This window comes from Amycolatopsis sp. NPDC051371 (assembly GCF_040682155.1).
Classification (GTDB): domain Bacteria; phylum Actinomycetota; class Actinomycetes; order Mycobacteriales; family Pseudonocardiaceae; genus Amycolatopsis.
This window is the reverse complement of record NZ_JBFBAG010000003.1, coordinates 1-54,573: the sequence shown is the minus strand read 5'-3', so window position 1 is coordinate 54,573 and position 54,573 is coordinate 1. Positions and strand designations below refer to the sequence as shown.

General features: G+C 70.2%; 59 protein-coding genes and 2 pseudogenes. 22 read left to right on the top strand and 39 right to left on the bottom strand.

What is annotated here, in order from left to right; translation table 11 throughout:
* Positions 1-171 precede the first annotated feature (171 nt).
* The 4 genes from AB0M59_RS04720 to AB0M59_RS04705 all read right to left on the bottom strand — a co-directional run bounded on the left by AB0M59_RS04720 (position 172) and on the right by AB0M59_RS04705 (position 3,021).
* Positions 172-690 (bottom strand): hypothetical protein, encoded by a 519-nt coding sequence (locus tag AB0M59_RS04720; protein WP_364608665.1) that lies wholly within the window; start codon positions 688-690, stop codon positions 172-174.
* A 405-nt stretch (positions 691-1,095) separates the two neighbouring features.
* The gene (locus tag AB0M59_RS04715) at positions 1,096-1,287 is read right to left on the bottom strand and encodes a hypothetical protein (protein WP_364608662.1); all 192 of its coding nucleotides are present in this window, start codon (positions 1,285-1,287) and stop codon (positions 1,096-1,098) included.
* 16 nt (positions 1,288-1,303) lie between these two features.
* Positions 1,304-2,113: an ABC transporter permease gene (locus AB0M59_RS04710; protein WP_364608659.1), complete on the bottom strand. Its 810-nt coding sequence runs from the start codon at positions 2,111-2,113 to the stop codon at positions 1,304-1,306.
* On the bottom strand, positions 2,110-3,021 hold the full coding sequence (locus tag AB0M59_RS04705) for an ATP-binding cassette domain-containing protein (RefSeq protein WP_364608656.1): 912 nt from the start codon (positions 3,019-3,021) through the stop codon (positions 2,110-2,112). Before AB0M59_RS04705 ends, AB0M59_RS04710 begins: the two co-directional genes overlap by 4 nt.
* Positions 3,022-3,153: 132 nt before the next feature.
* Here AB0M59_RS04705 and AB0M59_RS04700 point away from each other — a divergent pair, with 132 nt between their 5' ends.
* Together AB0M59_RS04700 and AB0M59_RS04695 are read left to right on the top strand one after the other, a co-directional pair.
* Entirely contained in the window at positions 3,154-4,311 is a 1,158-nt protein-coding gene (locus tag AB0M59_RS04700; protein WP_364608653.1) for a histidine kinase, read from the top strand.
* Positions 4,308-4,955: a response regulator transcription factor gene (locus AB0M59_RS04695; RefSeq protein WP_364608650.1), complete on the top strand. Its 648-nt coding sequence runs from the start codon at positions 4,308-4,310 to the stop codon at positions 4,953-4,955. Before AB0M59_RS04700 ends, AB0M59_RS04695 begins: the two co-directional genes overlap by 4 nt.
* Here AB0M59_RS04695 and AB0M59_RS04690 read toward each other — a convergent pair.
* The gene (locus AB0M59_RS04690) at positions 4,922-5,485 is read right to left on the bottom strand and encodes a hypothetical protein (RefSeq protein WP_364609692.1); all 564 of its coding nucleotides are present in this window, start codon (positions 5,483-5,485) and stop codon (positions 4,922-4,924) included. The genes AB0M59_RS04695 and AB0M59_RS04690 overlap by 34 nt on opposite strands.
* A gap of 116 nt (positions 5,486-5,601) precedes the next feature.
* The gene (locus AB0M59_RS04685; RefSeq protein ID WP_364608647.1) at positions 5,602-6,261 is read right to left on the bottom strand and encodes a hypothetical protein; all 660 of its coding nucleotides are present in this window, start codon (positions 6,259-6,261) and stop codon (positions 5,602-5,604) included.
* Positions 6,262-6,564: 303 nt separating this feature from the next.
* On the opposite strand from AB0M59_RS04685, the gene AB0M59_RS04680 reads away from it, so the two are divergent.
* From AB0M59_RS04680 to AB0M59_RS04665, 4 genes are all read left to right on the top strand, one after another.
* Positions 6,565-6,882 (top strand): trypco2 family protein, encoded by a 318-nt coding sequence (locus tag AB0M59_RS04680; protein ID WP_364608644.1) that lies wholly within the window; start codon positions 6,565-6,567, stop codon positions 6,880-6,882.
* A gap of 14 nt (positions 6,883-6,896) precedes the next feature.
* Positions 6,897-10,424 (top strand): tetratricopeptide repeat protein, encoded by a 3,528-nt coding sequence (locus AB0M59_RS04675; RefSeq protein WP_364608641.1) that lies wholly within the window; start codon positions 6,897-6,899, stop codon positions 10,422-10,424.
* 573 nt (positions 10,425-10,997) lie between these two features.
* Positions 10,998-11,705 carry a hypothetical protein gene (locus AB0M59_RS04670; RefSeq protein WP_364608639.1) on the top strand — a complete coding sequence of 236 codons (708 nt, stop codon included), beginning with the start codon at positions 10,998-11,000 and terminating at the stop codon, positions 11,703-11,705.
* A 46-nt stretch (positions 11,706-11,751) separates the two neighbouring features.
* A complete protein-coding gene (locus AB0M59_RS04665; protein ID WP_364608636.1) occupies positions 11,752-12,378 on the top strand; it encodes a GNAT family N-acetyltransferase in 627 nt (208 codons plus the stop codon).
* Between the two features lie 453 nt (positions 12,379-12,831).
* Here AB0M59_RS04665 and AB0M59_RS04660 read toward each other — a convergent pair whose 3' ends face one another.
* From AB0M59_RS04660 to AB0M59_RS04600, 13 genes are all read right to left on the bottom strand, one after another.
* On the bottom strand, positions 12,832-13,431 hold the full coding sequence (locus AB0M59_RS04660; RefSeq protein ID WP_364608633.1) for a phosphatase PAP2 family protein: 600 nt from the start codon (positions 13,429-13,431) through the stop codon (positions 12,832-12,834).
* Complete coding sequence (locus tag AB0M59_RS04655) at positions 13,428-14,051, bottom strand: DedA family protein (RefSeq protein ID WP_364608630.1); 624 nt, start codon at positions 14,049-14,051, stop codon at positions 13,428-13,430. Before AB0M59_RS04655 ends, AB0M59_RS04660 begins: the two co-directional genes overlap by 4 nt.
* Before the next feature lie 41 nt (positions 14,052-14,092).
* Positions 14,093-14,638, bottom strand: a complete 546-nt coding sequence (locus AB0M59_RS04650) for a hypothetical protein (RefSeq protein ID WP_364608628.1) — start codon at positions 14,636-14,638, stop codon at positions 14,093-14,095.
* A 42-nt stretch (positions 14,639-14,680) separates the two neighbouring features.
* Positions 14,681-15,379, bottom strand: a complete 699-nt coding sequence (locus AB0M59_RS04645) for an FAD:protein FMN transferase (RefSeq protein WP_364608626.1) — start codon at positions 15,377-15,379, stop codon at positions 14,681-14,683.
* 41 nt (positions 15,380-15,420) lie between these two features.
* Positions 15,421-15,858 carry an FMN-binding protein gene (locus AB0M59_RS04640; RefSeq protein ID WP_364608624.1) on the bottom strand — a complete coding sequence of 146 codons (438 nt, stop codon included), beginning with the start codon at positions 15,856-15,858 and terminating at the stop codon, positions 15,421-15,423.
* A 13-nt stretch (positions 15,859-15,871) separates the two neighbouring features.
* On the bottom strand, positions 15,872-17,272 hold the full coding sequence (locus AB0M59_RS04635) for a ferric reductase-like transmembrane domain-containing protein (protein ID WP_364608622.1): 1,401 nt from the start codon (positions 17,270-17,272) through the stop codon (positions 15,872-15,874).
* 50 nt (positions 17,273-17,322) lie between these two features.
* Positions 17,323-18,702 carry an ATP-binding protein gene (locus AB0M59_RS04630; RefSeq protein ID WP_364608620.1) on the bottom strand — a complete coding sequence of 460 codons (1,380 nt, stop codon included), beginning with the start codon at positions 18,700-18,702 and terminating at the stop codon, positions 17,323-17,325.
* Positions 18,699-19,388, bottom strand: a complete 690-nt coding sequence (locus AB0M59_RS04625; protein ID WP_364608618.1) for a response regulator transcription factor — start codon at positions 19,386-19,388, stop codon at positions 18,699-18,701. Before AB0M59_RS04625 ends, AB0M59_RS04630 begins: the two co-directional genes overlap by 4 nt.
* 849 nt (positions 19,389-20,237) lie before the next feature.
* Entirely contained in the window at positions 20,238-21,902 is a 1,665-nt protein-coding gene (locus tag AB0M59_RS04620; RefSeq protein ID WP_364608616.1) for a discoidin domain-containing protein, read from the bottom strand.
* A gap of 152 nt (positions 21,903-22,054) precedes the next feature.
* Positions 22,055-22,678 carry a response regulator transcription factor gene (locus AB0M59_RS04615; RefSeq protein ID WP_364608614.1) on the bottom strand — a complete coding sequence of 208 codons (624 nt, stop codon included), beginning with the start codon at positions 22,676-22,678 and terminating at the stop codon, positions 22,055-22,057.
* Complete coding sequence (locus AB0M59_RS04610) at positions 22,678-24,282, bottom strand: CocE/NonD family hydrolase (protein WP_364608612.1); 1,605 nt, start codon at positions 24,280-24,282, stop codon at positions 22,678-22,680. Before AB0M59_RS04610 ends, AB0M59_RS04615 begins: the two co-directional genes overlap by 1 nt.
* On the bottom strand, positions 24,279-24,623 hold the full coding sequence (locus AB0M59_RS04605; RefSeq protein ID WP_364608610.1) for a hypothetical protein: 345 nt from the start codon (positions 24,621-24,623) through the stop codon (positions 24,279-24,281). Before AB0M59_RS04605 ends, AB0M59_RS04610 begins: the two co-directional genes overlap by 4 nt.
* A gap of 35 nt (positions 24,624-24,658) precedes the next feature.
* The gene (locus tag AB0M59_RS04600) at positions 24,659-24,982 is read right to left on the bottom strand and encodes a hypothetical protein (protein ID WP_364608608.1); all 324 of its coding nucleotides are present in this window, start codon (positions 24,980-24,982) and stop codon (positions 24,659-24,661) included.
* 665 nt (positions 24,983-25,647) lie between these two features.
* Here AB0M59_RS04600 and AB0M59_RS04595 point away from each other — a divergent pair.
* On the top strand, positions 25,648-26,766 hold the full coding sequence (locus AB0M59_RS04595; protein WP_364608606.1) for an alpha/beta hydrolase: 1,119 nt from the start codon (positions 25,648-25,650) through the stop codon (positions 26,764-26,766).
* Between the two features lie 9 nt (positions 26,767-26,775).
* On the opposite strand, the gene AB0M59_RS04590 is transcribed toward AB0M59_RS04595, so the two are convergent.
* Complete coding sequence (locus tag AB0M59_RS04590; protein ID WP_364608604.1) at positions 26,776-27,507, bottom strand: TetR/AcrR family transcriptional regulator; 732 nt, start codon at positions 27,505-27,507, stop codon at positions 26,776-26,778.
* Between the two features lie 111 nt (positions 27,508-27,618).
* Between AB0M59_RS04590 and AB0M59_RS04585 the strand changes: the two genes are divergently transcribed.
* The 3 genes from AB0M59_RS04585 to AB0M59_RS04575 all read left to right on the top strand — a co-directional run bounded on the left by AB0M59_RS04585 (position 27,619) and on the right by AB0M59_RS04575 (position 29,716).
* Positions 27,619-28,434, top strand: coding sequence for an SDR family NAD(P)-dependent oxidoreductase (locus tag AB0M59_RS04585; RefSeq protein WP_364608602.1), 816 nt, complete (start codon positions 27,619-27,621; stop codon positions 28,432-28,434).
* A gap of 17 nt (positions 28,435-28,451) precedes the next feature.
* The gene (locus tag AB0M59_RS04580) at positions 28,452-29,048 is read left to right on the top strand and encodes a TetR/AcrR family transcriptional regulator C-terminal domain-containing protein (RefSeq protein WP_364608600.1); all 597 of its coding nucleotides are present in this window, start codon (positions 28,452-28,454) and stop codon (positions 29,046-29,048) included.
* A gap of 146 nt (positions 29,049-29,194) precedes the next feature.
* Positions 29,195-29,716, top strand: a complete 522-nt coding sequence (locus AB0M59_RS04575; RefSeq protein ID WP_364608598.1) for a DeoR family transcriptional regulator — start codon at positions 29,195-29,197, stop codon at positions 29,714-29,716.
* Between the two features lie 297 nt (positions 29,717-30,013).
* On the opposite strand, the gene AB0M59_RS04570 is transcribed toward AB0M59_RS04575, so the two are convergent.
* Positions 30,014-30,544 carry a glycoside hydrolase family 9 protein gene (locus tag AB0M59_RS04570; protein ID WP_364608595.1) on the bottom strand — a complete coding sequence of 177 codons (531 nt, stop codon included), beginning with the start codon at positions 30,542-30,544 and terminating at the stop codon, positions 30,014-30,016.
* Here AB0M59_RS04570 and AB0M59_RS04565 point away from each other — a divergent pair.
* Positions 30,431-30,745, top strand: coding sequence for a family 16 glycosylhydrolase (locus tag AB0M59_RS04565; protein WP_364608592.1), 315 nt, complete (start codon positions 30,431-30,433; stop codon positions 30,743-30,745). The two genes, AB0M59_RS04570 and AB0M59_RS04565, sit on opposite strands and share 114 nt — an antisense overlap.
* 149 nt (positions 30,746-30,894) lie before the next feature.
* Here the strand turns inward: AB0M59_RS04565 and AB0M59_RS04560 are convergent, their stop codons facing one another.
* Together AB0M59_RS04560 and AB0M59_RS04555 are read right to left on the bottom strand one after the other, a co-directional pair.
* Positions 30,895-32,763 carry a hypothetical protein gene (locus AB0M59_RS04560; RefSeq protein WP_364608589.1) on the bottom strand — a complete coding sequence of 623 codons (1,869 nt, stop codon included), beginning with the start codon at positions 32,761-32,763 and terminating at the stop codon, positions 30,895-30,897.
* Positions 32,764-32,819: 56 nt separating this feature from the next.
* Positions 32,820-35,642, bottom strand: coding sequence for a trehalase family glycosidase (locus AB0M59_RS04555; RefSeq protein WP_364608586.1), 2,823 nt, complete (start codon positions 35,640-35,642; stop codon positions 32,820-32,822).
* Positions 35,643-35,990: 348 nt separating this feature from the next.
* Between AB0M59_RS04555 and AB0M59_RS04550 the strand changes: the two genes are divergently transcribed.
* Positions 35,991-36,923, top strand: coding sequence for a helix-turn-helix transcriptional regulator (locus AB0M59_RS04550; protein ID WP_364608583.1), 933 nt, complete (start codon positions 35,991-35,993; stop codon positions 36,921-36,923).
* A 180-nt stretch (positions 36,924-37,103) separates the two neighbouring features.
* Here AB0M59_RS04550 and AB0M59_RS04545 read toward each other — a convergent pair whose 3' ends face one another.
* The 6 genes from AB0M59_RS04545 to AB0M59_RS04520 form a co-directional block, all read right to left on the bottom strand.
* The gene (locus tag AB0M59_RS04545; RefSeq protein ID WP_364608580.1) at positions 37,104-37,376 is read right to left on the bottom strand and encodes a hypothetical protein; all 273 of its coding nucleotides are present in this window, start codon (positions 37,374-37,376) and stop codon (positions 37,104-37,106) included.
* Positions 37,377-37,456: 80 nt separating this feature from the next.
* A complete protein-coding gene (locus tag AB0M59_RS04540) occupies positions 37,457-37,762 on the bottom strand; it encodes an SDR family oxidoreductase (protein ID WP_364608577.1) in 306 nt (101 codons plus the stop codon).
* A gap of 65 nt (positions 37,763-37,827) precedes the next feature.
* Positions 37,828-37,938 (bottom strand): hypothetical protein, encoded by a 111-nt coding sequence (locus AB0M59_RS04535; RefSeq protein ID WP_364608574.1) that lies wholly within the window; start codon positions 37,936-37,938, stop codon positions 37,828-37,830.
* Entirely contained in the window at positions 37,929-38,339 is a 411-nt protein-coding gene (locus AB0M59_RS04530; protein ID WP_364608571.1) for an SDR family NAD(P)-dependent oxidoreductase, read from the bottom strand. Before AB0M59_RS04530 ends, AB0M59_RS04535 begins: the two co-directional genes overlap by 10 nt.
* A 28-nt stretch (positions 38,340-38,367) precedes the next feature.
* Positions 38,368-39,300 (bottom strand): NADP-dependent oxidoreductase, encoded by a 933-nt coding sequence (locus AB0M59_RS04525; RefSeq protein WP_364608568.1) that lies wholly within the window; start codon positions 39,298-39,300, stop codon positions 38,368-38,370.
* A complete protein-coding gene (locus AB0M59_RS04520) occupies positions 39,297-40,244 on the bottom strand; it encodes an NADP-dependent oxidoreductase (protein ID WP_364608565.1) in 948 nt (315 codons plus the stop codon). Before AB0M59_RS04520 ends, AB0M59_RS04525 begins: the two co-directional genes overlap by 4 nt.
* A gap of 94 nt (positions 40,245-40,338) precedes the next feature.
* Between AB0M59_RS04520 and AB0M59_RS04515 the strand changes: the two genes are divergently transcribed.
* A complete protein-coding gene (locus AB0M59_RS04515; protein ID WP_364608562.1) occupies positions 40,339-40,806 on the top strand; it encodes a MarR family transcriptional regulator in 468 nt (155 codons plus the stop codon).
* Here AB0M59_RS04515 and AB0M59_RS04510 read toward each other — a convergent pair whose 3' ends face one another.
* Both AB0M59_RS04510 and AB0M59_RS04505 read right to left on the bottom strand, forming a co-directional pair.
* Positions 40,807-41,019 carry a hypothetical protein gene (locus AB0M59_RS04510; protein ID WP_364609689.1) on the bottom strand — a complete coding sequence of 71 codons (213 nt, stop codon included), beginning with the start codon at positions 41,017-41,019 and terminating at the stop codon, positions 40,807-40,809.
* Positions 41,020-41,119: 100 nt separating this feature from the next.
* Positions 41,120-41,347: pseudogene (locus tag AB0M59_RS04505) on the bottom strand (transcriptional regulator); the annotation flags it as partial.
* Between the two features lie 53 nt (positions 41,348-41,400).
* On the opposite strand from AB0M59_RS04505, the gene AB0M59_RS04500 reads away from it, so the two are divergent.
* The 4 genes from AB0M59_RS04500 to AB0M59_RS04485 all read left to right on the top strand — a co-directional run bounded on the left by AB0M59_RS04500 (position 41,401) and on the right by AB0M59_RS04485 (position 42,770).
* Positions 41,401-41,790: a sigma factor-like helix-turn-helix DNA-binding protein gene (locus tag AB0M59_RS04500; RefSeq protein ID WP_364608559.1), complete on the top strand. Its 390-nt coding sequence runs from the start codon at positions 41,401-41,403 to the stop codon at positions 41,788-41,790.
* 85 nt (positions 41,791-41,875) lie between these two features.
* A complete protein-coding gene (locus tag AB0M59_RS04495) occupies positions 41,876-42,055 on the top strand; it encodes a hypothetical protein (RefSeq protein ID WP_364608556.1) in 180 nt (59 codons plus the stop codon).
* A complete protein-coding gene (locus tag AB0M59_RS04490; protein ID WP_072477367.1) occupies positions 42,052-42,366 on the top strand; it encodes a hypothetical protein in 315 nt (104 codons plus the stop codon). Before AB0M59_RS04495 ends, AB0M59_RS04490 begins: the two co-directional genes overlap by 4 nt.
* A 140-nt stretch (positions 42,367-42,506) precedes the next feature.
* Positions 42,507-42,770, top strand: a complete 264-nt coding sequence (locus tag AB0M59_RS04485) for a hypothetical protein (RefSeq protein ID WP_364608553.1) — start codon at positions 42,507-42,509, stop codon at positions 42,768-42,770.
* Positions 42,771-42,783: 13 nt separating this feature from the next.
* Here the strand turns inward: AB0M59_RS04485 and AB0M59_RS04480 are convergent, their stop codons facing one another.
* Complete coding sequence (locus AB0M59_RS04480; RefSeq protein WP_364608550.1) at positions 42,784-43,434, bottom strand: AAA family ATPase; 651 nt, start codon at positions 43,432-43,434, stop codon at positions 42,784-42,786.
* On the opposite strand from AB0M59_RS04480, the gene AB0M59_RS04475 reads away from it, so the two are divergent.
* Positions 43,423-44,028, top strand: coding sequence for a hypothetical protein (locus AB0M59_RS04475; protein WP_364608547.1), 606 nt, complete (start codon positions 43,423-43,425; stop codon positions 44,026-44,028). The genes AB0M59_RS04480 and AB0M59_RS04475 overlap by 12 nt on opposite strands.
* A complete protein-coding gene (locus AB0M59_RS04470) occupies positions 43,923-46,661 on the top strand; it encodes a BTAD domain-containing putative transcriptional regulator (protein ID WP_364608544.1) in 2,739 nt (912 codons plus the stop codon). Before AB0M59_RS04475 ends, AB0M59_RS04470 begins: the two co-directional genes overlap by 106 nt.
* A 127-nt stretch (positions 46,662-46,788) precedes the next feature.
* Here AB0M59_RS04470 and AB0M59_RS04465 read toward each other — a convergent pair whose 3' ends face one another.
* The 3 genes from AB0M59_RS04465 to AB0M59_RS04455 all read right to left on the bottom strand — a co-directional run bounded on the left by AB0M59_RS04465 (position 46,789) and on the right by AB0M59_RS04455 (position 48,787).
* The gene (locus tag AB0M59_RS04465; protein WP_364608541.1) at positions 46,789-47,175 is read right to left on the bottom strand and encodes a hypothetical protein; all 387 of its coding nucleotides are present in this window, start codon (positions 47,173-47,175) and stop codon (positions 46,789-46,791) included.
* A 213-nt stretch (positions 47,176-47,388) separates the two neighbouring features.
* On the bottom strand, positions 47,389-48,438 hold the full coding sequence (locus AB0M59_RS04460; RefSeq protein WP_364608539.1) for a hypothetical protein: 1,050 nt from the start codon (positions 48,436-48,438) through the stop codon (positions 47,389-47,391).
* Between the two features lie 10 nt (positions 48,439-48,448).
* Positions 48,449-48,787: a hypothetical protein gene (locus tag AB0M59_RS04455; protein ID WP_364608536.1), complete on the bottom strand. Its 339-nt coding sequence runs from the start codon at positions 48,785-48,787 to the stop codon at positions 48,449-48,451.
* A 203-nt stretch (positions 48,788-48,990) separates the two neighbouring features.
* Here AB0M59_RS04455 and AB0M59_RS04450 point away from each other — a divergent pair, with 203 nt between their 5' ends.
* Positions 48,991-49,770, top strand: a complete 780-nt coding sequence (locus AB0M59_RS04450) for a transposase family protein (RefSeq protein WP_364609686.1) — start codon at positions 48,991-48,993, stop codon at positions 49,768-49,770.
* 1,408 nt (positions 49,771-51,178) lie between these two features.
* Here AB0M59_RS04450 and AB0M59_RS04445 read toward each other — a convergent pair.
* Both AB0M59_RS04445 and AB0M59_RS04440 read right to left on the bottom strand, forming a co-directional pair.
* Positions 51,179-51,826 carry a DUF3159 domain-containing protein gene (locus AB0M59_RS04445; RefSeq protein WP_364608534.1) on the bottom strand — a complete coding sequence of 216 codons (648 nt, stop codon included), beginning with the start codon at positions 51,824-51,826 and terminating at the stop codon, positions 51,179-51,181.
* Complete coding sequence (locus AB0M59_RS04440) at positions 51,826-52,455, bottom strand: TetR/AcrR family transcriptional regulator (protein WP_364608531.1); 630 nt, start codon at positions 52,453-52,455, stop codon at positions 51,826-51,828. The genes AB0M59_RS04445 and AB0M59_RS04440 overlap by 1 nt, the downstream gene beginning before the upstream one ends.
* Before the next feature lie 56 nt (positions 52,456-52,511).
* Here AB0M59_RS04440 and AB0M59_RS04435 point away from each other — a divergent pair, with 56 nt between their 5' ends.
* Positions 52,512-52,646, top strand: a complete 135-nt coding sequence (locus AB0M59_RS04435) for a hypothetical protein (protein WP_364608526.1) — start codon at positions 52,512-52,514, stop codon at positions 52,644-52,646.
* Here AB0M59_RS04435 and AB0M59_RS04430 read toward each other — a convergent pair.
* A complete protein-coding gene (locus AB0M59_RS04430) occupies positions 52,643-52,924 on the bottom strand; it encodes a hypothetical protein (RefSeq protein WP_364608523.1) in 282 nt (93 codons plus the stop codon). The genes AB0M59_RS04435 and AB0M59_RS04430 overlap by 4 nt on opposite strands.
* A gap of 133 nt (positions 52,925-53,057) precedes the next feature.
* On the opposite strand from AB0M59_RS04430, the pseudogene AB0M59_RS04425 reads away from it, so the two are divergent.
* Positions 53,058-54,191: pseudogene (locus AB0M59_RS04425) on the top strand (IS256 family transposase); the annotation flags it as partial.
* Positions 54,192-54,199: 8 nt separating this feature from the next.
* Here AB0M59_RS04425 and AB0M59_RS04420 read toward each other — a convergent pair.
* Positions 54,200-54,573 (bottom strand): IS30 family transposase (locus AB0M59_RS04420; protein ID WP_364608521.1); only part of this gene is annotated, 374 nt, incomplete at its 5' end.

Sequence of the window (54,573 nt, the reverse complement as noted above, 5' to 3'; positions counted from 1 at the left end):
GTACCCGTCATCATCGACTCACCTGGGTGAGGAGCGGAGCCACTGGACGACAGTGGCAACTATAGAAGGACACGAGCCAACGTCCGCACGTGCCGACGAGCGGATGTCCCGTGTGCAGGTTCAGCGCCGGCGTCACTTCGAGGACGGTCCTAGCCTGCGCGCCGTGAGGGTTCAGGGTTGTTCGAAGGCGACTTCGGCATTGTTTGCTGAGACGCCGTCCAGGACGGGTTGGGGTGTGCTTTTCAGGTGCAGGTCGAAGAAGGCGGTGACGTAGGTGCGGGTGATCTCGACGGCCCGCTGGGCGGGTAGTTCCCCCGAGTCGGGGACACCCAACAGGTTTTCCAGGATGGGGGTGTCGGTGAAGCTGCCGTGCTGGGCGCCGTCGACGGTGAGCCAGCGTTTCCAGCCGTCGAGGCTGGGCCAGTCGCGGTCCCAGGTGTGATCGCGACCGGGAGCGTGGTCGGCCCGGGTGCCGAGCAGCAGGAAGGCCCGGCCGCCGAGACCGGTGGGCGGGACTGCCGCGCGGAACGTGCCGTCCATGTTCACTCCGGCGCGGATGCGGGGGGCGGCGGCCATCGCGGTGGCGCTCGCGGCGCCGCCGATGGAGTGGCCGGCCATGCCGATCCGGTCGGGATCGATCAGCTTGGGGTGTCGCCAGACGGCGTGGCGACCGGTGACCTGGTCGAGCACGAACGAGATGTCCCGTGCCCGGCTGACGGCGCTGGCGGCGGGGCCACCCTCCGGTGGCTGGTCGCAGACGACGCAGGTCAGGGTGCGTCCGTCGGGAAGGTCGTCCCGGAGGACTCGTAGGTGTGGTCGACCAGCGCGACCACGTAGCCGTGGCTGGTCAGGTCTTCGGCGAGGCTGGTGAGGGTGGCCCTGGGCAGGGTGAGCCCCGGGAGAGCACAACCAGCGGGAAGCGGCCGGGTGCCGGGCGCGCGTCGGTGCGGGCGTGGACGGGCAAGCCGCTGATCACCTCGGGTGACGTCGTGGCGTCCGGGGCTTTGCGCTCGAGCAGCAACTGGGCTTCCGCACGTGTCATGTACGACGCGGGCCGGCCGGTACCAAGTCGTGCGGGGTAGTACATCGACACCATCAGCTGCCGGGCACCGGCTTCGGGGACCCAGGGTCGGTGCGGTGCCGGTCGACCAGTTGGAGCACGTCCCGGCCGACCGCGTACCGGCCGGTGGGACGCGGCAGTCCTGAGTGGACCGCAGCGGGAGCCGCCGACGCGACGGGCGGACTCAGCACGGTGAGGCACATGACGAGCGTGAGAAGACGTTTCATCACTGTCCCTTTCGGATCACACGTCGCGGCGGTGGACGGCGAACAGGGTGAGCAGGGCCGCGATCAGCGGCCAGAGCACGAACACGGCCCAGGAGCCGGAGGGGGTGGGTAGTGCGTCGTTGACGCGGGGGTGCAGCTGGGACAGGCAGTTGCGCCACACATAAAGGGGAACGGTGGCGTAGAGGTCGTTGACCCACTGGTAGACGGTGGGTTTGAAGAACGACGGCACGACGACCAGCACGGCACACACCGCGACGACGGTGGCCGCGGTGTGCCGCAGCAGCGCACCGAGTCCCATGCCGGCCAGTGCGGCGATCGGAGCGAGCAGCGTGTCGGCGGCGAGGACGCGCAGGACGCCGGGATCGGCAAAGGACACGTCGAGCCCGCGGCCGGACAGGATGGCCTGGCTCGCGGCGAACGACACCAGCACGACGAGTGCGCCGAAGGCGAGCATGACACCCGCGACGAGCGTCAGCTTGGCGGCCGCCACGCGGTGGCGCGTGGGAACCGCGGCGAGGGTGGGGCGGATCAGACCGGTGGCGTACTCGCCGACGATGGTCAGGGCGCCCACGCTGCCGGCGCCGATCATGAGCAGGGCGGCGGTCGCGCTGTCGAGGATCTCCGTCATGGGGTCGTACCCGGCCCGTTCACGCGGGGTGTAGGTCGGCCAGTCGGCGTAGGTACTGGCGCTGCCGCGCACGGAAAGCCCGATCAGCGCCAGCACGCCGAGCCCGAGCAGCCAGCGGGTCGAGCGCAGCGACCACAGTTTGATCCACTCGGCGGCGACCAGGTCGCGGAACCGGGCGTGGGTGGTGACCGTGGTCATCGGCGCTCACCGGCCAGGTACTCGACGCGGTCGGCGGTGAGCTCCATGAACGCCTGCTCCAGCGACGCGGTACGGGTGGCGAGTTCGTGCAGCACGATCCCGCGTCCGAACGCGACCTCACCGATCCGGGCCGCGCTCATCCCGGTCACCGACAGTGCCCCGGCCCCATCAGGTGCGACGGAGGCGCCGGCGTGGGTGAGGACCCGGGCGAGTTCCGTCGCGGCGGGTGTCCGTACCGACACCAGCGCACCGGTGCCGCGCGCGGCGAACTCGGCGACGGACTCCTGCGCGATTAGCTCGCCCCGGCCGATGACCACGAGATGATCCGCGGTGTGCTCCATCTCGCTCATCAGGTGGCTGGAGACCAGGACCGTGCGCCCCTCGGCGGCGAGCGACCGGAACAGGTCCCGCACCCAGCGCACCCCTTCCGGGTCCAGTCCGTTGACCGGCTCGTCGAACAGCAGCACGGGCGGGTCGCCGAGCAGGGCCGCGGCGATGCCGAGCCGCTGGCGCATCCCCAGGGAGAACCCGCCGACCCGGCGGCGGGCCACCCCGGCGAGCCCCACCTCGTCCAGCACCTCGCCCACGCGACGCTTCGGCAGGCAGTTGGTGCGCGCCAGCGCGGACAGGTGCGCCGCCGCGCTGCGCCCGCCGTGCACGTCGTTCGCGTCGAGGAGCGCACCGACGTGGCGCAAGCCGGTACCTACGGCGGTGAACGGCCGGCCGGCCACGGTGGCGGTCCCGCTGGTCGGCCGGTTCAGGCCGAGGATCATCCGCAGCGTGGTGCTCTTGCCGGCGCCGTTCGGGCCGAGGAATCCCGTGACGTGCCCCGGCCGTACCGAAAAGGTCAGGTCTTTCACGGCGAGGACGTCGCCGTAGCGTTTGGTCAGTCCGTTGACTTCGATCACGTGATCAAGATTCCGCCGATCAGATGGGCACGGCATCCCGCCGCGGGCCAGATCCGGCATCGGCCGATCGGCCTGTGGGCATAGGCCTGGAGACCGATACCGGAGTCCGGACGCGGGTGGCACGATCCGTGAGTGCCCGATGATCCGCCCCGGCCGCCGCGCCGGCTGCCCCCCGTTGCGTGGGCGGCGCTCACGGTGTGCGGTTTCGTCGTGGTGCTCTACGGTGCACTGGGGTCGGGTCCAGAACCGGCGCACGAACAGCCGCCCGCGGCCTGGCAGCAGTGGGTCGCGGCGCTGGTGCTCGCCCTGCCGCTGGGCTGGGCCCGGCGGCGGCCGTCGCCCGTGCTCGCCGCCCTGTTGACCGGCATGGTCGTGGCCACCGCGCTGCACGCACGCACCGGGCAGATCTGGCCGCTCGTGCTCGCCGCGGACGTTCTGGTCGGCCTGATCACGGCGACGGCTTCCCGTCGCGCCGGCGTCACCGCCGCGATCGTCACCCTTGCCGTGCAGGAAGCGGTGTGGCAGCTGGACCTGTGGACCAGCGGCGGCCAGAGCAGGGCGCTGGCCGTGGGCATGGTCGCGCTCACGGTCCTGATCGCCCTGTTCGTGCTGCTCGCCTGGATCGCCGGGATCACGGTCCGGCAGCGCCGCGAGTACTCGGTGGCCCGGCACACCCATGCCGCCGCCGAGGCGGCCACGGCCGAGCGGCTGCGCATCGCCCGCGAACTGCACGACATGATCGCCCACAGCATCGGCATCATCGCCTTCCAGTCCGGCGCGGCCCGGCGGGTGATCGACACCCGGCCCGACGACGCGAAGACCGCGCTGACCGCCATCGAGGTGACCAGCCGCGACACCCTCAAGGAGTTGCGGCACGTACTCGGCGCACTCCGGGACACCCGGCCGACCGGACTGTCCGATGTGGATCGCCTGACCGAGATGGCGGCGGCCGCCGATGTCCACGTCGACGTGCGGTGGCGCGGACGGCGTCGCCCACTGCCTGTCACCCTCGACCAGTCCGCGTTCCGGATCATCCAGGAGTCGGTGACCAATGTGACCCGCCACGCCAACACCGACCACTGCCAGGTGCTGATCGACTACTCCGACGAGGAACTGCGCATCGAGATCCTCGACGAAGGAACCGGCGCCACATCAGGAGAAACCGGATACGGTATCCCCGGGATGCGCGAACGTGTCGCCCTCCTCGACGGCCACTTCAGCGCGGGCCCCCGAGCCGAGGGCGGCTTCCGGGTGACCGCACGGCTACCGTTGCCACGGGAGGCAGGATGACGATCCGGGTGGTACTCGCCGACGACCAGCCGCTGATCCGCGCCGGCCTGTGCATGGTCGTCACCGACACACCCGACATCGAGGTCGTCGGAGAAGCCGGTACCGGGACCGAGGCGGTCCGACTGACCAGGGAGCTGCGCCCGGACGTGGTCGTCATGGACATCCGCATGCCGGGCATGAACGGCATCGAGGCCACTCGGATGATCACCGCGGAGTCCCGTGTCGTCATCCTCACCACGTTCGACGACGACAACAACGTCTACGCCGCCCTTCGCGCCGGAGCGAGCGGATTCCTCGTCAAGGACATGGCACTGGACGACATCCTCGCCGCCGTCCGCGTGGTCGCCGCGGGGAACGCCCTGATCGCACCGACTGTCACCCGCCGGCTCATCGAAGAGTTCGCGGCGCGCCCCCAACCCGCCTCGCCCCCACGCAAACTCGACGCCGTCACCGAACGAGAACACGAGGTGCTGGTCCTGGTAGCCCGCGGCCTGTCCAACCACGAGATCGCCACCCACCTGCACATCAGCCACGGCACCGCCAAAGCCCACGTCGCCAACCTGCTCACCAAACTCGCCGCCCGCGACCGGGTCCAGCTCGTCATCACCGCCTACGAAGCCGGGCTCATGACCCCGGCCCCGTGACAGCCGGAACTTCGATGTTGCTTGGTTCCCATTCCTCTGAGCCGGGATCGGGCTCCTCGATGGCTAGTCCGGTGAATGATGACCTCGCCATTGGTGAAGCCATCCGGGTAGAGCTGTTTGTCCAAATTAGACAGCGTGAGGCGACGGTTTCCGGTCTGCACCGTAACTTTCGGTCCGAGCGGCGCGGCGTCAGCCGGTGGCGAGGGCTTCTTGCGAGCGGCCGGCTGCCTGCTCGGCGCAGGCGCCGTTTCGGCGGCGACCCGCTCGCGGGCGCGGGGAGCGAGAACCTCAGCGGGCGTGCGATCGTCGCGCATGCCGCGCCAGGCGGTGTGGCGCAGCCGGCCTTCGCCCCGGGTGAACTGCCGGAACACCACCTCGCCGACGAGCTCGGGCTTCACCCAGTGCGCGCGGGCGATGTCCTCGCGCGGCGGAGTCACGGCAAACGGATGCTTGCGCCGTTCCAGCTTCTCGAGCCGGGCGAGCAGGCGGGCGCGGTCGGCTTCGGTGAACCCGGTGCCGACGTCGCCGATGTAGACCAGCTCGCCAGTCTCTGGATCGTGTCCGCCGAGCAGGACGCCGCCGAGATTGCCGGACAGTCGGTTCTGGCCGGGGCGCCAGCCGCAGATGACGACCTCGGTGGTTTGGATCAGCGCGTGCTTGCACCAGTAGTCCGGGCGTTTGCCGGGGCGTAGGGGGAGCGGCGCAGCTTGGCCACCAGGCCCTCGTGCCCGGTTGCGGCTACGTGGTCGAGCAGGTCTTTCGGTGTCCGCCGGTCCGCGGCCAGCTCGGTGAAGGCGAACCCGCGCACGACCGAGATCCGGTACGGGTCCGGCATCGCCAACTCGGAGAGCACGCTGCGGCGCTCCTCGTAGGGCTCCCGCAGCAGCGACGTCGTGCCGAGCTGGAGCAGGTCGAAGGCGAGGAACCGGACGGGCGCGTCGTCGAAGGGTTCGTCGCGGCGGGGTGAGCTGCGGTGGGTCTGGTAGCGGCCGCGGCGTTGCTGCAGCAGCCCGAAGTCGATCTGCCCGGCTTCGTTGTAGACGACGATCTCGCCGTCGAGCACCGCGGGCTGTCCGTCGAGGGCGGGGGCGAGGACGCCGGAGAGGTCGGCGAATTCGTGGGTGAAGTCGATGCCGTTGCGGCTGGTGAGTACGGTGGTGCCGTCGGCGGCGATCTGCATGCAGGCCCGGTAGCCGTCCAGCTTGTACTCATACGCCCAGTCCGGGTCCTCGCGCAGCCGGCCGCCGTCGGCCTTGGCCAGCATCGGCTCGATCCAGTCCGGGACGCCGGACGAGCGACGTGCCATGCCGGCCTCCGATCTTTGCGGCGCGAACTCAGATCTCGACGGTAACTCGATCGGCCTAGTTTCGCTGTGTCTGCGCTGGTCAACGCCCTGTCTGATGACGGTAGGTGCCCCCTTGGGCGCTCAGCGCGCCAGCTGTGCCACGGCGAAGTGACATCGGGTCGCTACCGGTGCAGTGCATGTATTCGGTCGTGCGGTATTCGTCGAAGGATCGTCAGCCGACTGCATCCAAATTCACTGCTGCTCCACGGCGGGACTGTTGCAAGTCCCGCGCGAGCTGCGACTGTGGTGGGTATGGAGATTGAGTTGGCGGACGCGGTGGCTTCGGTGCGGGACGAGCTGATGGCGGCTGCGGCGCGGGGAGCCGGGAGCGATGTCGAGTTCGTGGTGGGTCCGATCGAGCTGGAGTTCGCGGTAGAGATGCGCCGGGACGCCAAGGTGAAGGCCGGGTTCAAGGCGTGGCTGATTTCCGCCGACGCTGAGGGTGGACTGGCGCAGGGCCAGACGCACAAGGTAAAGCTCACTCTGACCCCGAAGCGGCCGGGCGGCGCGGATCTGCTGGTCGCGGGCGATCAAGCACGACCGGCAGGGCCGGGTGAAGTGTCTGGGTACGTCGAACGCTGACAGGAGCCGCGGAGGTGTGGGAGCGGGTCACTGCGGTCACCGGTCCGGGCGGGCCGGGGTCGGGATATGAGGTCGCACCGAGGCTGCTGCTGACCTCTGCGCACGTATCGGCCGAAGTCGGAGCGCCGGTGTCGGTGTTCCACCCGGGCCGGCCGGGAGTGTTCGCCGGGACGGTGGTCTGGTGCGGTGCCTCGGGTGGGGCGGACGACGCGGCGTTGGTCGCGGTCGAGGACGACGCCTGGGAGCCGCAGCCCGGTCAGGTCGGATGGGGCCGCTCGGTCACCCACCGCCCCGGGATCGCCTGCGAAAGCTGGGGCGTGCCGAATCTCGTGCAGCGCTCGGGCCGCCCGATCGACGTGGTGCAGGCGACCGGCACCCTGAACCCAGGTGACCGGATCGTCGGCAACCGCTATGTCGCCCGGCTGGACGGGTTCCCACCCGAAGGCGACTCGCCGTGGGGCGGCATGTCCGGCGCCGCGCTGCTCAGCGACGGCCTGGTCCTCGGGGTCATCGCGACCGAACCGGCCGGCCGTGGCCACGCTGCGCTGGAGGCCGTGCCGGTCTCGGTACTGCTGCGCAACCCCTCCTTCACAGCGGTCGTCGCCGCGCACGCCGGATCCGCCTTGATCAAGTGCGACGCGGTAGAACTGCGTCCGCTGGCCGACGCGCAGGCGAAGGCGCCCAACGAGCGGGCTGTACCGTCACCGGCCGGGCTGCTTCCCGCGCGCCGCGCGGTCGTTCCCTTCCGCGGTCGCGCCGAGTTGCTCGCCGAACTCACCACTTGGGCGAACGATCCCGGCCTGGGCGTCTGGCTCCTGCATGCCCGCGGGGGCCAGGGCAAAACCCGCCTTGCGCACCACTTCGGCGGACAGCTTGTCCAGCAGGGGCGGGCGGTGCTCTGGCTGGACCCGCGGGCGACGGCGGCCGACTTGGCGGTGCTGGCGGAGGTTCGGGTGCCGCTGCTGGTGGTAGTGGACTACGCCGAGGGTCGGACGGCCCAGCTCGCCGACGTCGCCGATCTGCTGGCCCAGCAGGCAGGTTCGGCGCCGGTGAAGCTGCTGTTGCTCGCCCGGACCGCGGGTGCCTGGTGGACCGACACCCTTCCCACGGCCGGTGTTGCAGCGCGGGACCTGGCCACGACTGCCCGGGTCGCGGCACTCGACGTGCTGGACGACACGAACCAGGACCGCGGCGACAGCTACCGCGCGGCGGTGAACGCGTTCGCTGCTGCGCTCACCCGCGTCCCGGGCCACGACGACGAGCCTTGGGCCGCGGCGGCGGCCCGGTTGACCGAGCGAGCGGCGCCAGAGGTCGGGGGGCAGACGGTGCTGGCGGTCCAGATGACCGCCTTGGCCGATCTGCTCGACAGCACGACCGCCGCAGGTTCGTCAGCCGGTGACTCGCCCGAGGATCGGTTGCTTCAGCATGAATACAGCTATTGGGGGGCCAACGTCGGCGATTTGGGTCTGAGCCTGGCGGCGCAGAAGGACGTGGTCGCCGCTACGGCGCTGCTCGGTCCCACGACGGCTCAGGAGCTGGAGTCGGTCGTGGCGCGGGTTCCGGCGGTGGCCGACTTGCGCCGTGACCGCCAGGACGCCGTGCGAGCCTGGCTGCTGCATCTCTACCCCGGCACGCAACCTCACACGTTCGCCGGGCTGGCACCAGACCGGCTCGCGGAGCGCCTGGTCGGCAGGCTGCTGGAGGACACCACACGCACCAGCGTCGTCGAGGTCATTGGGGCTGAACTCGAGGAGGCGGAGGCAGAAACGCTGCTGACAGTGGCCACCCGGGCCGTGGCGCACCCCGTCGTGCATCCTCGGGCTGGTGAAATCTTAGTGTCGCTCTGCGTGCGTCATCTGAGCTTGCTGGTCGCGGCTGTCCGGGTGGCGGTGCGCGTCGAGCGGCCAGCCCCGCTGCTGCGCGCTCTCGAACAGGCTGCCGCCTCCGCCGAAACCCGCATCGACACGCTGTACAGGATCCAGGCCGCATTACCCGAGCGAACGCACGTCTTGGCCGACACGGCTGCCGACGTCGCCGCAGCGATCGTCGGTCGGGACCGACAAGCCCTCATCGACCATCCCTCCCGGCGTCGTCCTGCCCTCGCCGCGAGTCTCATCCATCTCGCAGGCCGACTTGGTGATCTTGGCCGATACGAGGACGGCTTGACCGCGATCGGAGAAGCCGTCGAGATTCTGCGGCGGTACGCCAAGCGATGGCGTCTCGACGCCTTTATTCACCTAGCCGAACTCGCCACGAGCCTCAATCTCCGTTCAGTTCTGCTCGGTGAGCTTGGCCGGCACGAGGAGAGCCTGGCCGCAATCGAGGAAGCCGTCAAAATTCTCCGCTGGCTGGGTAAGCAGCGCCCCGACGCCTACCTACGTGACCTCGCTGCGAGCCTCACCGTACTCGCGTACCGGCTTGGTGACCTCGGCCAACAAGAGGGCGGCCTGACCGCGATCGGAGAAGCCGTCGAAATTCTGCGGCGGCTGGCCTGGCAGCGGCCCGACATCTACTTACCGTACCTCGTCTCGAGCCTCAACATCCGCGGGAACCTTCTTGGCGAACTCGGCCGATATGAGGAAGGCCTGGCCGCAATCGAGGAAGCAGTGGACGCGAACCGTCGGCTCGCCGAGCAGGGCCCCGACGCCTACCTGCTCGACCTCACAACGAGCCTCCTGAACTACGGATTGAGGCTTGGTGACCTTGGCCGGTATGGGGAGGGGCTAGCCCCGATCGAGGAGGCTGTCGAGATTCTGCGGCGGCTGACCAAGGAGCGCCCCGACGCTTACCTTGCTGCCTTCGCCACGGGCCTCAACAACCGCGCGAAATTGCTAGAAGACCTCGGCCGGTACGAGGAGGGCCTACCCCCGATCGAGGAGGCCGTCGAGATTCTGCGGCGGCTGGCCAAGCAGCGCCCCGACGCCTACCTGCTCTACTTCGCCACGAGCCTCTACCGCCGCGCGAAATTGCTCGGTGAGCTTGGCCGGCACGAGGAGGGCCTGGCGGCGATCGAGGAAGCCGTCGGCCCTTACCGTCGGCTGGCCAAGCAGCGCCTCGGCACCTTCCTACCTACCAGGATCCTCAGCAACTACGGACTGCGGCTTGCTGACGTCGGCCGACACGAGGAGGGCCTGGCCGCAATCGAGGAAGCCGTCGAGATTCAGCGGCGGCTCGCCAAGCAGCGCCCCCACGACTACCTACGCGACCTCGCCACAAGTCTCAACGACCGCGCGAAGCTGCTCGGTGACCTTGGCCGACACGAGGAGGGCCTCGCCGCAATCGAGGAAGCCGTCGACATTCAGCGGCGGCTCGCCAAGCAGGGCCCCCACATCCACCTACCCGAACTCGCCTCGAGCCTCTACCGCCGCGCGAAACTACTCGGTGACCTCAGCCGATACGAAGACGGCTTGACCGCAATCGGAGAAGCCGTCGACATCCAACGCCGGGTCGCCCAGCAACGATCAGGTGCACACGGCAAAGCGTTGGAGGTGTCGCTCAGCGTGCTCGACTGGTTGCAAGAACGCCGCTCAGGGTCTCCGTAAGAGGCCCCAGATCAGCTCTGGTGCCTGACGACGCTGGCCTGCCTCAGTCATCGACTAAGAAAGGTTCGCTCCATAACCGGTTCGGCTCCGTGTTTCCAACATCCACAACGAGGACTGGTCTAGCGACGGATCGCCATAGCGCGCCAGAGACCCCCGCCGACTCCGGGGTCGAGGATCGACACCCCGGCGGTCAGAACCAGCCGCGCGGAGCCGACGAGTTCATGATCAGACTCCACACCGTTGCACTAAACACAACAATGTGACGTCGCATCAGCCGGCGAGTCTCCACGAACCGGCCGTTCATAGATTCACCTCCCGCCAGAGCATCCTCGGTCGTTGATACAGTGCTCACACGATCGCCTGCCGGGAGCTAGGCTGCCGACACGGCCCTTTGACCTGCGGACCCTTCAACCAGATCGCCTGTTGTGGCAGACGTAACGTCGCTCGTTCTCGGCTTGACAGGACGGCCGACATCTCCCAGTATCCGAACATATGTTCGATGAGCGGCCGGGTTCGCTCGCAACTCCCCGCGCGGGTGTCTCCGGTGCGTGCTCGGGGTGCTGGAGGTGCGTGGTGGCGGTGCCGGAGGTGGTGGCCGGGCTCGCGGCGATCCCTGGCGTCCGCACGGCGGCGCAGCTCAAGCAGCCCGACCCTGAGACACCGACTGCCGCCGGGTTGCTGCCCGTCGTGCCGGCGATCGCCGAACTGCTGCCAGGCGGCGGACTCCGACGCGGCAGCAGTGTGTCGGTCTCGGGCTCGACCGCGCTGGTCCTCGCGCTGCTCGCCGAGGCAACACAGCGGGGCTCGTGGGCGGCTATCACCGGTATGCCCGAGATCGGTATCGCCGCGGCCGCCGAATTGGGTATCGACTTGGACCGGTTCGCGCTGGTGCCCGAGCCCGGGGCCGAGCTTGTCGCGGTCGTGTCGGCGTTGATCGACGGGTTCGACTTGGTCGTGCTCGGCCCGGTCGCCGCCCGGAGTGTCCAGCCGCAGCTCGCTCGTCGGCTGACCGGGCGTGTGCGCAACCGAGGTGCGGTGCTGATCACCGCCGGTGCCTGGCCTGGTGTCGACCTCGAGCTCCGCGTCTCGAACCGCAAGTGGCGTGGCCTGACCGAGGACGGCTTCGGTCACCTTGAGCACCGCGATGTCGTCGTGTCCAGCCGGGGCCGTGGTGCGGCAACTCGCCCGCAGACCGCCGCGCTCCAGCTGCCAGGCCCGGGCGGTGCCGCTGCGGCGGGACATCCGTTAGCCCGGCGGGGCCTGACCGAGGCCGTAGGGTGAGCCGTCCGGCTCGGTCGCCCGCCACCGACCGCCTGCACGTCGCCCGATGATCGGCGAGCAGGTCGGCGGTGTGGTCCGCTCAGACGCGCGCCGGGAGTTCGGCGAGCTGATTCCGGTCCGGCCGGCGACCGGCAGACCCACAGTCTGCCTGCGCGGGCACCGGCTCGACTTCGATCTTTACGGCAAGCTCGCGCCGTACAGCCATCGCTACCGGCTGCACGCCACGCTGTGCGAGGTGTGCCGCGCCTGGAGGGCTGCGACCCGTCCCAGCGGCGTCTGGCCGAATGGGCTCACCTCGACGTCACGAGCCAGCGCACTTCCGACGCGGCGGCCAGCGAAGGACTCGTCCTCATCGCCCGTCCATCGGCGCACGGGTCCCTGGCGGGCCAGGTCGCTCTCCACCTCGATGGGCAGTCAGGTCGCCACGGCGACGCTCAGCATCTGTGTCCCGTGCTGGATGGCCACCCTCGACTACGTTCACGTCGCCGCCGGTCACCGGCGTCTCGGCTACGGCCGGACACTCGTCGCGGCCGCGTTGGCCCGCGCTCCGGCGTACCGGTGGACGGCCCCGCTGCCGACCGGCCCGGTGGCCCAGTCGTTCCGGGCACGCATCGCGATGCGGCGAACCGGACCGCCCTGCGCTCACCGCGGTGGCGACGACTTCAGGCGATGAGCCCGGGGGAGTGCTGGGGAGCCGGTCGTCGAGAATCGCCGCGGCGCCGACGGCCGCGACGTTGGCTTTACAGCCCGCGGTGAACTCACCGAGGTGCCGACGACAGTCGCTGCCGGCGACGAGTCACCGCGATGGGTGATCAGCTGGACAGGTCCCTGGTTGCACCACACCACCCTGCACGTCAGAAAACCGTCGGCGGCGGCGCGGGTGCAGGTCGTGCTGACGTAGCTGTCCAGGCCGTTCGAGGCGGTGCCGAAGTCGTAGCCCAGACCTGGTCGAACATGGCGGCGCGGGTGAGCACCATCCGCGGGCGCCGCAGGAACGCCTCCAGCTCGCGAACTCGGTGCGGGTCAGCCGGATCGGGCTGTCGCCGAGGTCGGCTAACGTCAGTCCCGTACGGCCTCCTCGTCGTCGACTACGCCCCGATGCACTCCCGACTCCTTCCCGCACTCCTCACTCTCCCTGGTGAAGATGAAAATCGGGTGAGAACACCCGCGACCGGGTGACCAGCGCCGTCAGCGGGGCGCGCACGAGCAGGCCGCACAGAGCCACCAAAGCCCCCAGGACCGCTCCGGCCAGCACATCGTGAACGTAGTGCGCGCCGAGGTAGACCCGGGAGAACCCGATCACCGCCGCGACGGCGAGCCCGGTGACCCCGAGCCGGCGGTCGGCCGGCAGCAGGGCGACCGCCGCGGCGACGGCGATCGTCACGTGGTTGCTCGGGAAGGAGTAGTCCGTCGCGAAGTCGCATGAGGACACGGTGGGCACGGCGGGGTAGCGGATGCAGGGCCGCGGCTCCTCCACGACGATCTTGACGAGGTTGCTCACGCCGTAGGCGAGCACGACCGCGATCGGTACCCACAGCACGGCCGCCGTCCGCCCGGCGTCGCCGCGGGCCCGCCACCACGCCGCGGCGACGGCGAGCACGTACAGCACCAGGCCCGCGTTGGTGAAGATCTGGAAGAACCCGTGCAACCACGGGGTTTCCCGGGCGAATGACAGCAGGTCCAGGTACCAGCTGCCGTCGATGGCTCCGCCGTCCACGCCGCTCACCGCCCCTTCACCGAGTCGCGGCGCCCGCGCCGCAACTCGAAGGCCAGGGGAAGGAGCGAGAGCACCACGACCACGGCGATGATCGGCAGCAGGTATTGGTCGATGCCCGGGACGCTCGCGCCGAGAACGTAACCCGCAACGGTGACGCCGATCGTCCACAGCAGGCCGCCGAGGGCCTGCCACAGCGTGAACGTCCGCGCCGGCACGGCCAAGATGCCCGCCAGGGGGTTCAGCACGGTTCGCACCACCGGGATGAACCGCGCGAGCACGATCGCCTTGGCGTGGCCGTACCGGGAGAACAGCTCCTCGGCGCGTTCCACGCCCCGGTGCAGGTGCGGGCTGCCGATCTTCGCCAGCGCGGCCCGGCCGCCGCGGCGGCCGAGTATGAACCCGGTCTGGGCGCCGGACAACGCGCCGGCGACGGCGGCGACCAGCACGAGCGGCAGCGACAGGTGCACCGGCGCGGTCGCGCCGGTCGTGCAGAACAAGCCGGCGGTGAACAGCAGGGAGTCGCCGGGCAGGAAGAACCCGATCAACAGCCCGGTCTCGGCGACGAGCACGAGGAACACCCCGGCTGCGCCGAGAGTCGCCAACCACGACGTGGCGCTCAGCGGGTTCATCGCTCCACTCCTTCCGGCGACATCTCTGTTCGCCTGGCTTCTCAGTGACCTGGGCTTCGGGGTGCAGGGGAGGAACTGAATTGGCCTTGCCAGCTCGCCTGGGCGCCGGAGTCGCCGATGCGGTAGATGTCGTAGAACGCGGCTCCTGCGGCCGCGATCGCCATTACGGCGAGCACGACGGTGACCGCGGACGAGGCCGGGGCGAGGAACGTTCGGCGGCGTGTCGCCCTCGCTCCTGTGTTCGTCTCCGCGGCCTGGGACTGGAGGTTCTCGCGGCGGCGCCACCACAGCAGCAGAGCCAGGACGGCCACCGGGATGGCGACGTAGAGGGCGGTGTCGCCGAGTTCGGTGTGGGTGCGCACCAACGGGGTCGAGGCGACGCGGCGTTCGAGCCATTCGCCGGCGTCGGTGGTGATCGGGACCAAGATCACGATCAGCACGGACAGAATCGCGTTCGGGGCCGCCAGTTTGCTGCGGGCGGCGGGCCAGAGCGCACTGAGGACCAGCAGCAGGGCGGCGAGGGGAAGCAGGACGACGATGGCGTGCACGAGCAGGATGTGGGCGGGCAGGCCGTTGACGGTGGTCATGGTGTCCTTTGTGGAGTGGGATCGGGCCGGTCGTGGGGCGGGTCAGGGGGCGCGGGCGATCGCCGCGACTTCGTAGCCCGGTGCGCGAGTGCCGACCCAGCGGGCGACGTTGCCGCCGCGGGCGAACGCGGCCGTGGCGAAGATGTCGGCCCACAGCAGGGCCGGGCCGGAGACCGTCACCGACCGCAGATCGCTGGTGTGCAGGCCGGTGTGCGGGTCGACGATGTGTGCGCCGCGGGCGGCCGAGCCCGACGTCGCGAGACCGCCGGTGCGCAGCTCGAGGATCGCGAGGAAGGCAGTCGGGTCGGCGGGGTCTTCGACACCGACGCGCCATGCCGGGGCGCGGGAGGTGCGGACGCAGGCGGTGATGTCGCCGCCGGCGTTGAGGTAGTGGTCGAAGCCGCGCAACCGGCCCAGGTGGGCCGCGGCGTTTTCGGCCGCCCAGCCCTTCACCAGCCCGGACGGGTCGAAGCCGCCGGGCAGGCGCCACGGGTTGAAGTAGCCGTCGGTCCGGTCTCGCGCCTCCTCGCACAGTGCCACCACTTCGGTCACCCACGGGTGCCGGTGCTCGCGGGCGAGTTCGCCGCGGCGGATGGCGCTGACCTGGCTGTCGGCCCGGTAGGTGCTGAACAGCTCGTCGGCGATGCGCAGGTGCCCGAACACCGCCGCCACGGCCGGTTCGACCGCGGGATCGGTGTACACGCGGTGGCCGCGCAGGTGGAGGCTTACCTGGGTGCCCATGACCGCCCGGGTCCAGGACCGGCGCTGCCGGTGCGTGGCGGTCACCGGTGGGCCGCGTCGATCGCGGACTGCAAGGACTGCTGGTAGCCCTCGGAGGTGTAGGTGGCGCCGCTGACGGTGTCGATCTGCGCGCTCTGGGCCTGCAAGGTCTCCTGGTTCAGCTGCGGCACGGCGGCGGAGTTGATCCGGACGTCGCGGCCGCTTTCCTGGGGGACTTGGACGGCCTGGGCGTCGGTGATCTCGCCGCCGGCGACGGTGATCTGCACCTGGACCGGGCCGTAGCGGGTGTCGGCGGCGCTGCCGGTGAACGTGCCGCTCGCCGAACCCGGCGTGGCCGGGCTCGTGGTACGGGTCCGCTGCGTGCCGCCGCCGAGCGGGCGGCCGGCGGCGACCGGGGTCTGGCCGGTGCTGGTGCGGTAGCTGAACAGCAGCACCACGACCGAGACGGTCGCCGCGGCGGCGATGGCGATCCTGCGCATCGGAAGTCCTTTCCTACCAGCCGAACCGTTCGGAGTGGACGCGGTCGGCGGGGACGCCGGCGCGACGCGCGCTGTCGAGCACCGCCTCGGTCCAGGCGCCCGGGCCGCAGACGTACACGTCGTGCTCGGCGATGTCGGGCACCAGATGGCGCAGCACCTGGTCGTCGGGGACAGGGGCGTAGTTCGCCGGGAGCCACGACACGCGGTCGTGGGAGCGGCGGCCGAGCAGGTAGTGGATCCGGACGCTGCGGCGCGCGGCGAGATCCTCCAGCTCCCGACGGAACAGCAGGTCCGCCTGCATGCGGGCCCGGTGGAACAGCACGGCATCCCCGGCGCCGTAGGGCAGTTCCGCGAGCAGTGCGCGCAGCGGGGTGATTCCGATCCCGGACGCGAACATCGCGAGCTTCGGTCCTTTTCGGACGGTTCCGGTGAGCCTGCCGTACGGACCTTCGAACAGGGCGCGGGTGCCGGGTTTCAGCGTGGCCGGCCGGCGACTGCCCGGGCCGAGGTCTTTGGCTGTGATCCGGAGCCGGGTGCCGTCCGGTGCGGCCGAGAGGGAGAACGGCTTGCCCCGCGTCCAGCCCGGTCCGGACACGAACCGCCAGATGAAGAACTGGCCCGCCACGGCGGGAAGCCGGTCGAGGTGCCGGCCGCGCAGGTACACCGAGACCACATCGGGGCCTTCGCGGACGACCTGCTCGACGACGAGGCGGTGTCGCGCATTGAGCCACAGTGGCTGCCCGACGCGGAACACGAGAACCGCGCCCACTGCCGCGGCGTACGCGGTCCACCAGAACACGGTCGCCACCGGTGAGGCGGCGAAGTCGGCACCCGTCCAGAGCTGGTGCGGCAGGGCGAGGCCGGCGCCGAGGTAGGCGTAGAGCTGCAGCAGGTGCCACGACTCGTAGCGCAGGCGCTGCCGGGCCGCGCGCACCGACGTCACCGCGACCATGGCCAGCGCGGCTGTGCCCGCGGTGGCCAGGAGCATGCCTGGATAGGTCGTCACGAGCAACCAGACCTCGCCGAGGAGGCCCGACCGGTCGGTCGCGGCGTAGCCGAGGCTGATCAGCACGACGTGGGCGGCCAGGTGCGTGATCGAGCCGAATCCGGTCAGCCGGTGCCGCCGGGCGAGCTCGTCCTGGCCGTAGGTGCGCTCCACCCACGGGATCCGCGCCATCAGCAGCACCTGCAGCAGCAGGAGGTCCGCCGACAGCAGTCCGGTGAGCCGCCCGGTGGAGGTCAGGAATGCTTCGGGTGAGGTGCCGAGGTCCTGCAGCCCGCGGCCCGACACCCAGAGTGCCACCACGAAAAGCAGGCTCAGCCAGGCCGTCAGGCCCGCGGCGTCCCGCCACCACGCGCGGACCGGACGCGGACGCCGGACTGCGGCGCGGTACGCCGCAAGGGTGGTGGACATGGTCGAGCTCCTCGGGGTGATCCGTTCGGATTCACCCTTCCGGAGCCCGGTTAGCCGTCGACGTGACCAGGGTGAGAATCCGGTAAGAGAAGATCGGCCCCGACCGTGAACCCGATCACGGCCCCGCCACCGGGGCGCGGCCCGGCGAACACCGAACCGTCGTGGGCGAGGGCGATCTCCCGCACGATGGCCAGGCCGAGCCCCGAGCCGGGCAAGCTGCGGGCGCCCTCGGCGCGGTGAAACCGGTCGAATACCCGCGCCGCGTCCTCGTCGCCAATGCCAGGACCGCGGTCGAGCACCTGTACCCGGCCGTCACATATCTCGACTTCGATCGCCCCGTCGGGAGCGAACTTCACGGCGTTCTCCAGCAGGTTCGACACCGCTCGTTCGAGCGCTTTCGCCTGGCCGGTGAGCGCTGTGGCGTCGGTTTCGACGGTGATCGTGCGACCCGACCGGTGTCGGACGCGGTCGGCGGCGCGCTCGACGATGTCGCTCAGCTCGACCGGCGCAGGCTCTTCGGTTTCGTAGCGGCGGGTCGCGAGTTCGACGAGTTCGTCGACGAGGTGGGTCAGCTCGCGGGTTTCGCCGTCGACGTCCTCGAGCAGCCGGCCCCGGGCGTCCGGGGTGAGTTCGGCGAACCGGCGCAGGACGCTGGCGTTGGTGCGCAGGCTGGTCAGCGGGGTCCGCAGCTCGTGGGCGGCGTCCTGAACGAGGCGTTCCTGGTCGGCGCGGGTGTCGGCGAGCCGGCCGAGCATCCGGTCGAACGACGCCGCGAGCCGCCCGACCTCGTCGCGGCCGCCGGTGGGCACGGCGACGTCGTCGAGGCGGCCGTCGCTGACCTGTTCGGTCACCCGGGTCAGCCGGACCAGCCGCCGGGTGATCTGCCGGGCGAGCAGCCAGCCGGCCAGCGCCGCCGCGATCAGGACGAGCGCGCTGACGGCGGTGATACGAGTGGCGAGCTCCCTGAGTACGTGCCGGGACTCGTCGACGTCGATGCCGAGCTGCACGGCGCCGCGTCCGGGTCCGAGCGCCACGGTGATCGCCCGGTAGTCGTCCGGGGCGGCTGTGAGGTCCTGGTAGCTGTGGTCGCCGAGGGAGCCGGCCGCGGCGAGCGCCCGGTCGGCGTCGTCGACGGTGAGGCGGACCGGGCGGCCGCCGATGGGGCGAACGGTGCCGTCCGGGGCGATGGCCTGGGCGACCATGGGCTGGGCTTCGTCGTGGTCGTCGTCATCGAGGCCGCGAGTGACCGGGCTCGGCGCGAGAATCTGCGTTGCCCCGGCCGCGACTTCGGCAGACGTCGTCAGCAGCGACCGGTCGAGTTCCGCGTTGATCCGCTCGGAGGCAGCCTGGTAGCTGAAGACCCCGACGAGGATCGCCGCGGCCGCGCCGACGCCGGCGAACGCGATCGCGAGCATGCTGCGCAGGTTCATGCCGGCCGCACCGAGTAGCCCACCCCGCGGACGGTGTGGATCAGGTCGGTCGCCCCGGCCTGATCCAGCTTGCGCCGCAGGTATCCGATGTAGACGGCCAGGTTCTTGGACTCCGAGCCGAACTCGTAGCCCCAGATCCGCTGGTAGATCGTCGTGCGGTCGAGCACGATCCCGGCGTTGCGCACCAGTAGTTCCAGCAGGTCGAACTCGGTCTTCGACAGGGTGGTTTCGGTGCTTTGCCACCAGACACGCCGGGCTGCCGGGTCGACCGCCAGCTCGCCGAGGCGCAGCGTTCGCAGGGGTGCCGTCCCGGTGTCGGCCGAGGTTCGGCGCAGCAGCGCCCGGAGGCGGGCGAGCAGTTCGTCGAGTTCGAAGGGCTTCGGGAGGTAGTCATCGGCTCCGGCGTCCAGCCCGGCCACCCGGTCGGGTGTCTCGACCCGTGCGGTGAGCATGAGGATCGGCGTCCGGTCGCCTTCGGCGCGCAGAACGCGGCACACGCCGAGGCCGTCGACACCAGGCATCATGACGTCGAGGATCAGCACGTCGAAGTCGTCGCGCCGGGCCGTGGCCAGCGCGCTCACGCCGTCGGTCACCTCGGTGACGTGGTAGCCCTCGAGGTCGAGGGCCCGGACGAGGGATTCGCGGATGGCGCGGTCATCGTCGGCCAGCAGGACACGGTGCGGCATGGCGCCATCACGCCCGTGTCCGGATGTCACGTCGTGGCCACACTCGCGGATTGCACCCTGATCGACGTTCCGGAAGGCCGCTGCGGGGTAGGGAGACGGCCAACTCGGCGGAAGCAGGCAGTTGAACTCAGACATTCACCAACGCGTTGGTCTGCCGGTCGGCTCTCGTATCCCGGCTGGACATGGAAGACCTCGCCACGGACAGCATCCCCGCGCGGAAGACCTCCGCGCCCGGGTCGACGCATGCCTCGAATCGGTGGGCTTGCAGTTCGGCTGAGGCCGCCACGGCGCCAGGCGTCTTTGGGGGGCGGTAGAATCTGCGGCACTTGGAGGAGTAGATCGACCGCGGAGCGTCGCCTCGGGCTCATCGCACTGATGCCGAAGTCGATGGTTCATGCGTCCTTTGCTCATCGTGGACGGCGTCATCGTCGGTGGTTCTGAGGCCGGCCTCTTCGGCGAGCCGCAGTAGCTCGCACGTCTCGCATCGGCGGCCGTGCAGGTCTTCGAGCAGCAGCCCGGGGACCCGGCCTTAGCCGTGAGCGCGCCGACGCCGGGATCGGCGCCCGGGCGAGTGCCGCCCGGTGGTCCGCCACGACGCGAGCGCCCCGGCGTGGAACGCGGCGAATGCACCGACGTCGTTGCTGCCGCGACCGGCGCCGCCACCGGGCTCCGGCAGGTCAGCCGCCGGACGGCGTCGACCAGCTGCGGGGCGTCGGCGACGGACTCCACGTGCAGTGCGAAGGCGCCGGTGTGGTCGTCGGCGCTGAGGTGGTCCAGCACGTCGGGTGCGGTACGTCGGCGCCGCTGCCGAGGCCGACCTCGCTCATCCACCCGCTGAGGCTCGCGGGTTCAGCTGTAGACCTCGAACCGGGCGATCTGGCCGGCCGGCCACCCGGTGTTGCCCGTGCAGGTCAGCCGCAGGAAGCGGTGGCTGCCGCCCGGAACGGTGATGGTGACGCTGTTGCCCCGCGCCGGATCGAACACGTATCCGGTCGTGGGGACGAGGGTGGCGAACGTGGTGCCGTCGGAGGAGCCGGAGAGGGTCAGCGTCTGCGTCCGGGTGCCCCACGCACTCGACGGCGGCACCGCCACCACGATCCGCGTCACCGCGGTTGCCGCGCCGAGGTCGGCCTGCACCCACTGGGGGAACGCGTTGTTCGCGCTTTCCCAGTAGGTGTCCGCGTTTCCGTCGACGGCGTTGCCCGCGCCGTAGTTCTGGGTGTGGCTGCTTTCGGCGGTCGATCGGCCGCGGGCGAGGTCGGCGGAGCCGCCGGTGGTCAGCGTCGGTGCGGTCGGCCGGGTCGCGGTGAGCGCGATCTGGCCCTTGAGCATGCGGCCGCCGTCGGCGGTCAGGCGCAGGTAGTAGTCCGACGAGCACGCCGTCCCGTCTTCGTCGAGGGCGAGCAGGCCGGCGCCGGCGGGGGACATGGACGCGTTCTCCGCCGTCTTCGCGATTTGGTTGCCTTCGCCGTATTCGTCGAACATCGAGATGTAGATGCCCTGTGCGCCGGCGCGGACCATGTTGTAGAACTGGCGCCACATGAAATCGCCGTGCGCGCGTTGGCGGCCGGAGACGTCGCCGGGCAGCACGCACGGCTGGTAGTCGATGCCGTGAGCGGCGCAGTCGGTCGCGTCGGGGACGTTCAGGTTCTGGTACATCCAGTCCGAGCCTGCCGCGTCGCTGACCGCCCCGACCATCCACGGCGAGATCATGCTGAAGGCGCGGTAGACGTCGCCGAAGCCGGGCCGCGACCCGCCGTCGCTGGTTCGCCATTCCCGGGGCACGCCGCCGATGACGTAGCAGCCCTGGCCTTTGAACCAGTCGATGACGTCGAGACAGGTGTTCGCGTCCCACGGGTGGTTGCCGTCGTTGTAGCCGAACCCCCAGATGCAGACGACGGGTTTGCCGTTCTGCCTCGCGTAGGCGGGCGAGGCGGTGTGGGCGGACATCTTCGTCGTCCAGTCGGCTTTCATCTCCGGCTGCATGTACGTCCAGCCGGTGGCGTCGTACATGATGTAGAACTTCCGCCCGTGTGTCTCGGCGGCGCTGCGGACTTTGGCGGCCATCGCGTCGCGGGTGGGGCCTTCGCTGCTGTTGGGGTTGAAGCGCTGCAGCGCGGCGGTGTCGCAGCCGTTCTGCTGCATCCACCGGAAGTGCGTGTCGACGGTTTGCTGGTCGTAGGAAGAGAACAGCGTGGCCGGCTGGCCGTTGCCGAGGTTGCCGTAGGCCGTCGGGTAGGTGCGGGTGTATTCGCGCATGTCCGGCCAGGCCTTGATGACGTTGTTGCCGGTCGACGGCGTCCGGCTCCAGTCCTGGCTCCAGTGCCACCAGCCGTTGATCGGCGCGCCGTCGCCGGCGCAGGCGAACCATCCTTGGTAGCCGACGGTGATCTTGCCGACGACGTCTCCAGGTGGGCTCGCCGCAGCGGTTTCGCGTGCCCCGGCGAGGGACAGCGCTCCCCAGGCCGAAGCGGCCGCGGCGGAGCCGATGAACGTCCTGCGCGAGATCGCCATGCCAGTTCCTCCCGGCGCCATTGCCCGAGTCTTCCGGTGCACGAACTGTAGGCTGCCGGACAAGGCTCGGCAAGAGTGGAACTAATTTCTGAAACTTTCGTACACGTATCCGGAATTTCGGTAAGAAGTGCTTGCGTCGGCTCGACGGCCGGTCACAGCAGGCCGAGTCGGGCGGCCTTGGTGATCGCCTCGACGCGGTTCCTGGCGCCGAGCTTGTGCAAAGCGCACTGCAGGTAGGTCTTGACGGTGTTGCGGGTCAAGCCGGTCGACTCGGCTATCTCGGGGTTCGTCTTGCCTTCCGCGGCCCGCCGCAGCACCTCGTGTTCGCGGCGGGTCAATCCGAGGCAGGACAACGCGTTCGAGCACCGTGCCTCGTCCGAGACGATCCTGGGGTCGACGACCCGCTCACCGCGCAGGATCCGCCGCAGCGCCGCGGACAGGCCGCTCCCGCCGATGTCCTTCAGCAGGCCTCCGCACGCCCCCGCGTCGAGCGCGCGTTTCATGGCGGGGTAGTCGATGTGGGCGGTGAAGACCACGATCCGGGTTGTCGTGCTCACCAGCCGGATCCTGGTGATGACCTCGGCGGCGGACATGTCCGCCAGCCGGAGGTCCAGGAGGACGATGTCCGGCCGGAGTTCCCGGCTCCGCTCGATCGCCGCCCGGCCGGACTCCGGCGAGGCGGTGACGACCAGTCCGGTGTCAGGCCGCAGCAGCAGCTTGACGCCGTCGCGCACCACGGGGTGATCGTCCACGACGAGGATCTGGGTGCTGGTCATCATTCGTCCGGGTGATGAGGGGTCGCTGGTTCCACCGGCAACGCGAGGCGCGAGTCCGTGCAGGAGATCGTGTAGCGGCACTGCGCGGCATTGCGGGCGAACCGCGGATAAGCGCCGCCGGAGATCTGCAGGCGGATGCGGTGGCCGGCCGCGAATCGGTGGGCGCACGAGCCCAGCCGGAGGGTCAGGTGCCCGGCCGTGGTGGCGGAGGTGAACGCCTCGGTCACGTTCCAGGACCGCCCGCGCTCGTCGACGTCGCACAGCCGGACGAAGATGCCGGCCCGCTCCGTGGATTCCACCTCGAGCCGGAGTTCGACGTGGGCGGCGCCGATCACCTCCAGCGCCGCGTCGAGGGGTGCGGACGTGAAGGTGACGACGTCGTCGCGCAGTTCGAGCTTCCGGTTGTCCCGGCGGCCCGATTCGGCCGACATGTGCCGCCCGCCGACCGTGGGCGTCGGGTCGGCCGGGTCGTAGGTGAACGGGATGGTGCCCGCGGCGGCCGGTTCCTCAGTGAGCATGCCGGTCGCGTCCAGGTGCAAGACCTGTTCGCCGGTCTTCGGCGGCCAGGACGGCAACGTCCGCCAGGTGTCCGTTCCGGTCAGGCGGATGCGTACCGGGGCGTCGCGTGCCGGCGCGGCCGTTCCGAGGTGCTGGTCGAACCAGGCCAGTGCCTCCGGATCGGTGACGCGAGCGGCCTTGACCGCCGTGTCCAGGTGGGTCCAGGGACCGATCGTCATGGCCACGTCGACGTCGCGGGCCGCGAGCGCCTCGTACTGTTCGAGGGTCTGGTCGACGAAGACGTCGTGCCAGCCGCCGACGAGCAACGTGGGCGTCCGCGTCTCGGCGAGGGCCGGTGTCGCGTCGTAGTCCGTCCAAAAGGGATCGTCGGGATCGGTGTGGGTGATCCAGTCGCCGAACCACGGTGCGCCGGTGCCCAGTGCCGCGGCCGCGACCGATTCGGGTGTCCGTTCGCCCAGGGCGGCCGCGACCCGGCGGCGGGCGGCGAGGATCGCGCGCAGCCCGCCTTCTCGTTGCGCCTGCATCGTGGCGCTCCAACGGAGGAAGTCGGCCAGCGCCAGGGAGCCGTTTCCCCGAAGGGCGCGCGCGAAGTCGTGGGGGCCAGCCACGACGACCGACGCTTGCAGCTCCGGGGGAGGGGCTTGCAGCAGCGCCCACTGGGTCCAGCCGAGGTAGGAACCGCCGATGGTGGCGAGGCGGCCGGTGAACCATGGCTGCGTGCGCAGCCACGCGACGGCGTCCTGGGCGTCGGGTGCCTCCTGCGTCATCGGCCGGAACTCGCCGGTGGAGCCGCCGGTACCGCGGACGCTCTGCACGACCACCTGGTAGCCCTGCTCGGCGAACGCGCGTCCGTGGAAGAGGCTTTCCGGCAGGCCGCGCCCGTACGGCGTGCGGATCAGGATCGTGCCGCGAGCAGCTCCGCCCGGGGTGTAGACGTCGGTGAGCAGCCGCGCGCCGTCCGTGGCGGGGACCGGGATTCCTCTCTCGACCGTGTAGGGCGCCCCGCCGGGTGGCAGCCGGAACACCTGCCGGTGGACAGCGCCGGCGGCACGAGAGAAGACGCCTGCGCGCCGGGGCTTCGTCATGACTTCTTCTCCTGGTACCGGACCGGATGGCCGGTCTCGTCAGTGTGCGCCGCGGTGCGCGGGTAGAGCACGCCGGCGACCACCGCCGCCGCGGCCATGGCTCCGGCCGCGCTCCAGAATGCGGCGTGGTAGCCCGCGATCTCTCCGGCCGAACGGGAAGCGGCCAGCGAAAGGCCGGTGAGCAGGGCGATCCCGATCGAGCCGCCGATCTGCTGGGTGGTGTTCACCGTCGCCGACGCGATCCCGGCCTGCGCAGGGGAAACCCCGGTGGCCGCCGACGCCATCGTCGAGCCGAAGACCGCTCCCAGGCCGAGCCCTGCCATCAGCAGTCCCGGCAGCACGGACGAGGCGTACGCGGCCTCGGCACCGACCCCGGTCAGGTAGAGGAATCCGAACCCGGCAAGCGCGGATCCGGCCGTGACGGGCAGCCGGATGCCGAACCGGGGGGCGAGCGCTGCCCCGGAAGCCGCGGGGATCCGATGGCGACCGACACCGCCATCGGCAGGAACGCCACTCCCGCGAGAACCGGCGAGAATCCCAGAGTTCGTTGCAGGTAGTAGGCCAGGAACAAGTACATCGAGAACATCCCGACCGCGGCGAGCAGCATGACCAGGTACGACGTCCCGCGCGTGCGCGAGCGCACGATGGACAGGGGCAACAGGGGAGCGGCCACCCGGGCTTCGATCACCGCGAACGCCACGAGCAGCGGGCAACGTGATGTTCACGATGGTCGCGTCCAGCACCACCATGAGCTGGGCGAGCGCGACTGTCGCGAGCACGTGCCACCGCCGCCGGTCAGGCCTCATCGTCACCTCCGTATCGGAATAGCTATTCCGGATCGTAGCACCGGCGATGCGCGACCAGCAGGACGGACCCGCGGTCCTGGGCGAATCGGTGAACGTGCTGATCGCCGACCCGCCGCCCGGCGCGCCGGTCCCGCCCCCCCCGCAGGACGGGTTCCTGTTCCGGACAAGGAGAAGTTTCATGCCTCCTTCGCCCGGGGACGTCAGCGCGGAGCGGGCGGCGTTCCTCGCCCACTCGCAGGTGCCGTGGCGCGTCACCCCGAGCTGGTACCTCGTCGCCACCGACGACCACATGATCCCCGCCGCCCGCGCAGCGCGCCATGGCCGAGCGAGCGGGCGCGACGGTGACCGAGGTCGCCGGCAGCCACGCGATCCACGAGTCGCAGCCGGCGGCCGTGGCCGACCTCGTCAAGCAGGCCGCGTCGGCCGTGTGTCCCGGGGTTCGTGTCCCCGCCGCCCCCTCGGTGGCGGGGACACGACCGGGTGTGCCGGTCACAAACAGGTGCGTGACGGTGTTCGCTCATGCTATACGGAATAGTAATTCCGGTAGTAGGAGGTTGTCATGTCGCACCACAAGCTGGTGGCGCTCGCCGCCACGATCGTTCTCGCGACCGCCGCGTGCAGCAGCGCGGCCGAACCGCCCGCGGCGGCTGTGAAGGAGTGTCCGAGCAGCCCGGCGCCGCCGGGCCCGGCACGCGGGCCGGGCCCGGCGGCCACGGCGCCCCGGATCGTCGTGCCGGTGGACACGAGCACCAGCACACTGCTCAAGCCGGGCACGGCACCCCAGATCCAGTGCGGCCGCACCGCCGTGACCACGCACGCCGATGTCACCTACGCCACGGTTCCGCTGCCCGGCGGCCGGACGAAACAACTCGCTATGGACATCCAGGTCCCGCAGGGCCCAGGTCCCAAACCGCTCGTCGTGTACGTGCCGGGCGGCGGGTTCATGACGGCGGCCAAGACCGGCAACCTCCCTCTGCGCACCTTCGCCGCCGAAGCCGGCTACGTGGTCGCGAGCATCCAGTACCGCGTCCAGCCGGACGGCGCGACCTACGTCGACAGCGTCTCCGACGTCAAGGCGGCGGTCCGGTTCCTGCGGGCCCACGCCGCCACCTACGAGATCAACCCCGCTTCGGTCGGCGTGTGGGGCGACTCCGCGGGCGGCTACCTGGTCTCCGTGGTCGGCGTCACCAACGGAGACAAGCACTACGACGTCGGCGCCGACCTGGACCAGAGCAGCGACGTACAGGCCGTGGTCGACAAGTTCGGCGCCGCGGACCTCTCGCAGCTCATGGCCGACGTCGACCCCGACACCCAGCGCGCGATGGCCCCGTTGCTCGCCTCGATCGCCAAGTACGTCGACGGGCCCACGAGCACGGCCTCGCTCGCCGAGGACCCGGCGGCCGTCGCCCGCGCCAACCCGATCACCTACATCAAGCCCACCGACCCGCCGTTCGTGATCTTTCACGGCAACGCGGACACGACCATCTCACCGAGCGAGACCTCGAAGCTGCACAACGCTTTGCGGGCGTCCGGTGTGGACAGCACGCGGTACGTGGTGGACGGTGCCGCACACGGCGACGTCGCGTTCACCGGAAACCCGCAGAACTCCCTGCAGTGGACCACTCAGGAGGTCGCCGGCAAGCTGGTCGGCTTCCTCGACCGGCATTTGAAGGGCTGAGCTACCGGGTCACGTGCCGGACATCCGCTTGCGCCGCTGCCGCTCCAGGGCGGCGATCTGGCGGTTGGTCAGCCCCGGCTCCGGCAACGGAGTCGGCGCTTCCCGCGCGGGCTGCAGGCTGTCCATGAGGAACCCGATCATCCGCCGGTACAGGCGGGGATGGCTCGGTCCGCCGAACTCGACCGAGGTCTGCACCGCCATCGACAACAGCAACAGGTCCCCGGCCACCAGGTCGTCACGCACCAGACCGGCTTCCCGCGCACGCTGGACGAGCTTCTCCAAGTGCTCGCCGGTCCGGTTGTGGCTCTCTTCCACCAGTTTCGCCAGGCGATGCGGCGTGCGCGGGCGCGACCAGCCCAGCGTCTCGCTGTAGGACCCGCTGAGCAGTTCCCGGAAGCCGCGGTCGGGCGCGATGGTCATGATGCAGTCTTCGAGGAACCCGGCGATGCCGGCCCACGGGTCCGGGTCGAGGCTGGCATCGAGCGCCTGCTGTTCGGCCCGCGCGAACTGCGGCTCGTACACCTCGTGGATCAGGTCGTCCTTCGTCGCGAAGGTGCGGTACACGGTCGCGACGCCGACCTCGGCCGCCTTGGCGACGTCGGCGAGGGTGGCGGTGCAGCCTTTCTCGGCGAAGACGTCCGCGGCCGCGCTGAGGATTCTGGCGAGATTCGCTTTCGCGTCGCGTCGTGACGGTCCGGTGCGTGGGGTGCTGCTCGAATCGGACGCACGCGACTGGGACACCCGGTGGATTTTACCGGGTGCCTGGGGGTGCCGCCTGGCACCTTGACAACTTGGTCGCTGACCAAGTGTACTGAATTTGGTCACCGACCAAATCGAGTCGAGGGGAACATCATGGCCAAGATCTGGATCATCACCGGCGCGTCCAAGGGCTTCGGTCGCGAATGGACGGAGGCGGCGCTCGAACGCGGCGATCGCGTGGCGGCGCTGAGCCGCACGGCCGGCGCCTTCGACGACCTGGCCGAGAAGCACGGCGACGCGCTCCTGCCTCTGACGACCGACGTCACTGACCGGGCCGCCGTCACCGAGGCGGTGCGGCAGGCGGCAGACCATTTCGGAGGCCTCGACATCGTGGTCAACAACGCCGGGTACGGCCTGTTCGGGATGGTCGAGGAGGTCACCGAGCAGCAGGCCCGCGACCAGGTCGAGGTGAACCTGTTCGGCGTGCTGTGGGTCACCCAGGCGGCGCTGCCGCACCTGCGCGCCCGCGGCGGCCACATCGTCCAGGTGTCGTCGATCGCCGGGGTCTATTCCCTGCCTGGCCTGGGGATCTACCACGCGTCGAAGTTCGGCTTGGAGGGCTTCACGGCCAGCTTGGCGGCCGAGGTGAAGGACTTCGGGATCAAGGTCACCCTGGTCGAGCCGGCGGGCTACGCCACCGACTGGGCCGGCCCGTCCGCGGTGCACGCCGAGAAGTCCCCGGTCTACGACGGCTTCCGCGCGGCGATGGCACGCCCGGCGGGGAAGCGCGGGGATCCGGTCGCCACCCGCGCGGCCATCCTGCGGGTTGTCGACGCCGAAGAGCCGCCCTTGCGAATCTTCTTCGGACCGGGACCACTGCCCCTGATGCGGCAGGAGTACGCGGCCCGGATCGAGGAGTGGGAGCGCTGGGACCAGGTGTCGCAGGCCGCCTTCGGTGTACCCCAGTGACTTGTACGATCACCAGGATGCGCTGGACCCAGGACGACGTGCTCGACGCCGCGTTCACGACGCTGCAGGCCGAGGGCCTCGAGAAGCTGTCGCTGCGCGGTGTCGCCCGCACGCTCGGCGCCCACCTGAACTCGGTCAGCTGGTACGTCAAGACCAAGCAGACGCTGATCGAAACGATGGCCGACACGATCGTCGGCACCGTCCGCACCGACGAGCTGCCGGCCGACCCGGTCGAGCGCGTCCGCGTCGTGGCCGAGCGCTATCGCGCGGCGATGCTGGCCCACCGCGACGGCGGCCGCCTGGTCGCGGGCACCTACACCGGCACCGGGAAGACCCTCCACGTCGGCGACACGATCGTGGGAGCGCTGCTCGAGGCCGGTTACCCCGAGCCCGACGCCGCGCGGCTGTGCTGGGCGATCGTCTACTTCACGCTCGGCCTGACCCAGGAGCAGCAGACCGCGGCCGACACGCCGGTGCGCGAGTTCAGGCAACTGCTCGATACCGGCGCCTACCCGGCTCTGGCCAAGGTCGGGGAGCAGTTCATGGTGGCCGACTCCTTCGACGCCCGGTTCGGCTACGGCATCGCCCGGCTCCTGCACCTCCCACCACCGTGACGTCGTTCGAGACGCCGCTGGGCCGGTCCTCCGGATGACCGGCACTGTCGAGGTCGCCGCCTGATCGCTTTGCTCGGTCAAACGGTCAAATGAAACATTCGGGTGGTGGGATATGGGAAGCGGGTGCGGACCGGCGGCAGCGGGTCATGGCCGTGGTCGAGTCGCGGGGCGAGGTGCGGGTCACCGATCTCGCCGCCGAGCTGGAGGTCTCGGTCATCACGGCTCGCCGGGACGTTGAAGACCTCGCCAGGGCGGGACGCCTCCGCCGAGGTCACGGCGTCGCGCGGTCGCTGGTGCCGGCGCGGCGGGCCCCGGTGCCGGGGGAGCGGGGCACCGGGGTCGTCGCGCTGGTCGTGCCCGAGCGGCACGTCTACCTCAACGAGGTCGTGCACGGCGCCCGCGCCGCGCTGGAGGACGCCGGCGCGCGGATCGTGTTGCACCCGGCGCCACAGGTCGCGGGCGCGGAACGGCCGATCGTCGAGCGGGCGCTCGCCGAGGGCGACGTCCGGGGCCTGCTGATCGCGCCGCTGGCGCACCGTCGCGGCCGAGGCCGCCGACGAGGGCTGGCTGGCGGCTGCCGACGTGCCCGTGGTCCTGCTGGACCGCCGTCCCCTTTCTTTCGGTTGGGGCACGAGACGCTTGCGGCGGGCAGGTGGCTGTTGGCTTAATGACCGGCTCGTGGGCGAGCCGCGGTCGTTGCGCGCGAGATCGCGGAAAGGCCTGGGGCGGCGGCAGTCTCGGGGGAGGAGAGCTGCCGCCGGTCCCAGGCCCGCGGCGGGTGCCGCAGTGCCGATGTCGAGCCGGCGCTTACGCCTGTTACGACATCGACGCCCAGCCGTGGGCGTCCGCGCACGCGTGCAGCACCGAGATTCTCGCCGTTGAGCGCGGCGTCGACGGCAAGGTCGGCGGTGTGCCAGGCTCGCCCCCTACGCGAGCCCGGCACACCGTATCCCCTGGTGGCGTCCTCAGGCTCCCCAGCCGTCGGTGAGGACACCGGTCCCCGCGCGCGGTCCCGACAACCACGCACGCCGGTGAAACCTGCACCCCTGCGGTCCGTGACGAGGTGGCAGATCATGAACACTGGACTGTCGGAAGTGTCGTCGGCGTCCTGGCCAGCGTGCTATTCGTCGTCCCCCTGCCAGCGCGAAGTACAGCAGCGCGGTCGCCGTGAAGTCGTCGGCGGGCTCGACGCTTTGCCAGACCCCGACGTCGTCGAGGTAGCGGGCACCGTGGCCGTCGAAGCGGGAGAAGTCCGGGACGGCGCAGGCACGCATCGTCGGGAAGCGGTTGAGCTCGGCGAACTTCTCCGCCTGGTTCGGACCGTTCACCGCGGCACCGGCGGGGAACTCGCCGGTCAGGTCGGCGGACTGGTGCTCCGGGCAGTGCGGGGAGACGGAACCGGTGCCGATGACGAACGACGAGCCCCACGCGTTCGCGCCGAGCACCCAGTTCCGTTGCCGGGTGGCGAACGCGGCGTAGGTGCCGGTGCCGGTCACGATGCGAACGGCCCGGGTGGCTCCACCCGAAGCCCGGACGGCGCCCCACTGTCCACGGCCTTCCACACCTACGGCGTCGAATGGCAGCCGAACTCGGTCGCCTGGTTCCTCGACGGCGCGCGCTACCTGACCCCTGACTCCCGACAACATCCCCGCCGGCGCTCGCTTGGGTCTTCGACCATCCCTTCTTCATGCTCCTGACCTCGCCGTCGGCGGGACCTGGCCGGGCGACCCGACGCGTCGACGCAGTTCCCGCAGCAGCTGACCATTGACTACGTCCACGTCTACCGCGCCGGCTGACCCGGGAACGCGCCCCCCGGCCTGGAGGCGTGTTCCAGGGTGGGCACCGGCTAGCGCCGGCCGCGGCTGTACGCCCAGGCCGTGCGGTTCAGCGTGTCTTCGGCGCCCGTGAACTGGGCGTCGTATGCGTCGGTGGTGTAGTCCACGTCCACGTCGTCGGCATTGCCGCCCAGCCCGTCCGGGCCGGCCCCGACCATCTGCCGGGGATTGCCGCCCTGGTCCATGATGTTGGCGACGGCGTTCTTCTCCGTGGTGTGCCAGCTGCCCGAGAAATGGCCGGCCTCGTGGGAGATGTAGTTGCCCAGCGCCCGGCCGATGAACGCGATCTTGTCGGCGCCGGGCGCGAGGAAGGTGTTGAACGAGTTCGGGTCCGGTGCCGGCTTGCTGACGTAGTCGAGCATGAGCAGCGCCGTTTCCTCGTGGCCGAAGTTGCCGGGGTCGATCGACTGGGCGATGCCGATCGTGTCGATCCCCGCCTCCTTGGTGGTGCCGCCGACGACGACGCGGCTGACGTCGGGCTTGCCGAACGGGTCGGCGTTGTGGCGGCTGTCGAGGATTCTGATGGCGAAGTCCGGGTTGGTGCCCCGCGCGGCGAGATCGCGGGACATGTTCTCCTTCACCGTGGCCACGACGGCGTCGATGAGCTTGCCTTCGTCGGCCGCGGTGAGTCCCCAGTTCGCCAGGAACGCCGACAGCGGTGACAGGTCGCGCTGGGCACCGTTGCCGCCGAACATGGAGGTGTTGACGCGGGCGCCGTCGAAGTCCAGGAAGAGTGTCTGCACGGTCCCGGCCGTCTCGGTTTCCGTTCCCGGCCGGTAGACCTCGAGATCGACCGTGTAGGGCCCGACTCCGCTGCGAGCCGCCACGACGTAGCGGCCGGTCTTCGGCGCGACGAGGTCCACGGTGGCGTTGCCGCCGCCCGGCAGCGGCGAGTTCAGCGCGTAGCTGCCACTGTTGTCGCTGCTCGAGCTCTCCAGTTCCGTCCCGGCGGCGTCGTAGAACGACAGCGTCTGGCTGCCGCCGGTGACCGTCGCGCCCAGGACGTCGCCGGCCTTCAGATCGACGGAGTACAGATCGCGGTCACCGTCGAGGCCGTTGGCGAGGCGCAGGGTGTACGGCCCTTCGGAGCCGGCTCCGTTGCCGCTGGCCGGATCCGTCGCGTTGCCGGGCAGGCTGCCCCAGCCCGACACCATGACGTACCAGTCTCCCGCGGGGAGTTGCACGGTGCTCGAGACGTTGCCGCTGGTCGGATCGTCGAGGTAGACGAACGACCCACCGTTCGAGTCGTAGAAGATCACGACCGCGTTGAGGCCGTTCGCAGCGGTGACGTCCACGGACAGGGGCGTCACGGTCGGCACCCCCGACACCTGGTAGAAGTCGAAGTCGCCGTGCCCGTCGCCCGCCTTGCCGTGCGGGCCGTCGCCGATGACGCCGGGGATCTCGACGATCTTGCGGGAGCCCATCAGGCCGGTGTCGGCGGCGAGCGCGATGGCGCCGTTGTCCTCGGCCGCCTGCGGCAGCCGGGGAACATCGCCCAGGGCCAGATCGCCGGTGATCGAGGCCTTCGGGCTCTTCCCGCGGGCCGAACCGAAATCGGGTACGGCTTCGGCCGTGGCCACGGTGTCGTTGGCGCCGGACGTGCCGGCGGCTTCCTTCTCCGCGTACGTTTTCGGCTGCCCGGAGGCGAGCCGCTGCGCGGCCCGCACCTTGCCCCGGGCGGCGCGGTCCGCATCCGCCTGCGCGGTGCCGGCCGCGGTCGCCGCCCCGATCGGCAGCAGCGCCAGTCTCTGGTCGAACGCCACGCCGCCGGCCTGGCCCGGCACCATGCCGGTGGCCAAGCCCTGCTGAGCCGTGGTGGCCAGCAGCGCCGCCGCCAACGCCGCGCCGATCCGCGTGATGGTTCGGGCTCTTCTGCGCATTCGGTCCTCCTGCGAAATCGGGAACTGCCGATCGGTGCCTTCGTGGAGAGAGCGCGTTACGGCGTCAGGTAGCAGGCCTTCGCGACGCCGTTCAAGGGATCGGTGCCGAACGCCGCGGTCGTGCAGGGCGTCCCGCCGGTGAACGTCCGGTAGACGAACGCGCCTCGAGCGCCGTAGGCCACGGTGCGCTGCCCGGAGAACCCGCAGGTGGCGCCTTCACCGGCGCACGAGGTGGCGTAGCCGGGCGGGCTGCCGTCCTTCGTGTAGCAGGCCTTGGCTTCGCCGGGGATCGGATCGCCGCCGAAGGAGGCGTTCGAACACGCCATGGTCCCCGAGGCGTTGGCGTACCGGAACGCGCCGTACGCGCCGTAGGCCACCGGCTGGCCGCTGACGGCGGGACAGGTGCCGCCCTCGCCCGCGCACTGGCTCCAGCCGCCGGCCGGTGGTCCGGCCGACGCGATGTAGCAGGATTTCGCGACGTTGCCGATCGGATCGCCGAAGACGGCGTTGGTACAGGGAGTGGCGGCGCTGAACACCCGGTAGGTGAACGCACCGTTCGCGCCGTAGGCGATGGTGCGGCCGTAGCCGGAGAAGGAGCAGGTGCCGTTCTCGGCCGCGCACGCCGTGTACCCGGCGGGGCCGCCGAGGGGTGCCACGTAACAGGACTTGACCAGGTTCGCGGCCGGGTCGGTGCCGAACGCGTCGTTCGTGCACGCGGTCGCGGAGGTCGCGGCCTTGAAGGTGTAGGTCCCGGCGCCGTAGGCGACGCTGCGGGTGCCGGTGAAGGCGCATTGCCCGCTTTCGCCGGCACAGTAGGTGAACCCGGCCGGGAGCCCGCCGGCGGTGGGCAGCGGGGGAGCGGTGGGGTTGCCGAGTCCGGTGGCGGTCACGTCGAAGGTGCCCGGGGTGACGCCCGTGAGGTAGACGTAGTTGCCGTCCTGGGAGGCCGCGCCGATCCCGGGGACGGGAGTGAAGGTGTTGTCCTTCCACACGACCGTTCCGTTGACGGACACCGAAATGTTGGCGCCGCCCAGTTTGGGCACGCCGATCCGGCCCGTCGTGCCGCCGGGACTGGTGAGGTGGGCGGCGTAGGTGCCGGCGGCCGGATTGCGGGACCAGGACGCGTTCAGCTGTCCCTGGGGCAGCGTGATGCGGCCTTCCGTGCTGGTCAGGTCGCCGGGGTGGGGCACGAACCGGTATTGGCCCACTTGGGGTTCCGGTGCGGTGCCGAGGACGTCGAAGGTGAGCGCGGAGGTGGGGCCGCTGGACCAGCCGTGCGCCATGCTCATGAACGCCCCGCCGTAGGCCGGGCTGCCGTCGGCGTTGATGCCTTCCCAGAAGGTGCTCTTCGTGCCGACCGGGCTGTCCAGCATGTAGCCCCAGGTGCGGCGGATCTGCGCGAGGGCGGTGAAGTCGTCGTTGGCGGTGAAGTGGGCGTTCACCTCCATGCCGCCGGCGAAGGGGTGCACGCCACCGCCCCACTCGGGAGTCGTCGCGCCGAAAGCGTTCCAGCGGGCGCTGAGTGCCTTGGCGATGCTGGTGGCCTTCGCCGGCGAGTCGGTCAGGCCGTACCAGACCGCGAGCGAGTTACCGTCCTGCGGGTACAGCGCGCTGGAGGGGTTGTCGCGGTACATGCCCGCGTCGGCATCCCAGAGGCGTGCGTTCACCGCGGTCTTCAGTGCGGCGGCCCGGTTTGCATAGGTGGCCGCCAACCCGCTGTCCCCCTTGACGGACGCGAGCGTGGCGCCGCCGGTGAGCGCGGCGTAGAGCAGCGCGTTCGCCTCGATGTTCTCGCCGCCCTGGCCGGCGCGCGCCCAGTCCTGGGTCTGGGTCACGTTGAGCAGGCTGTTGCCGTCGATCTTGGTGATGATGAACTGCATCCCGCGGGTGTAGTTGGACCACACGGAGTCGAGCCAGGACCGGTCGGCGGAGTAGGTGTAGTACAACGAGGTTCCGAGCAGGGTCCAGGTGTGGTAGGTGTCCGATCCCTTGAGGTTGAACACCGGCCCGGACCAGGGAATCTCGCCGTTGCCGTCCTGCACGCTGTACATGGTGGACAGGGCGTTGCGGGTCGCTTCGAGCTCGTTCATCGACGCATACGCGGTCGGCACCGAGATGCCGAGGTCGCCCGGCCAGACGGTCCGGTCGCGTTTCGCGCCGTCCACCAGCACGGAGTTGCCCACGCCGACCACGGCACTGTTGTCCCATTCGGACGAGGGGGGTGGCCAGGCCCTGCCCTGGTTGCTCGCGATGACGTTGGTCTGCACGGTGTAGGCGCCGGCGTACCAGATCCGGTTGAGCAGATCGTCGTTCGAGTAGAAGTAGTTCGCGTAGGCGGCGGGGTTGGCCTTGCCCGGCGCGGGCGTGAAGGCGAGTGACACGCCGGTGAGATCCACCGAGCCCGCCGTGTTCAGGAAGATCGTCAGATACCGGAACCCGCCACGCAGTCTCGCCGCCGGCATCACGTAGGTTCCGTTGGTGGTGGCGGTTCCGTAGATCGCGCCGTCGGCGTTGCCGCCGCTGCTGGCGTCACTCGTCCGTCCGATGTAGAGGGACGACTCGGTGAACGCGAGCCCGACGCGCTGCCCGCCACTGGTGGCGCCGAACGAGAGCGTGGCGATCCCGCCGACCTCCTTGCCGAAGTCGAGGGTGATCGAGGAGTTCGTCCCGGAAAGCCGGGTCGGCTGCCCGGACAGCACGTTCTGCGGGTTGGCCACCGACCCGGACGTGCCTTGGACGGCGACCGGCCGAACCGTCCGGGACGTCGGTGAGAGGTTCAGCGCCTCGAGTGCGCCGGGCGGCGGCGCCAAGGCCGTCGAGGCGGCCGAGGTGGGCGGCGTATCGGTCCGGGCTTCGGCCGGTGGCGTTGCCAGAGCCACCAGAAGCAGGGCACCCGCCAAGGCGGCAGGATGCATGGCTACCTCCCACGATTGTAACGTTTCAATTTCGAGGTGGGCGAGGTTCTTTCCGCGGTTTGGCCGAGGGGCGGCCGAGACGGGAGATCCGGTGTGCTCCGGTGGTGGCCGGGCACACGGCTGTGCCGCGTTGGGAGCTCGTCGCGGAGCAGCCGGTGATGCCTCCCCGTGCGGGCGTGAGCCTTTGGGGAGTGGGCAGATTGGTCTAGACGAATTCGTCTTCGGTAGCGTGCTCCTTACCACTGGTAATGTCAATGCCCTACGGGGGTAGATTTCGGAGCGGGCGGGCCGGGGCGATCATCGGTTTCCCTCGTGCAGTTCCGCGGACGTCCAGCGTCCACTGTGGACGGCCGCGCGGATCTGGTGGACGAGCTCGCGGGCGACGGCCTCGACGGCGGCGGTGACCCGGCCGGCGCGCGGCACACCGAGCACGATCGACCGCCGGACCTCGGGTTCGCAGAGCGGGGCCGCGCTGAGCTCTCCGGCCGCGACGTCGTCGGCGGGCTGGCCGGGGTGAGCGTGGACTACTACACCCGGCTCGAGCAGGGCCGCAGCCGCAGCGCGTCCGCCGAGGTACTCGGGGCGCTCGCCACCGCGCTGCGGCTGAACGACGCTGAGCGCCAGCACCTGATGGACCTCGCCCGGCCCGAACCCGCGCAGCGCAAGCGCCGCAGCCGCCCGCAGCGCGTCGATCCCGCCACGCTCCGGCTGATCGAGATGCTCGACGAGGTGCACTCGCCGGCGTTCGTCCTGGGGCGCCGTCTCGACGTTCTGGCGCACAACCGGATCTCCGGTTTGCTCATCACGGAGTTCCAGGCGCTGCCTGCGGCCGAGCGCAACCAAGTGCGGTTCGTGTTCTTCGACCCGTTCGCCCGCGAGCTCTACGAAGACTGGGACGCCGTCGCGGCCGACACCGTGGCGATGCTGCGGCTCGACGCCGGACGCTACCCCGAGGACCCGCAGCTGTCGGCGCTGATCGGCGACCTGTCCATCCACTCCGAGGAGTTCCGGCGGTGGTGGTCCGACCACAAGGTGCGCCGCCGCACCACCGGGTCGAAGGGTTACCACCACCCGCTTGTGGGTGACCTGACCGTGCAGTACCAGGCCCTGCACCCGGCGGGGGACCCTGACCAGATCCTCTTCGTCTACATGACCGAACCCGGCTCGCCGTCGGAGACCTCGATCCGGCTGCTGGCCAACTGGAACACCGACGAGGAGCAGCGCCCAGCCCTGAACGCGCGCTGACACGTCACCGCCGAAGGGCCGAGTGCAGCCGGAACTGTCATCCACCGGGACGGCTCCGCCCGGGCGTAGGTGGCGACCGCGCTGGCGTCGGTGGGCGCGAGCACCACGCCCAGGATCCAGGCAGCCGTCCAGCGAGGCCGAAGGCATGCGCGACGACGGCGGTGACCGCGGCCGTGCCGATCACCAGCGGGACGCCCAGGAGGAGAACCGGCCGCCAGTACCGGCGGGCTGGGCGATCGAGGTCGAGTACGCCTCCCAGTAGAGGATGATCGGCAGCAGCACGACCAGGACCAGTTCGGGTGGCAGCTCGACGCGGGCGGTGGTGGGCAGCAGGGCGAGGACCGCGCCGGCGAGGAAGATCAGCGTCGGCGCGGGCAGCCGGAGCCGGCGCGAGGCCACTTGCGCGCCCGCCACCACGACGCCGATCAGGACGAGAAGTGCGTTGGTGTGCATGGAAATCCTCCGAACTGCCGGTGCGGGAAAGCCGAAGGGGCGCACCGGAGGTGACCGGTGCGCCCCTTCACCCGTTCCGGTCAGACCGCCTGGGCCGTCGGCAGGATGGTGATCTCGGTGAGGTTGACGTGCCGGGGGACCGATGCGATGAACGCGATCGTCTCCGCGACGTCGGCGGGGCTGAGGCACTCGATGTCGTGCAGCAGGTCGGCCATCAGCTTGCCGGCGTCGGGGTCGGTGACGTGGTCGGGCAGCTCGGTGTCGACCATGCCCGGCTCGACCGCCGAGACCCGGACCATCTTCTGGCCCAGCTGGACGCGGGCGAGACGGGAGAAGTGGCTGAGGTAGGCCTTGGTGCCCGAGTAGACCGAGAACTTCGCCAGCACGCGCGTCGCCGCGATGGAGGACGTCGTGATCAGGTCGGCCGGGCCGCCCGCCTCGCCCGCCGCGATCAGCTGGGCACGAACGCGCCGAGCACGTTCATCACGCCCGTGACGTTCAGGTCGATCTGGCGCTGCCAGTCGTCCACCTTCAGGTCTTCGATCGGCGAGATCAGCTGCACCCCGGCGTTGTTGACGCGAGCTCGACGCGCCCCAGCTCCTGCTCGACCCGTTGCGCCGCCTCACGGACGGCCTCGCGGTCGGTCACGTCGAGCGGCACGGCCAGCGCGGTGCCGCCGGCCTCGCCGACGCGCGCCACGAGCGCGTCGAGGTTCTCCTTGCGCCGGGCCGCGACGGCGACCTTGGCACCGAGCTGGGCGAGCCGCTCGGCGGTGGCCTCGCCGATGCCGCTGCTGGCGCCGGTGACGACGGCGACGCGGCCGGTGAGCGGGGTGGTGGTGATGACCTGCGAGATGATGGGTTCTTCCCGATCGGTGGCCGGACCCGGGTGGTCCGTGCCCTCAGAAAACCAGCCGTGCCACCGGAAAGGGGGTCGAAAAGGGCTCCGCGTATCCAGGGACAAAGTGGTCCCCCAGCCGCGCTCGGAACGGTCAGAACGTGATGACGACCTTTCCCCGGATGTGGCGGCCGGCGAAGCCGGTCAGCGCCTGCCGGGCCTCGGCGAAGGGGTATTCCGCGCCGATCTCGGCACGCAGGGCGCCGGTCGCGGCCAGCCCGGCGAGTTCGGCGAGCCGTCCCGGGGGTGTGGTGGTGCCGGTGTAGCGAGCGGTGACGTCGCGGTCGAAGGACGGCGGCCCGCCGAGCGGCGAGACGACCAGGCCGCCGGGTTTCGCGGCGGCCGCGGACGCGGCGAGAGCGGGTCCGGCCCGGGCGACGTCGATGACGACGTCAGCCCCGTCGGGTGCCCGCGCGCGGACGCGCGCCGTGACGTCCTCGGTGTTGTAGTCGATCGCTTCGTCGGCGCCGAGGTGCCGGAGGTAGTCGCTGTCGCCGGCGCGTCCGGTGGCGAGCACGGTCGCCCCGGCCCGCTTGGCGAGCTGGACGGCGTAGCCGCCGAGGCCGCCGGTGGCGCCGACGACCAGCAGCGTCGACCCGGGCGTCAACCCGGCTTCGTCGAGCAGCGCGGAGGCCGTCAGCGCCCCGGTGGGCAGCGCGGCGCCGTGGCGGGCGTCGAGGCCGCCGGGGCGGACGGCGCCCGAGCCGTTCGCCTGGACGAGCGTGTATTCGGCGAACGCGCCCGAGGGCACGCCGTTCCAGGCGATGACCGCGTCGCCGACCGCGAACCCGGTGACACCCTCGCCGACGGCTTCCACCACGCCGCTGACGTCGACACCGGGGATGAACGGGTGGCGCACGGGCAGCTCGGCCCGCAGCCGGCCGGTGACGAGGGCGACGTCGACGGGGTTCACCGCCGCCGCCTCCAGCCGGACGAGCAGCTGACCCGGGCCGGGCACCGGCTGCGGCGCCTCGCCGATCTCCAACTGGTCCAGCGGGCCGTAGGACCGGGCGAGCAGGGCTTTCATCGGCGATTCCCTTCACTGGCGAACGGCTTCACGGCGAGCACCCGCTTGCCGCTGACGTGGCGGGTCGCGAGGTCCCGGTAGGCGTCGCGGACGTCGTCCAGGGGGTAGGTCCGGGCGATCGGGATGGTCAGCTCGCCCTTCCCGGCGTACTCGGCGAGCTGCGCCCAGATCGCCGGCTCGTCGGCCTGCTCCTGGGCGTCGGAGTGGACGCCATAGCGGTGGACGGCCCGGCCGTCGGCGATCGTGTTGATCCGGGCAGGGGAGACGCCCAGCTCGATCGCGACGTCGACGTTGCCGTTGCCGAAGGTGTCGAGGAACGCGTCGACGCCGTCCGGAGCCGCGATGCGCAGCCGCTCCGCCAAGCCGGGGCCGTACGCGACGGGATGGATGCCGAATCCCCGCAGGAAGCCGAAGTTGCCCTCACTTGCGGTGCCGATCACGGTGGCGCCGCGCAGCTTCGCCAGCTGGGCGGCGAGGACCCCGACGCCGCCCGCGGCCGCGGACACCACGACCGTCTCGCCCGGCCGCGGGGCAACGGCTTCGACGCCGGCCCACGCGGTCGCGCCGGCTCCGGCGATGCTCGCCGCTTCCGCCCAGCCGAGCCCGGCGGGCATCGGCGCGAGGGCGCCCGGGCCCGCGACGACGAACTCCGCCTGCGCGGCCCGCGGGGCGAACCCGAGCACCCGGTCGCCGACCGAGAACCCCTCGACGCCGTCACCCACTTCGGCGACGTGACCGGCGAAGTCGTTGCCCTGTCCCTCGGGGAAGCGCGCCGGCCAGACGGCCGCGAACACGCCTTCCCGGATGCCGATCTCACCCGGGTTCAGCGCCGCGGCGACCACCTCGACCAGCACCCGGCCCGGGCCGGCCCGCGGCTGGGGAACCTCGGTGATCTCCAGCACCTCGGGTCCGCCGTAACGGGTGAATCGCACCGCCTTGGGCACCGCCGGACTCCTCCCGACCGAGTTTGTTGATGCGTCCACAAACTAGCCACGACTCTGTGGACATGTCAACAAAGCCCGCGCTACCGTGGCGGGCATGGCTGGTGCGAGGTGGCTCGACGAGCGGGAGGCCCGGTTGTGGCAGGCGTACCGCGCCCTCACCCGGGACCTCCAGCGGGCGTTCGACCGGCAGCTGGAGCGGGACGGCGGCGTGTCCGGAGCCGACTACGCCCTCCTGGTGCCGCTGTCGGAGGCCCCCGACGGGGTCGTCCGGATGCGAGAGCTGGGCCGCGCGGTGGGGTGGGACCGCAGCCGCCTGTCCCACCAGGTCCGGCGGATGGAGACGCGCGGACTGGTCACGCGCGAGGAGTGCGTCGATGACGCCCGCGGCCTGATGGTGCGACTGACGCCGAGCGGCCGCGCGGCGATCGAGGCGGCCGCTCCGGAGCACGTGGCCACCGTCCGCCGGTACTTCTTCGACCAGCTTTCCGAGCCGGAGCAGGAGACGCTCACCCGGCTGCTCGAGCGGCTGGCCGGGAAGCTCGCCGCGGACGCCGAGGGGTAGCTACCGGGCGACGAGCTGGGCCAGCAGCGTCAGCGCCGCCTCGGACGGTGACCCCGGCTCGGCGGTCTGCACGACCAGCAGCTGGTCCGGGTCGCCGGCGGCCTGCCAGGTCTGCCAGGTCAGGTCGCCGACCAGCGGGTGGTGGTACTCGGTGAGCCCGGTCGTGCGCTCGCGGCTGTCTGCCCACCGGCCCGCGAACTCGGGGCTGCGGATGGACAGGTCGCCGACCAGCTCCCCGAGCTCGGGGGTCGTCGTGGTGCCGTCGCGCGGCGCGGTGGAGCAACGCGGTCGTGGCGCCCGCCGCCGCGGGCCAGTCGGCGAACAACTCGCGGGCGTCCGGATCGGTGAAGACGAACCTGGCCTGGTTGCGCTCCGGCCGGGGCAAGGACGGGAAGTCCGCGATAAGCGCGCCGGCGAGCCGGTTGCAGGCCAGCACGTCCAGCCGGCGGTCCAGCAGGTACGCCGGCGCGCGAAGTCCGTCCAGGAGCCGGTGGGTGGCCGGACGCACACGCTGACGCGGGAGTCGCGGTGGGGTGTCCATGACACCAGGGCGCAACCGACGCGGGCGTCGGATCGGGCTCAGGGTGGCCCGGTTTGGCGGGGGCTCGGCGGCTTCGACGGCCGGCCTCGATCCGCACCTGGCTGTACCGCATCGCCACCAACCGCTGTCTCAGCACGCTTCGCGCGGCCAGCCGTCGCCCGGCCAAGGCGTGGGACATCCCCGGCGTCGAACCACTCGAGCCTACCCGGCTCGGCGAAGTCGTCTGGCTCGAACCGTTTCCTGACGCCCTCCTCGAGCGGGCGTTCGACGTGCCGCTCGGCCCCGAGGCCCGCTACGAGCAGCGCGAATCCATCTCCCTCGCCTTCGTGAGCGCGCTCCAGGTCCTGCCGCCGCGTCAGCTGGCCGTGCTCGTCCTGCGCGATGTCCTCGGCTTTCCCGCGAGCGAGGTCGCCGGCATGCTGGACACGACGTCGAATCGGTGAAGAGCGCGCTCAAGCGGGCGCGGGCCGGCCTGGCGCACCGGCGGACGGCCGAACCGCCGCCGGCTCGCCCGCCGAGAACGCGATCGTGGCGAATTTCGTGCACGCCTGGGAAGCGGCCGACGTCGACGCCCTGGTGGCCCTGCACGGGACGGGCCTGTTCGTGATCACCCTCGCCGGCGACCGGATCTGCGGCATGATTCGCTTCGAGAACAGTATGTTTCCGGCGTTCGGGTTGCCGCGAAGCCGAGAGGGAGCGAAGTCATGACGGAGTGGTACGGGGTGCGGTGCGTCTTCCGGTGGACCGAAGCTGTCGAACCGTCGTACGAGGAACGGGTCACGGTGTGGCACGCGGTCGACGTCGACTCGGCGCTGGCGCTGGCCGAGACGGAAGCGCGGGAGTACGCGAAGGAAATGGGGGCGACTTACGTGGGGCTCGCACAGGCCTATGCCACGGGGAACGAGGAACTGGTGTCCGGCAGCGAGGTGTTTTCGCTGCTGCGTGACAGCGCGTTGCCGCCGGAAGAGTACGTGGACCGTTTCTTCGACACCGGCGACGAACACCAGGGCACGGCCTGACCCGAGGCGCCGCCACACCGCCGGAAACCCGCGCCGTGCTCACGGATGCGCACGGTGACTCCGAGTCTGTCGAGCTGTGCGGCCGAGGGACCTAGTTCGAATTTAGAGAACGCAACGATCTTGACCGTGGGCTGGGAGTCGTGGAAACGGCGAAGGGCTTTGAAGTGGTGACCGCCCAGTTGAGCATCGAACACCGCGACGTGCGGCCGATGCTCGGCGGCTATGCGGATCGCCTCGTCCCGGTTGTCGGTGTCCGCGACCACGTCGATGTCCGGTTCCGGAGCGAAGACCTCGCGCAGAGCTGTCCGGATTTCCGGCGACTGGTTCCACGATCAGGACGCGTACCAATGTCACCAAATGGACGTCCGGCCTGGTTGGGCGGCACTCACGCCAATGCCGTGTGACATTCCGAGAATGCTATTGACATCGCCGTGAGCTGGCCTGACGCAGATGCACTACAGACCACCTCAAGCCCACCGATCGGGTGGGCCGGAACAACCGATCGGGTGCGTGGTCGGGAAGGTGGGGAGATAGCGGCAGTGGCGTCCGCGGAGGCTTTTGCTCGCGCGCCGAGGACAACGGGTCGAGGTGGACCAGGTCGAAGCGGCGTTCGGTCTGGGTGGACGGGTCATCGCCGGCGTGGCTGCCGCGCGGCGGCGGGAAGATCCATTGGCTGGTGCGCGGGTCGTGGCGGCCTTCGCGCAGCAGCCCGGAGCCGGGAAGGCCGACCCCGATGAGCACCAGCGTGGTGTTCATGCTCATGAACGCCCGCATCAGGTCGAGGGTGTCCTGGTCGTCGGCGCGGTGCATCTTCAGCCGGGTGATGTCGTCCAGGAGCAGCACCCGGGTTCCGTGATCGTGCAGGGAGGCTCGGACGGTGCGGGTCAGCTGCGGCAGCGTGGTGCGGACGTGGTGGTCGGCGCCGTAGAAGTCCAGGATCGCCCGGCACAGGCTCTTCGGCGTCGCCGTGACCGGGGGTCTGGACGTAGGCGATCGGGGCGTGCAGGTCCCGCGTTCCGCGGACGGCAGCGGGGTTGAGCTGCTGGTGCAGGGCCAGTGCAGGGTCACCGCGGCACCTGTGGTAACTCGATCGAGAAGCCGGTCAAGTTCGTCTCGGTCGTCGGCGGTGCTGAAGGTCGCCGCGTCGCGTGCGGCTTGGTCGAGCAGGCTTCGAAGAGGGATGTCGTCGTCTCTCCGGAGGAGTTCGATGATCAGCTCATCGAAGGTCTCCGCGTCGATGCGCCAGGTGATCGCGGCCGTGGCCTGTTCCCGGATGTCCTGTACGGCTTGGTTAAGGCGAGCGTGCTCGGCGAATTCCTGGGAAAGTTCGCGGCGGGTCGCGGGCGCCGTAAGCGTTGTGTCACGGGCACGCCGGCCGGAGGAGGCTGGTGGCTGGGTGAGGTCGATGAGCATGTCGCCGGTGACGGCGCTCCACTGCTTATTGAGCTGGAACACCGCCGCGAACTGGACTTCTCGGCATATTTCACCTCCTGGCACCGGGTGAAGACTTCCGGAAACCATCCCGAAACCGCTCCCGGCTGGCGATACTGCACCTCATGGGGCTGGGGTTTCGCGTACTGGGGCCGGTGGAAGCGATGGCCGGCGACATCGTCTTGCCGACCGATGGGGAACGACCGCGCGTGGTGCTCGCCGGGCTGCTGACGCATCCGGGTCAGCGGGTCACGATCGCTCAGCTGACGCGCTGGCTCTGGGAGGACGACGGCCCGCGCAACGCCCGTGCGGCGATCCAGACCTACGTCTCCCGTCTTCGCCGTGCGCTCGGTGCCGCCGATGTGGTCCGGACCGAGCGGGGTGGTTACCGGCTGGCCGTCGCCGATGACGCCGTCGATCTGACGCGGTTTCGCGACGCCGCCGGGCGGGGGTGGGCAGCGGCCGGACGGGGAGAACACAGCGAGGCCGTATCGGCGTTCGAGGCGGCTCTTGGTGAGTGGTCGGGTGAACCGCTGGCCAACGTCGAGTCCGAGGTGCTGCGGCGGGATGTCGTGTCCGCGCTGCGCGAGGAAGCCCTGGCAGTGCGGGAGGCCCGCGCGGACGCCTTGCTCGCGCTGGGCCAGAGCCGCCGCCTGGTCGCGGAACTGACCGAGCTGAGCGCCGGGCACCCGTTGCGCGAACGCGTGCACGAGCAGCTGATGGTGGCGCTCTACCGGGAAGGCCGGCAGGCGGACGCGCTGGCCGTCTTCGACCGGGTGCGCGGCGCCCTCGACCAAGAGCTCGGGTTGGTTCCTGGTCCCGGGTTGCGGGCCGTGCGGCAAGCCGTCATCACCGCCGATCCCGCGCTCGAGCCCGGCGTCTCCGGGGAGTCGGACGTGCCGCGGCAGCTGCCCGCCGACGTGCGTGGGTTCACCGCGCGGGACCGTGAGCTGGCTCGGCTGCGGGCGCTGCCGCCGGGCGCCGTCGCGGTTTTGGAAGGGACCGCTGGGGTCGGCAAGTCCGCGCTCGCCGTGCACTTCGCCCACCAGGTCGCCGGCGACTTCCCCGACGGGCAGCTGTTCCTGGACCTGGCGGGCTTCGGGCCGGTCGCCCCGGCCGACCCCGCGGTGCTGCTCACCCGGTTGCTGTGGGCGATCGGCGTGCCTGGGGAGGAGGTGCCCGCCGCACTCGACGACCGCGCCGCGCTGTGGCGCTCGCGCACCACCGGGCGCCGTTTCCTGGTGGTGCTCGACGATGCCCGCGACTCTGCCCAGGTGCGGCCGTTGCTGCCCGGCTCCGGCTGCCTGGTGCTGGTCACCAGCCGCCGCCGGCTCGGCGGCCTGATCACCCGCCATGGCGCGAAGCCGATCACCCTGCGTCGCTTCGGCCGGCGGGACGGCGGCGCGCTGCTCGGCGGCCTGCTCACCGACGCCGTCGCGTTGCCAGGGACGGCCGCGTGGACGCGTGCGCTCGAGCTGTGCGCCGGGCTGCCGCTGGCCATCCACATCCTCGGCGAACGCGTCAACAGGCAGGCGGGGCGGTCACTCGAACAGGTCGTCGCCGAGTTCGACGAAGAAGCTGCGCTGCGGGCCTTCACCCTCGACGACGGCGAAGAGAGCGACATGCGAGCCCTGTTCGCCTACTCCTACGCCGCGCTCCCCGGCCCCGTCGCCCGGCTGTTCCGCCTGCTCGGGCTGCACCCGGCGGGCGGCGTCTCGGTGCGTTCGGCCGCCGCGCTGGCGGCGGTGGACGTGCCCGAAGGCCGCCGCCTGCTGCAGCAACTCGGGGTCGCGCACCTGGTCGAGCAGCGCCGCCCCGGCCGCTGGGAGTTGCACGACCTCCTGCGTGATCTCGCGGCGGAGCTCGTCGCGGCGGATGGCGAGGCCGAGGCCGCGACCACCCGGCTGCTGGAGTGGTACGCGGCGTCGGCGGTCAACGCCTTCGACGCGTTGCGCCCGTACATCGCGCCGGAGGGTGCCGACGGCCCGGCCGTCGAACGGTTCGACAGGCCCGACGACTCGGTCGCGTGGGTCCTGGCCGAGCAGGCCGGTTTCGTCCAGGCAATCGCGAAGGCGTACGAGACCGGACTGGACCGCCAGGCCTGGCAGATCGCCCGGCCGATGGCCCACGTGCTGCTCATGTGTGGTGAGTACGCGCTGCTCATCGAGACCCACCGGACCGGGCTGGCCGCGGCGACGCGGTCCGATGACCGGGTCGGTGAGGCATGGATGCGCAACGGGCTGGGCCTGGCGCTGCGCTGCAACGGCGAGCTGGAGTCGGCGCTCGCCGAGTTCGAGAGCGCGCTCGTCGCGTGGCGTGCCCTGTCGTCGGTGAGCGGCGAGTCGATGTGCCTGTTCAACCTGGCCACGGCGTACACCGCGCTCGACCGCCACACCGAAGCCCTGGACGTCGCGCACCGGGCGCTGGAGCTGGCGCCGCGCTCGGGCAATCCGATCAACGTGGCCGCCGCGAACGGCGTGCTCGGCGACATTCTGCTCAACTTGGATCGGCCGGTCGAGGCGCTGGTCTACGCCGAGCGCGCACTGGCGATCTGCGAGGAGGCGGAGGCCAACTGGGAAATCGGCGAGGCCCGCCACGGCCATGGCCGTGCTCTCCTGGGCGTGGGCCGTTACGCCGAAGCCGAGCGCAGCCTCGACGCCGCCGTGCAGATCGCGCGTGAGCTCGGCTCGAGCGCGCTGGAATGCGGCGCGCTGTGCGACCTCACCCGCGCTTGCTTGTTGCTCGGCGACGTCGAACGGGCCCAGTCGCTGCGCGCGGAGCTCGATGCGCTGGTCGAGGGCAACCCGGTGGTGGCCGTCGACTACGAACGGCACTTCGGGCAGCTGGCGGCGTTGGAGATCTGATCAGTTGGTTTCCGGTTCGAGCTGGTGGTGGTTGCCGGTGTTGGCGTTCCGGAGGCGGGTCGGACCGCCAACACCGGCTCACGTGTTCCTGTTGTGGATCGGACGTCCAGTGCGGGTGGACTCCGAGTCAGCTGGCGTGAATCGTGAAACAGGGCAGTCCTACGCTGCTGTAGCCGCCGCGGCCGTCGCCCTTCCAGCCTTGGGCGCAGATCCGGTCACCTTCGTTGAAGACGTGGTTGAGCGTTTTGTAGTCGATATAGCGGCGATTGCCGGTGACGTATTCGTCTTTGAGGTGGTAGCTGAATCCTGGGCCGAACAGGTCTGCGTGGTAGGTCGCGTTTCCGTAGGTGGTTATTTGCACCTCGAGCGTGCCGATGTAGCGTCCGTCGTCCCGGGAGACGAGGTTTACCCAGCGACTGTTGAACGTGCCTGATGCCCAGGCCGTCGAGTTCGGCACGGTCAGCAGTACGGCTGCGGCGATGACTGCGAGAAGTGCGTGGAATATACGTTTCATTTTCCCCCTTTGATGTGATCCGGTTTCATCCGGACGGAACGAGACCTCTGGCTGGTGCTTCCGAACGAGCCGTGTGCCGCCGCTGCTCAGCGTGTGTCGAATAGGTAGCCGGACACGTTGCCTGTGCGGTATGGCCAGCCGTGAGACGTTGAGCAGACCGAATGCGGCGCCGGAGTGGAGGCGCTCGGGCGCAAGCGGAGCGTGGCGCGGTCATCAGTTGCTTTCGGGTTCGAGCGAGTGGTTGTCGGCTTCGAACTTCACTCTCGTGAGAGGGGGTGCGGGAGGGTCCATGAACTGGCTGAGAGTGGCCTTGATCTGTTCGGTCAAGGGCTGGATCGCGTCATGGGTCTCGGTCACGATCTGGTTTGCTGCATCGAGGTATGCCTTGGCGGCGGTCGCGTAGTCGGTGGCCGGGATCATCTTGTCGCCGCCGTCGAGGAGCTTGTCGGCCGTGGTGGCGGCCATCGACGTCAACGGCGGCAGCACCGTGTTCGCGCCTGCAGCCACGTCCACGACGACCTCTCCTGCCACCACCTCGACGGCCGCAGCCAGCCCAAATCCCATGCTCACCAGCATGGCCGCGGCGGCGAAGACCAGGCCCCACGGGAACTGCTGTGCCTTCGCGACATCCTCGGCCTCCTTGGCCCGCATGGCGCCGACGAACGCGCGCATGAGCCCGATCAGGCGCTTTCGGCCGGCCAGCACGATCGAGGAGAAGGCAGTGATCGCGTCGACGAGCGCTGCGATCACCTCGAGCTCGTGGGCCATGAAGGTGTAGATGGCTCCGGCGTAGTTCTTGCAGGCCTCCGCCGCGTCGCCGCTCCAGTGCTCGAACAATCGCTCCAGCGCGTCGTGCAGGCCCATCATGCCGCCTTCGGGGTCGGTTTCCCCGCCGGGCGTGTTCGTCAGGTTGGTGCCCAGGTTGATGAACGCTCCCTGCAGCAGACGGTGCGGGGAGCCCTCGGCGCCGAAGTCAGCGATGACGGGGCCGGAGAGCAGCCTCGCTGCCGTGAAGAAGTCTTCGATGACCAGGTCCGGGATCGGCAGATTGTCCGGCCGGTTGTCCAACGGCGAGGGCCCCATCGCCGTTGAGCTCTTCGTGACGTGGTTGTTGATGCCGGAGTCCGGGTGCTGCACAGGTGCGCCGCGCGGTGCGGTGCACAGGTCAGCCCAGTTGGCGACGTCGGTGAGCAGGTGGATCCCGTCCCCGTCGAAGAACTCCTCGGCGAGTCCGGCGAAGAACTCCGGATCGGTGTTGACCACGATGCCCTCCTCAGCGCTCGTAGGCCGATGTCAGCTGCGAGGCGTGCGCTTGCTCGATGTGGGAGTAGACGCGGCAGGCTTCCCACAGTGCTTCGCTTAGCTGCTGCAGGGAATCTCGCAACCCGTCATGGGCGGCCACGATCCGGTTCTGCAGTGTGTCGGTCTGGATCGCGAAGTCGCCGTACACTTGCTTCGGGTCTGGGCCGATCAGGCCTGCGGTGCTGATGTCGCGGATTGGCCGGAGGTGGTCGGCGCCTTCCCGGAAGTGCTCGACCGCCTTGTCGACGTGCTCGCTAAGGATCTTCTGGAACGCGTCGAGATCGACCGTGTAACCCTGCCCGTCTGCCATCGATGAAGTCCCCCCGGAGTGCTGGCGCTCTGTGGCGCGGCGCTCTCAACACAACCCGCTCGCGCTTTCTGAGTTCTTACAAAACGGCGTCAGTGCAGGTCACGGATTCGCAATCGGGCTGTGGGTCAGCCCGCGGCGACCTAAGGGATGTCTCGTAACCCGGTGTCGGGCCGGCGGGACCGATAGTTGATCATGTTGGCGTGGTGCAGGTGATCACGGCGTCGCGGCCGGAGTGGATTGCCCCGTTCACCGGGCTGGAACCCGGCCAGTTCCGCAAGCTGGTGCGGCTGGTCGCGAAGCGCGGCGGAGACGAGATCGCGGACGGTCGCCCGGGCCGGCAGTGGGCGTTGCCGCTGGCCGACCGGGTGCTGCTGGTGGCGACGTACTGGCGGACGAACCTGACGATGCGCCAGATCGGGCCGCTGTTCGGGGTGTCGCATTCCGCCGCGCATCGGGTGATCGACACGATCGGTCCGCTGCTGGCGTTGGCGCCGGTCCGTAAGCGCCGGGTGGATGCGGTCGCGATCGTGGACGGCACCCTGGTCCCGACCCGGGATCACCGGCTGGCGACACCGTCGAAGAACTACCGCTATTCGGCAAATGTGCAGGTCGCGATCGACGCCGAGACCCGGCTGGTGATCGCCACCGGAGATCCGCGACCGGGCAGCCGCAACGACTGCACCGTGTACCGCGACTCGGGTATCGCGGAGGCACTCGCCGGTCGGCCGGTCATGGCCGATGGTGGTTATCAAGGTAATCCCGAGGTGGTCATGCCGTATCGCAAACCCCGTGACAGCAGCGAATTGCCGGACTGGAAGGAGGACCTCAACGCGACCCACCGCAAGGTCCGGGCTCGCGTCGAGCACGTGCTGGCCCGGATGAAGAACTTCAAGATCCTCCGCGACTACCGTCGCGCGGCGAGCACGCTCGCCGACACGGTCTCCGGAATCGCGAACCTGCACAACATCCTCCTCACCGACTGACCGCAACACCAGCCCCCACCAACCACAACCACAGTTACGAGACATCCCTTAGTCGGGAGATCGGCATCGGCCTATTCCGGCTGCCCGCGACGCATTGCGGGCGGTATGGCCGTCGACGGTCGTCTGGTCTTGCTTGCGCTCTGACCCCGGCGCTCTGCGCACGGGGGTCGGTGGACACGTTTGGTGAAACGGGTCTCGGATACCACGGGTGGCCACTCCGGGATGACCTACGAGTTTCCGCCCGGGATGCCGTCGCCAGATGCCGGGTGGGTCCCTGGGCCATGGGCTCTGCCGGCGGCATGCCCGATGAGCGGGATGGCCGGGGTGCTGGAATGCGTCGGCGGTGAAGCGGTTGAGGGTGCTGCCGTTGGTAACGACGCTGGCGCGACACGCAGGGGTGATCGCGGCGGACAAGCCTGGTGCCGGCCCAGGCGCGAGTTCTGCCTCGCTCCGCCTTGTCCTGCGTATCGGTGTCGTCCGCGCGCACGACACCGGTGGCGGCCAGGAAATGCGCTGCCTGTGGCTGGCGCGCTGATCGAGTCCGGCGGGAGCCGAGGACCACCATGATGGATGGGCGAACACGCAGCTGCCCATCCAGGATCCGCTCGTCCTCGTCTCGCCGCCGGATTCCCCACCCCCGTCGCTCCTGGCGTACCGGCCGAACGTGGCACCGCCGGAAGCGCTGCTCGTGCTGTCTCAGTGGCGACGGCCTCGTCGAGCAGAAAGGTAGCCAGCTCGACCGTTTCGTTCATGGTCTATGAGTCCGGAGAGACAGGAGTGTGTTCGAACTCGGGCATCGTTTGAAGGCCTGCTTCTTCACCAGGCCGAGCGCAAACGACTGGACCGCGGCCGTAGACCGGACCAGGTCGCCGGTGGCGAGTTCGCCGAATGGGGCCACCGGGCTGAGTGGCACTGCCGCCCGAACTACGACCGCGGGGCGGCCGCGAGGAGGTTCGGTGCGACCCTGATAGGCGTTCTTGCTTGAGGAGTGAAGCCGGTGGCTTCAGTCGGGCTTCGATTCGCCAAGCAGGGTGGGGCCGTCAAGCTTCCGCGTGGACGCGTGCGGCTCACGGGGCGTAACGGCGTACAGATCGTGAGTCGGCGGCCGAGGGCACTCTGCAGTTCAGCGACGCGCTGGTCCCGCTCGATGTTCTGCCGCTTACTGACGAAGCTGTGGTCCGCAAGCGGATCTGGCTGGTTTCGGGACGCCGCATCGGCGCATCGGGTACTGACCGGTGCGTAGGCCTCGTCGCCGAGGCTCCGCGGCCCGGTGATCTGCGGTCGAGGGATCCGGCGGCGATCGCTGCCGATGCTGTGTCCTTCGTACTCGTTCTGGTTGTTCAGGTCTTGCTCGATCCCGCTGCCTTTGCGGCCCCCCGCCATAGAAAACTGCGCGCCGATGGTGAGGTCACTGGCATGTCCCCGCGTGCGCCGCCCACGTCTTGCCGCGCTGGTTCGCCGGCGAGGCGCGCCGCCAGGCCCAAGTGGCCACGGCGAAGGCCGTCAGGGTGAGCGGGAAACCCGATGCGACCTTGAGCGTGATCAGGAGCACGTCGTTGTGATCGGCGGCCAGGAGGTCGGTGACGACGAACCGGATGACGGCCACCGCGGCGAGCGCGGCGGTGGCGAGGGTGAAGTCGCGTCCTCGCGCCGCGGCACGCCGGGCGGATTCGGGCTGGCTCACCAGTGCCCAGAGCACGCCGACGAGCGGCCGGCGGATCAGGATCGAGCCGGTCAACGCCGCGGCGGCGATCGAATACCAGGCGAGATCCGGCAGGAAGAGCCCGGAATCGGAGCCGGTGCTCCAGGCGAGGATGCCGGCGATCGTCACGCCGACGAGGCCGCCGGAGGCGGGGCCTTTGCGCTCACCGCGCCGGACCCGCGCCACCGCGATCACCGTGGCAAGGGCCGAGGCGAAGGCCACCGCGGCAGCCGGGCCGGTGAGCGCGTTCAAGGGCGCGAGCACGGTCGACGGCAGAGCGGAGAGCAGAAGTCCTCTGGCGGAACCGGCTGGGGATCGCAGTTCGTCCGGATCCGGCGGAGTGCGGTGCGCCATCACGTCCTCCTGGCCGCGGTGAGGGGGGCGACCGACTGAGTCGCCGCGTGCCGGTCGTCGCCGTAGCCGATCGCCATGCGGCTCGCCATGTCGACGAGAACTTCTCGGGCGGCGTCTGCCGGAACGGCTCTGCTCAGCACCATGGTCACCATGCCGTGCGGCATGCTCCACACCTGGGCCGCGCACAATTCGGCCTGCGTGGCGGTGACAGCTGTGAACCGGCCGGCTTCCACGCCGTGCTGCACGATCGCCTTCAGTCGCTCAAACGTCGCGGCGCCGGCGTCGTCGTCTTCGGGTGGCCGGTCGACGAACATCGCGCGGTACAGGTGCGGCAACAACATCCCGAAGTCGAAGAACGCCACAACCATGCCCGCCAGCGCTGCGACGGGATCATCCGGTGAGTCGAACGGCTCGAGCCGCGACTGCAGACGGGCGAAACCGTCGAGTCGGACCTCGTAGCGCAGTTGCTCGACGCTGCCGAAATAGGTGTAGACGGCGGCGGTCGAGACGCCGAGCTCGCGGGCCAGCCGCCGGGTCGACAACGCCGACGGGCCTTCTTCGGCCAGCAGTTTCGCGGCTCGGGCGAGCAGTCCGGCACGCAGAGCTGGATCCCGAGGACGAGGGCTCATGCAGTCATAGTATTACGGCGTTAGCTAACGGCGCAATGCATCGATCAGATTGTGGTGTGGCGCCGCCGTCGGCCACCACCAGCCGCGGGCCGCACCACCACCTGCCCTCTCTGGCCGCCGACGTCGTCGAGGAGTCTCTGCGCAAGGTCCTCGTGCTCGACGGCGGCATGGCACCGGAACGCGTCGACTAGTTCTTCGCGACCTTCCCGCTGCAGAAGCAGCCACCCGACATCGATCGGAAAGCGATCAGAAAGCCTGTTCCGGTCTCCTGAATCCCTACGCCGCGACGCAGCGGCAGAGCCTGGAGGAGACTCATGACATTCAACTCGAAGACGAACGCAGCGGACGTGAACGGGCGGACGCAGGAGGGTGGCAGGCGCGTGCTGCGCCGCGCGGCCGCGGCCATCGCGGCGGGCTCAGTACTCGGCTTGGCCGCTGTCGCGGTGGCACCGGCGGCCACGGCGAGCACGCCAGCCACAGTAAAGGCGCTGGTGCACTGCCCGGACGGATACGTGGTGGCGAAGTATCCCGCCAACGTCTACAGCGGGACTGTAAAACGTTCGGTGTAACTCCCGATCATGGAAGTGCACCCGATGACCGACATGATGTCCGGCGTGGACAACGCTGAAGACCCAAAGCCCGAGGAAGGCCTTGACGAGCAGCTGGTCGCAGAGCTGGTCAGCCGCGCCAAGGCCGGCGGGCTGCAGCTGACCGGTGAGGGCGGGATGCTGGCGCAGCTGACCAAGCGCCTGCTCGAGTCCGCGCTCGAGGGCGAGATCACCGACCACCTCGGCTACGACAAGCACGACCCAGCCGGCCGCGGGACCGGCAACTCACGCAACGGCACCCGCTCCAAGACCGTGCTCACCGACGTCGGCCCGGTGCAGATCGACGTGCCCCGCGACCGCGACGCCAGCTTCGCACCGAAGATCGTGGCCAAGCGGCAGAAACGTCTGGGTGGTGTGGACGAGATGGTGATTTCCCTGGCTGCGAAAGGCCTCACGACCGGGGAGATCTCCGCGCACTTGGCCGAGGTCTATGGCGCCGAGGTGTCCCGGCAGACGATCTCCACGATCACCGACAAGGTGGTGGAGGGCATGGTCGAGTGGCAGAACAGGCCACTCGATCCGGTGTATCCGGTGATCTTCATCGACGCGATCCACGTCAAGATCCGCGACGGGCAGGTCGCCAACCGCCCGATCTACGTCGCGCTCGCGGTCACGTGCGAAGGCCGGCGCGACATCCTGGGGCTCTGGGCCGGCGACGGCGGTGAGGGCGCGAAGTACTGGCTGCACGTACTGACCGAGCTGAAGAACCGCGGCGTGGCCGACGTGCTCATGGTCGTCTGCGACGGCCTGACCGGGCTGCCGGATGCGATCACCGCGGTCTGGCCGCAGACGATCACCCAGACCTGCGTGGTGCACCTGCTGCGCAACAGTTTCCGCTATGCCGGTCGTCAGCACTGGGATGCTATCGCCAAGGCGCTCAAGCCGGTCTACACCGCGGCGACCGAGGCTGCGGCGCGGGAGCGGTTCGCCGAGTTCGCGCAGGAGTGGGGCGCCCGGTATCCGGCGGTCGTGCGGTTGTGGGACAACGCCTGGGCGGAGTTCGTGCCGTTCCTGGCCTTCGACCCGGAGATCCGGCGGGTGATCTGCTCGACCAACGCGGTCGAGAGCGTCAACGCCCGCATCCGCCGTGCGGTGAAGGCCCGCGGGCACTTCCCGAATGAGCAGGCCGGGTGGATTCAGCTGGTCAACGCAACACCGGGTGGATTGCTGTCTGGTTGTGAGAGTAGCTGATCGAGTGCTTCGGCTGGGCTGCGCCATCCGAGGCGTTTGCGGGGCCGGTTGTTGAGTTCGGCGGCGACGAACTCGAGGTAGTCCGAGTGATAGCCGGACAGGTCGGTGAACTTCGGAAAGTACTGCCGAAGAAGGCCGTTCGTGTTCTCGTTCGTGCCTCGCTGCCAGGGCGAGTGCGGGTCGCAGAAATAGATGTCCAGGTCGGTCGCCGCGGCGATCTGGACGTGGTTGGCCATCTCCTGTCCCTGGTCCCAGGTCAACGTCCTGCGCAGAGTCCGCGGCAGCCTGGACATCGTCGCCGTCATCGCTTCCTGAACGT

Bases quoted from the DNA above. Each gene is read 5' to 3' on its own strand.
- AB0M59_RS04440 (WP_364608531.1), bottom strand. From the start codon at position 52,455: ATGAGCCCTCGTCCTCGGGATCCAGCTCTGCGTGCCGGACTGCTCGCC.
- AB0M59_RS04715 (WP_364608662.1), bottom strand. From the start codon at position 1,287: ATGAAACGTCTTCTCACGCTCGTCATGTGCCTCACCGTGCTGAGTCCG.
- AB0M59_RS04645 (WP_364608626.1), bottom strand. From the start codon at position 15,379: ATGGGCACCCAGGTAAGCCTCCACCTGCGCGGCCACCGCGTGTACACC.
- AB0M59_RS04465 (WP_364608541.1), bottom strand. From the start codon at position 47,175: ATGAAACGTATATTCCACGCACTTCTCGCAGTCATCGCCGCAGCCGTA.
- AB0M59_RS04515 (WP_364608562.1), top strand. From the start codon at position 40,339: ATGGCTGGTGCGAGGTGGCTCGACGAGCGGGAGGCCCGGTTGTGGCAG.
- AB0M59_RS04580 (WP_364608600.1), top strand. From the start codon at position 28,452: ATGCGCTGGACCCAGGACGACGTGCTCGACGCCGCGTTCACGACGCTG.
- AB0M59_RS04545 (WP_364608580.1), bottom strand. From the start codon at position 37,376: ATGCACACCAACGCACTTCTCGTCCTGATCGGCGTCGTGGTGGCGGGC.
- AB0M59_RS04445 (WP_364608534.1), bottom strand. From the start codon at position 51,826: ATGGCGCACCGCACTCCGCCGGATCCGGACGAACTGCGATCCCCAGCC.
- AB0M59_RS04470 (WP_364608544.1), top strand. From the start codon at position 43,923: ATGGGGCTGGGGTTTCGCGTACTGGGGCCGGTGGAAGCGATGGCCGGC.
- AB0M59_RS04710 (WP_364608659.1), bottom strand. From the start codon at position 2,113: ATGACCACGGTCACCACCCACGCCCGGTTCCGCGACCTGGTCGCCGCC.
- AB0M59_RS04640 (WP_364608624.1), bottom strand. From the start codon at position 15,858: ATGCGCAGGATCGCCATCGCCGCCGCGGCGACCGTCTCGGTCGTGGTG.
- AB0M59_RS04620 (WP_364608616.1), bottom strand. From the start codon at position 21,902: ATGGCGATCTCGCGCAGGACGTTCATCGGCTCCGCCGCGGCCGCTTCG.
- AB0M59_RS04665 (WP_364608636.1), top strand. From the start codon at position 11,752: ATGATCGGCGAGCAGGTCGGCGGTGTGGTCCGCTCAGACGCGCGCCGG.
- AB0M59_RS04655 (WP_364608630.1), bottom strand. From the start codon at position 14,051: ATGAACCCGCTGAGCGCCACGTCGTGGTTGGCGACTCTCGGCGCAGCC.
- AB0M59_RS04630 (WP_364608620.1), bottom strand. From the start codon at position 18,702: ATGAACCTGCGCAGCATGCTCGCGATCGCGTTCGCCGGCGTCGGCGCG.
- AB0M59_RS04490 (WP_072477367.1), top strand. From the start codon at position 42,052: ATGACGGAGTGGTACGGGGTGCGGTGCGTCTTCCGGTGGACCGAAGCT.
- AB0M59_RS04610 (WP_364608612.1), bottom strand. From the start codon at position 24,282: ATGACGAAGCCCCGGCGCGCAGGCGTCTTCTCTCGTGCCGCCGGCGCT.
- AB0M59_RS04625 (WP_364608618.1), bottom strand. From the start codon at position 19,388: ATGCCGCACCGTGTCCTGCTGGCCGACGATGACCGCGCCATCCGCGAA.
- AB0M59_RS04455 (WP_364608536.1), bottom strand. From the start codon at position 48,787: ATGGCAGACGGGCAGGGTTACACGGTCGATCTCGACGCGTTCCAGAAG.
- AB0M59_RS04575 (WP_364608598.1), top strand. From the start codon at position 29,195: ATGGCCGTGGTCGAGTCGCGGGGCGAGGTGCGGGTCACCGATCTCGCC.
- AB0M59_RS04595 (WP_364608606.1), top strand. From the start codon at position 25,648: ATGTCGCACCACAAGCTGGTGGCGCTCGCCGCCACGATCGTTCTCGCG.
- AB0M59_RS04685 (WP_364608647.1), bottom strand. From the start codon at position 6,261: ATGGCACGTCGCTCGTCCGGCGTCCCGGACTGGATCGAGCCGATGCTG.
- AB0M59_RS04615 (WP_364608614.1), bottom strand. From the start codon at position 22,678: ATGACCAGCACCCAGATCCTCGTCGTGGACGATCACCCCGTGGTGCGC.
- AB0M59_RS04695 (WP_364608650.1), top strand. From the start codon at position 4,308: ATGACGATCCGGGTGGTACTCGCCGACGACCAGCCGCTGATCCGCGCC.
- AB0M59_RS04650 (WP_364608628.1), bottom strand. From the start codon at position 14,638: ATGACCACCGTCAACGGCCTGCCCGCCCACATCCTGCTCGTGCACGCC.
- AB0M59_RS04525 (WP_364608568.1), bottom strand. From the start codon at position 39,300: ATGAAAGCCCTGCTCGCCCGGTCCTACGGCCCGCTGGACCAGTTGGAG.
- AB0M59_RS04585 (WP_364608602.1), top strand. From the start codon at position 27,619: ATGGCCAAGATCTGGATCATCACCGGCGCGTCCAAGGGCTTCGGTCGC.
- AB0M59_RS04635 (WP_364608622.1), bottom strand. From the start codon at position 17,272: ATGTCCACCACCCTTGCGGCGTACCGCGCCGCAGTCCGGCGTCCGCGT.
- AB0M59_RS04560 (WP_364608589.1), bottom strand. From the start codon at position 32,763: ATGCGCAGAAGAGCCCGAACCATCACGCGGATCGGCGCGGCGTTGGCG.